The following is a 57,671-nucleotide window of genomic DNA, read 5'->3' as shown; positions in this document are numbered from 1 at the left end:
TGTCCCCTGGTTATCTTTGAGATGATCCGGCACTTTTACAAACAACAATACAGCTTTCAACCCCAGCGCCCATAATTCTTTTACTTCTTTTTCTAAAATATCTAAGCTATACCTGTAATAATTCGGCATAGACGGAATTTCTTCTCTAACATTTTTCCCTTCTACGACAAAAAGGGGAACTAAAAAATCATTCGGTGTAATATGTTGCTCTCTTACTAAAGATCGAATCGCCTCGTTCGTTCTCAATCTTCTGTTTCTTCGAATTTGTTGCATGAATTCCTACTATATTTTGATCTAGCAAAGATACCAATATATCTCCTATCGTCTCTATTTCTCCTCCTTAGTTTTCTCCTCTTTTAACAGTCTGAAAAACACCTGCTGTAACATAACATCAAAAATAGCGTCCAATTCATAAATTGATTCATAAAAAGAATTGTATGCTTACGATTAAAAACCTAAATAAGACATATGCCAACGGGACACAAGCATTAAATAATGTGAGTATCACCTTAGAGAAAGGAATGTTTGGTCTTCTCGGTCCTAATGGGGCAGGAAAATCTACTTTAATGAAAACGATTGCTACCTTGCAATTAGCTGATAGCGGAGCTATAACTTTTAACGACATTGACGTTTTTAAACAACCGGAGGAGCTCAGAAAAATTTTAGGATATCTCCCTCAGGATTTTGGGGTATACCCCAAAGTAACCGCAGAAATGATGTTAACTCATATTGCAAAAGTAAAAGGAATTACGAATACCAAAGAACGAAAAGAATATGTACTGGAACTTCTTAATAAAGTAAACTTATACAAATTCAGAAACAGAAACCTCGGGGATTTTTCCGGAGGGATGCGACAACGTTTTGGGATTGCACAGGCAATAATAGGAAACCCTCAGTTGATTATTGTAGATGAACCTACTGCAGGGCTTGATCCGATGGAACGAAACCGTTTTCATAATTTATTGAGCGAATTAGGAGAAAATGCTGTGGTAATTCTCAGTACGCACATTGTAGATGATGTTATTAACTTATGCCATGAGATGGCTGTCTTTAATGAAGGGAAAATTTTAGTAAAGGGAAAACCTCAGGAACTTTCTGACACACTAAATCAAAAAGTCTATTCTAAAAGCATTGAAAAATCAGCATTAGCTGATTATGAAGCCCATTATAATGTTTTGACCAATTACCTAAGGGCTGGAAAATTAAATATCAACATCTTTAGTGAGACTCCTCCAGGTGAAGGGTTTCTCCCGATAGCCAATGACCTCGAAGATTTCTATTTTTATAGTATCTCCCGCCCTAAAAAAGCACCTCTAACGCTGTAATCATTTCAGAAAAAACAGATGTATAAACATCTATTTTTCTATCAAACATGACATTTCGTGAAAAGCACCCAACTGCTTTATAAATAAAAAACTGATGAAAGAAATATTCTTATTCGAACTGCAATATAGACTGAGAAGACCTGTCACCTGGATCTATGTAACACTATGCCTTGGTATGGGAATACTGGCTGCTGTGCTTCAAAAATCCGTGACCGCAGAATTCACCAACAGCCCTAACAATATCATAGATATCATTACTATTATATCGATCCTTTCTATTTTCTTTTATGCCGCTATCATGGGGGTTCCTATTTTTCGGGATAAAGAACACCATACTGCACAGACCTATTTCACTTTCCCTATTTCTCAAAAATCCTATGTATTAGGTCGTTTTCTAGGAAGTTTTGCTATCGCATCCTTATTAAATATATGCACCACATTAGGAGTACTTATTGGTTTTGGGATTAGTATCTTTTTAGATAGACCTGATTACGGTACTTTTATGTCTTTTCATCCTTCTTCTTACCTATTGCCCTTCTTCTTTATTCTGCAAATAAATGCCTTACTCGTAGGGGCTCTTTTCTTTTGCCTGATGGCATTTTTCAAGAAGATGCCTATTATTTATCTCGGGGGGATCTTACTATTCATTCTCTACAGCATTTCTGGAAATATCCTGAATTCATTCGATAATCAATGGCTCAGCGTATACTTAGATCCTTTTGGCGGAAGAGCTTTTCGGTTTGTAAAAAAATACTGGTCCATCAATGAACTTAATTCAAATCAACTTCCGATATACGGAAAGTTTTTACTAAACAGACTTATCTGGCTTGGCATTGCATTCGGTTTGTTTTTTCTCACTCTTTTTCGCTTTAATTACAAAAGCTTTCTGTTATCCAAAAGCAAAAAGCAAAAAACCGATACGGATGCTTTTGTCTCTTCCGGGACACTCATTCCTACTCAAAAATTTGATAAGAAAACAAACATCAATAACTTAGTATCATTAACCAAAATAGAGTTTTTATCAATTGTTAAAGATCCTATTTTCAGCATTCTTTTAATTATCGGGGGGATTATTGCAATTTTTACTACCTATTTATCCAATAAAACCTACGAAACACCAAATCTACCCCTGACCAGATTTATGGTAGAAAAGCTTTCGGGAGGTGTCACTTTATTAGCTATTGTTATATTGATCATTTATGCAGGAGAAGCAGTTCACCGAACCCGAAAAAACAAAACATTTGTTTTTTATGATGCGTTGCCTATCAAAAACACCAGTCTTTATCTTTCCAAGATCCTTTCCCTATCAGGTATTGCTGTTTTACTAGTCTTTGCTAATATTTTATTAGGGTTGCTCTATCAGACTTTCTTAGGATACACCAAGTATGAACTGGGAATGTATTTTACCTTTTATTTCACATCCGTTCTCCCTGCCTATCTCATTACACTTTTTTTAGCATTTTTTATTCATGTTATTGTAAACAATAAATTTTTAGGTCACTTTATCATCATTGCCATCTATATTGGACTCCCAATGTTGGTTTCTCTTGGTTTTAAAAGCAACAACCCTTTATTACTATTTGGGAATACCACCCCCAGCTTTGTCAGCGACTTGAATGGTTTTGGTCATTACTTAAAAGGCACTATGTGGATGAATGCATATTGGCTATCCCTAACTTTATTGTTAGTCATCATAGGAAAGTTGTTTTGGACTCGTGGTTTCTTTTCTTCCGGAAAAGAACGTTTAACGCTAGCGAAAAACCGGTTTTCGATACAAACTGGTTTAGGTCTATGTCTGGCATTAATTTCTTTTATTGCCATTACAGGTTTTTGCTATTACAACCTAAAAGTTCTCAATAAAATTCACGGAGAAGAATACAATAATTTAGTTCAGGTAGAAGCTGAGAAAAAATACTCAAAATACCTGGATAAAGCACATCCTCAGGTCACGGATTTAAAAGTGGCTATTGATCTTTTCCCAAAAAAAAGAAGTGTTGCGGCAAAAGGGGTATATACAATCACCAATAATTATCCTACCCCCATTGATACACTGTTTATGGAAATCACCTATCCGGGGGCAAATACCAAACTGACCAAAGTAACGTATAACAATACGGTACTATCCCCTGCAATACAAGATAGTGTTTATAGAGTTTCCATATATAAATTACCCAAACCACTACTTCCTGGCACCAAGGCTTCTTTAGTGGTGGAAGTTTCCTCTGAAGCTAAAGGATTTGCTAATCAACTGGAAAAAGAAATTCTATACAATGGCTCCTTTATAAACAGTTCTATTTTCCCTAGATTCTACTATGAAAGAAGCCTGGTAGACAATGGAATCAGAAGAAAACACGGACTGGAAAAACTAGAGTATCTGTTTCCTCCCAGAACAGATTCTGCTGCTCTAAAAAAGAATTTGTTTAATGAAGATGCTAATTATCTAAATTTCGAAGCAACCATTAGTACGGTTAAGGATCAGATTGCTATTGCTCCCGGAATTTTAAAAAAACAATGGACAAAAGACGAACGAGCGTATTATCAATATCAGTTAGAGTCTCCTACCGATTTATTCTTTAATGTCGTATCTGCTTCTTATGATACCGAAAAGGCTAATTGGATATCCCCCAAAGGAAAAGAAGTGGCTATTGAGATCTATCACTCTCCAAAACACAAAAGAAATCTGAAGCATTTTATTAATGGAGTCAAGGCAGCTCTGGACTACTGTTCTAAAAACTTTTATGAATATCCTAATTCTGTGATTCGAATTGTAGAGTTTCCTGCCTATGCTACTTTTGCACAATCTTTTGCTACTACTATTCCTTACTCAGAAGATTTTGGGTTTGTAGCTGATTTTGACAAGGCAGAAGATTTTAATTATGCATTCCGGGTAACTACTCATGAAGTTGCACATCAATGGTGGGGGCATATTGTTACTCCTAGTAAAACCTCTGGAGCTAATATTATCTCAGAAACACTGGCAGAATATACTTCGCTCATGACAATGAAACATGAATATGGAGAACACGGAATCAAAAATTTTCTCAAATACTCTCTTGATAATTACCTAAGAAGCCGAAGTTTCAGTCTTAAACCCGAACGATCTCTTCTCAATGTAGAAATCGGTCAACATATCTGGTATAGAAAAGGATCTATGATTATGTACGAATTACAGGACTTGATTGGAGAAGAAAAAATGAATCAGGCACTGCAATCTTTTCTTATGGAATACAAGTATTTTGAAAAAGGGGTATACCCAACCTCTGAAAATCTTTATCACGCCATCAGAGACATCACACCTGACTCTCTAAAATATGCAGTAGATGACGGATTCAAAGAGATTGTTTTATACGAAAACAGGGTTACTAAAGCGACTACTAAAAAGCTGGAAGACGACACCTATGAAACCACCTTTACCGTCGATTCTAAAAAAACATACTACAGCGATAGTGGTAAGGAAATAAAAACAGACACAAACACCAACTATATAGAGATTGGTCTTTTTGGAGAGGATATCACCGATGCAGAAGATGTGCCTATTAAAAACCCGTATTATCTGAATAGAAAATGGCTGTCTCCCGGAGAAAACACCTTTACAATTATCACTGATAAAAAACCGGTAAAAGCAGGCATTGACCCTTATAATAAACTCATTGACAGAACATCAGGAGATAATCTAAAAAATGTTGATGAATTATAATTTTTTATACTAACTTACAGACAAACACTATCTCATAATAAGGGAATCCCTTATTGAATAGTTGTCTCTTGAGAATCACGATTAAAAAGCGCTGTTTTAGTCGTGATTTTCTATTTATGACATTTTTATACCAGGCTTCATGTAACAAATTCATTCCCAATCAGTCTTCTGTATATCATCATCAATCAAAATACCATCCATTATGAAAAAAATTACGGGTTCCTTACTAATATTATTCCTCTTCTTGTCTACTATCTCTTTTTCTCAGACAATTACCTCGAGAGTAATTGACCAAAAAACAGGAGCCCCAATTCCATATGCTACTATTGAGTTTTTTCCTAATGAAGGAGTGATTACTAATGAAGAAGGTATGTTTAGTTATACGATCTCTAAAAAGCACACTCCCCAAGATTCGATTTACATCTCTTCTATGGGATACGAAAAAACGGCTGTCGCTTTTCACATTCCAATCGACAGTATTATTGCCATAGCTCCAAAAACGATTGAACTCAGCCGTGTATTTATCTCTAACAAACATCTAAGCGCAGCGGAAATCATAGAAAAAACAACAGAACGACTACAAGAAAATTACAATACGTCGCTTACTCACAAAAGATTGTTTTTAAGAAACTCCGATTTTACAAACCTGAGTAAATTAGATGTCGACTTCAAAAAATCAACCATAGAAGAGTTTAATAAAGCATTTGTGGATAGTGTAATTACCACCATCCCACAAAAAACATCGTATTACACAGAAATTTTAGGGGATTTATACGGCAATAAGAATACACAAAAACTATCCATCATCAAAGCAGCAGAACTATATGATAAAAACAATACCGGGTCGTTGGAAGAAATGGGCAAAAAGATAGAAACCATCTTTAAAAACAATGTAAAAAAAGACTCTTATTTAAAATTTAAATCCGGGATCTTTAGTCAGAAAGTCCAGGTAGACTCAATTATAGAGCATGAGAAAGAAGCCGCTGCGGTTAAAGAAGCTATCGATTCCCCAAATAAAAATAATGGCTTTTTTATTTCCAGTAAAAGCAACATCAATCAACTCTTCTCTAAGCTGTTTATTCACGGAGCATCCAAACTAAATATTTTAGAAAAACCGGGAAGGTATCATTTCTCCTTAAAGGACTATACCTATATAGACGATAACAGTGTATATATTATCGAATTCACCCCTAAAAGGAGGGGAGATTTTAAAGGAACGTTATATATTAACACAGAAGATTTTGCGGTGGTTCGTATCGATTATGAAAACACCCGATTATTAAAAAGCTTTAAACTATTGGGACTTATGTTTCAGGAAACTACCTATAAAGGGAAGTTACTGTTTTCAAAGAACGCAAACCAAAAATACGATCTTCGTTTTATGGAAAAGATTACCGGAGAAAAGTTTGGTGTAAACCGTCCTTTAAAAATCATCGAAAAGAACAAGTTCGTCTCAGGAAAAAGAAAACAGAACGAATTATCATTAGGGATTGACATGGTTATGTCTACCATATATAAATCAGAGCTTGTCGTCTTTAATTCTGAGAACATCGATCAAGCTACTTATGATACTCATAAAGAAAACAAGAATAGCAAACCTACGTATTTATCAAAATATACGCCTGAGTTTTGGGAAGGATATAATATTATAGAACCAAATACTGCGATCAAAGCTTTTAAAGTTCTGGATTAAGTAAACCACCTCGAAGCAAGTCCTTTGGCAGTACCGATAAAAAGTGAGGAATAATATATCGCTATTCCTCATTCTTTTCTTCAGCTCACAGGGCTTATTTTTTTATCAGAGGGTACAAGTTTTTGCACCCATGGTTTTTTCTTCAACTTCTCTAGTTGAGATACCCAAAATTTATTACTGATAAACATCCCCTGCAATGCTATGAATAGGAGTTGAAAATCATATAGCATCATCAAAACAGCAATACTGAGGTGCAAACCTATGGCACTGACAATAAATAATACCTTTGTTTCTTTGAACCATACCAATACGGGATAAAATAATTCGACAAGAATTGTCCCATAAGTGGATAAGGTCACAAGAATCCCATTTTTAGCCAGCCATTTATTTATAGACGTATCCCCACCAAAGCGTTCTAGTGATAATGTTTGGTACGTTGCAATTCCATTAAACCATACATCTGCATGAATTTTATGCATTGCAGAAACGAAATATACCAAACACAGATGTACACAGATAGAATACCCTCCTAGGTTGGATAAAAAATGAGAAAACCTGGTTACAGATTGACTTTTAAACTGCTGTTTATTAATGGAAAAATATTCATACGAGTTAATAAAAACCATATACAATAACACGAACTTCAGCAAGTTGTCTCCTCCGTTAAGTGTAATCCAGGTAAAATTCTGAATCACTTCGTAGAACATACATAAAAACAAAGCGGTCAGGTTTTTTCCTACTCCAAAAAAATACAAAACGATCAGGATTATATATATTCCATTAAAGATTTCGAAATGATCTCGCACCAACGCTGTTGAGATCCCCAATAATTCCAGCAGCGTAGAATCCCCCGACTCCAGATACATAGTTCCTTTATAAAAAAGGTCTTTGAAATTCATTGTTATAACAACATCCTTTAGCAGATATAAACATATAAATATTCTTAGGCAAGCTGTATAAAAAGAAAAATTATGCTGAATGGTCAACCTATCAATTATGCGATCTAAAAAAAATTGTTTCGTCTTCATTGTTACTTTATTATTTATAGTTGAACGTGCTGACTATAGGGATCAAACACTCTTTTTTTAAATAGGGTAGGATCAGACAAGTCAAATAATCTGCTCTTAAACACGAGTTCTTCTTTTAGTTCCAGCTCTTTTTTATGTCGATCGACAAACTTAGGAATAGGCACTTTTGCATACTCCAGAGAAATCAAATATTTATTTAGATCTATACCTTTTTCCAGGGCTATTTCTCTTGAGTATTTCAGCAGTGTATTAAAATGGCCTGTCGCCTGAACTCCTTCAATCAGAATATTTTCTTTTTCTTTTTCTGTCAAGGTATCTTTAGTTTCCAGATACGATACAGTTTCATTTAGAGACACCATCTTATTATTAAGACTTACTGTAGAACTGGATATCACATAATCCATAATATCATCCTTAGAATTAAATGGAGCCTTTTGGACCTTTCTTTCAATAATAGGAGTGACTAACTCTAGTACTTTGGCAACCGTACTATCTTGCTTATCATAAATAACACAGTACAATCGTTCATTGGTATTCGGTGGGGGAGCAAAAAAACTCCAATTTTGATAAAAAAAAGTTTTGAAAACACTCTCCTCTTCCATGAGTTTAATTTTCATATAATTATCAGGCGCATTAAAAAAAATAGTCGCTCCCCAATACAATGAAAACACTAAAAACGTAGTATAATATATTGTCTTTTGTTTCATAACAGACTGAAATAAAATAATTACAAACAAAAAAGAGAAGCCTATAAACAGCTTCTCTTTTGCTATCTCCTATTTATCTAAAGAACTAAGCTTATGGTGCATCACCTCTGCTATAGTACCTCCAGTATTTTCTGGAGCAACCCAAACTGTACGAATGTACTGAGTCGCCTCCCGAACATAATGTGGAGTCACCTCTCTTGTTACCACATATTGTCTCTCTGCCCATCTATAGGCTCTACGTGTGGCACGCACTACTGCTGTTCTAAAAGCAACTGGTTGAACATTGGTATCTTGATCAACAAACTCATAAGCAACTTCTTTTGTTTCTCCCAGAGAAACCTGATCTGCTTTAAAACTAAATATGGTAAAAACAACTGCACTCACTAGAGCAACTGTCAACACTTTATTTGAAAAAAAATTCATAATAATTAAATTAATGTGTGAATGATTCCTTAATTAACGTATTCAGGATTTACGCCTTTTTTTTATGTGATTTATAAGGTATCACAAGAAATAACATTAAAAATATCAACCGGTTAAAAGCTATTCCTTACTTATAAAATTATTAGGATCCCTAACAAAAAAACGTTAACGATTTCATAAAAATAGTGATCGCCTTTTTTTAACAAAATCCAATTTTGTAGGAAAAATTTCGGAAAACCGCAGTATACTTTAATCCCTAATTTTGAAGAAAAAAAAATCAAAAAAATTGACTCCTAAAGTTTGTGGTATTGACACAAAAACACCTTCCTAACAACCATTAATAAACACTATATCAAATAACTACACATAAAAACTAACACGAGGTTACTTATAGTATACAAAGAGAATTTATCAGAAAATCACATGTTGTAAATATTACTTATCTATAAAAAACCTTCCGTATGTTCTCACAAAAAAACATTTTAAACTATATAGCATTCCTTTTTCTACAAAAGGAAAAACGTGCAACAAACAACAGTATGTATTGTCCTTTTTTTTGAAAAAACAATAGCACTTCACTCTATGAGAATATCTCTTCTGAGCATCGCAATCTTCATGTATACTATACAGGTGTCATCTCAGACAATACGATCTAAAATAATTGATGGAAAAACAAAATTACCTATACCATTTGCTACAATAACGACAAAAGATCAAAAAGAAGGAACCATTAGCAATGATGATGGCACTTTTACCCTTTCACTTCCTGCTAACTATGGTATGAATGCTTCTATTCATATTGCTTCTTTAGGGTATATCACTTCAAAAAGGAAAATTAAAGAGATCCCTGGTGTCATTTCATTGTTTCCTGAAACAATTGCCCTGGAGAGTGTCTTCATTTCTGATAAAAAATTAACCGCTGATGAAATTATCTCAAAAACAAAAAATAAACTTTCCAGCAATTATTCAAAAAATCAAACCACCACGAGTCTAATTCATATAAAGACAGCAGAAAAAACTACGATAAACAACCTTAGAATCCGGCTAAAACAATCTTCTATTTCCGAAATAGATCAAAACTATATTGACAGTCTTATTTCTTCATACCCTAAAACACTAAAATATTACAATACAGCCACCGGCACCTACCTTTCTTCTCTTTACAAAAGCAAATTAGTTCTGAATACAGGAACTGAAACATACAATAAAGAAGCTCATAAAAAAGCTGCGCGCATCTTTCGCGATTTCTCAGAAACATTAAAAAGAAGTATGCTTTCTAATTCTAAATTAAAAACCAAATCTGGTCTTATTAGTACAACTCAGCATATCGATTCCATTATCCGACAGAACGATTATAGTTTCCATGAAAAATGCAAATATGCTATACGAAGAAGCTTTTCTTACGATCTGGTCAGAGAAGGGTATTATCTCGACATATTAAGCAAATCCAGACGGTATGTATTCCAGCGACTGCAAGATACCACCATCCATACCATTCCTTTGTACCAAATTCAATTTTCTCCCGGAAGAAAGGGTAAATTTAAAGGAACTCTTTTTATTAACCCTTCTGATTACGCCATTGTGAAATTCAATTTTGAAAATACCAAACCTCTTTTCAAAACGAACTTCTTAGGGTATATGGATCAGGAAAATATCTATAAAGGATTTACTCAATTTCATAAAACAGCTGACGGAGTATATCACCTGCAACATGGCTCTTTAATTTTTGGAAAGATCACTGGTATAAATAAGAACCTGCACCTTATTGAAAAGAATAAAAAAGCAATTCAAAAAGGACAAAAAATAAAGCTCAATGTCCACTCACTGATTTCTTCTCTTTCCTCTTTCGAGATAACCATATCAGACAAAGAACCAATACAAGAAACTTTTTTTAATCTGACAGCAGAAAACCGTGATTTTACAGCTCGATTTATCGCTACGAAAGATTCAGTCCACTAATTTTAAAAATGAAAGCAGCTCCATGAACCTTTCTTCACCTAGCTGTTTTGGGTACATCCTTATTTTATAAGCTGTATTATATACCTTATAATAGGCACTTTTATCTGAGGTTATATCGTTTTGATGATCATCCAACAGTTCCTGAATAAAGCGGTTAATTAATACTACTTCCTGATAGGTAACCTCTCTTCTGTAGGTAGGAGCTTCACTCTTATAGACTAAATAATCATTGACAAAACTTAAGGATTTTTCGTTTCCTTCTGAATTAATAAAGGCAAAAGTAAAATCTTTTGATTCAAAAATTTTATTGATGTTATCTGTGGTAGGAGGCAACTCGATAGCGCATCCACATATAACTACTGCCAGAAAAACAAAAATAGAAGTTCTCATACCCGAATTCTTTAAGGATACCACCAGACAATCTCAACGCATGATCAACTCCGTAAACTACTCCAGACAAGCCTCGAGGCATTATACTCTTTCTAGCGGCACCAATAAAGTTACCAAAAATATATCAGGAGCTCTCTTTATTAACGATAATTATGATATTACACCCATGTTCTCGGTGCTTTTAGCACAGAAATCAGGTCATTCTCACTACTTCCTTCTTCGGGATGGTGATCATATCGCCATTGTACTCTGGGGGGAAGACTCATCAAGATACTTTCGATACGTCCGTTTGTTTTTAACCCGAATAAAGTACCCTTATCATGGACAAGGTTAAACTCCACATATCGTCCTCTTCTGATCTCCTGCCAATCGATTTGTTCCTGGGTAAACGGAAGTTCTTTTCTTCTCTCTACAATAGGACAATACGCCTGCAAAAAACTATTTCCTACTTCCGTAACAAAGGCATACCAGTCTTCCATTGTTTTTGTTTCTGTTTTCTTACAGTAGTCAAAAAACAATCCTCCTACTCCTCTTGCTTCTCCTCGATGCGCGTTATAAAAATAGGTATCACATTTTTCTTTATACGCAGGATAAAAAGTAGTATCATGTTTATCACAAGCATCTTTGCACACCTGATGAAAATGTTGCGCATCTTCCTCGAACAGATAATAAGGTGTTAAGTCCTGCCCTCCTCCAAACCAGCTATCGACAATAGCTCCTTGTTTGTCATACATTTCAAAATATCTCCAATTAGCATGTACTGTAGGTACCATTGGACTTTTGGGATGGATTACCAGAGATAACCCACAGGCAAAAAAATCTACATCTCCAACCTTGAAATACTGCTGCATTGTCTTTGGTAATGGTCCGTGTACTGCCGAAATATTCACTCCCCCTTTCTCAAAAACAGCTCCATTCTCTATCACTCTTGTTCTTCCTCCTCCACCTTCTGCCCGCTCCCAAATATCTTGTTTAAAGGTAGCTTTCCCATCTATCTTCTCTAAAGAAGCTGTTATAGTATCCTGTAACTCCTGAATATATTGATAAAATTTTTCTTTCATATTTCTTTAGTTTCCAAGGTGGTTCCTTCAAATTTTTTCTCATTTTTCAATACCCGTACCGTTTCTGTAGAAGCGGCTACCACCGAAATGGGTAATGTAAAAATAAATCCCAGTACTGGAATAAATAACATCAGCATAAACAGAAGACCATTTCCTATGGCTACTCCTCTATGTTTTCTGACAAATTCGATACTGTCTTTATATGAAAAATGTCGTTCCATTGTATAATCCATATTCCCAAAACCAACATAGTACGCCTGTACTACAAAAATCAAAATTGTAGCGACTATCCCAACCACAGGAATCAGACTTAAAACAACAAGGGGTAAAATAAAAATGAGCTCTCGTATCAGGTTTCTTATATTGATCCTAATTCCTCTTAATAATTGTGCTCTAAAGGTTGTCTGTCTGTGTATATGTGATATATCTCCGACCAAATGCCGTTCTACTTTCTCAGAAACCGGACTCATAAATGGTGCTGATAAAGCCATTACAATATGCTTATACACGACAATTCCCATTACAATAACAAGAAAGCCTCCCAGGTACACACTGATAGAAGTAAATGTTTCTTTTCCATATTCCCATACCCATATTTTGGATATGAGCATTCCTAACGGAGAAGCCAGAAAATATGCCAATGCAATAAAAACACCTCCCAACAGAAAACTGATCAAAATCGGAATTGCAAAATACTTCCACAATTTCAATTTTGAGATTAACGATACTGTCCCAAAATAAGATTTAATTCCAGATAAAATGTTTTTAAACATATATTACTTCGTAATTGATAAACAAAAAAGCCCCTTATAAAATGGATACAAAAACAGTCGATTTATACTATAATTCGCATCTGTTAGTATGTTCCATACTCTTTGACCGCATCTACAAAAGCTCTGGCATTATCCACAGGAATATTGGGTAAAATACCATGTCCTAAATTAGCAATATATCGATCTTTGCCAAATGCATCAATCATCTGCTTAACCATCTTTTTAATCTCTCCCGGAGGCGATAATAATCTCGAAGGATCAAAATTTCCTTGTAGTGTAATATTCCCTCCACTTAAATATCTCGCATTTCTGGCTGAGCATGTCCAGTCTACTCCAATAGCTGAAGCTCCTGATTCTGCCATTTCTTTTAATGCAAACCAACATCCTTTTCCGAAAACAATAACTTCAGTTTCATCTTTTAAGGCATCTACAATCTGCTGGATGTATTTCCACGAAAACTCTTGATAATCTACCGGGGATAACATTCCTCCCCAACTATCAAAAATTTGCACTGCATTTACTCCTGTCGCTACTTTGGCTTTTAGATATGCTATGGTAGTATCTGTAATTTTTTGTAATAATTTATGCGCTGCTTGAGGCTGAGAAAAACACAATCCTTTTGCCTGATCAAAGTTTTTAGATCCCTGTCCTTGTACTGCATAACATAAAATAGTCCATGGAGAACCTGCAAAACCAATTAAAGGAACTCTGTTGTCCAATTGTTCTTTTGTCAACTTAATTGCGTCAAAAACATACCCCAGTTCTTCGTGCACATCCGGTACAACTACCTTATCTACGTCTGCCATAGTACGAACCGGATTAGGCAACCATGGTCCGACACCATCTTTCATCTCTACTTCAATGTTCATTGCCTGTGGTATCACCAGGATATCACTAAACAGAATTGCTGCATCCGGACCAATAATATCTATAGGCTGTACCGTGATCTCTGCCGCTAATTCCGGAGTTCTACATCTTGTAAAAAAATCATACTTTTCTTTTAGTGCTCTGAACTCAGGTAAATACCTTCCTGCCTGACGCATCATCCATACTGGAGGTCTTGATACTGTTTCTCCCTTTAACGCTCTTAAAAATAAATCGTTCTTTATCATTTCTCTTCTGATACTGCATATGCAGCATATATTTTATTAATTATTTTTTTATTCCTTTCACTTATCTACACCATTACTGATGAAGTAAAGTACCTGATCAAGTACTCCTTCCACTGTTGGAGTATTGGCTACTACCACCATATCAGTGTGTTTTTTTGCCTCCGAAGCAGTGGTATTGCCAATACAAAATACCAGGGTATTCTGTAGATTATTTTTTCTTACAAAACTCTTAACTCCTGATGGGCTAAAAAACAAAACAACATCAAATTGTGTATCAAACTCCTTAATGATTTTACTGGTAGTATAGGTCACCACCTCATCAAACTTCACCTTATTTGCTAACAAAATCGCCGGCAATTCATCTCTTCTTTCTTTTCCACAAAAAAAGGTAAACTGTTCTCCTCTGTATTTTTCTACCAATCTCTCTGCCAGATTTCGTGCATTACGCTCGGTAACCGCTACCTGAATAGCCTGTGTTTCTAATCTTTTTTTTGTTTTTTCTCCTACACAAAAAGCAGTTTCAACCTGTATTCTTTTTTTTAAAACGGAATTGACCGAATTTACACTTGTGAAAATTCCATTTTTCACAAAACTGCTATATTCAAAATCAATAAACGTTATTTTTATGGCACTATATTCAGAATACCTAACCTTTTGCTGAAATAGCTGGTGTAATTGTTCTTTTTTCAGCTTTTTAGTAGATAATATGCTTAGGTATTCATTCAATCTTTCTTAAGAATTTCTTTTATTTCTTTCATTAATTCCTTCCCTCCTTCATCCAACAGTTTCTCTGCCAGTTTTTTTCCCAAGCCTTCGTGTTTTCCTAAAGAAAATGTTTCTTCTACCTGAATTTTTTGAGTTCCGTCAAGACTAAACAACGCTCCTTCAAACCGGTATTCCACATCATTTACTTTACTCGCTAATGCACCAATAGGAGCGGTACACCCTCCTTCTAAAGTGCGTAGAAAATCTCGTTCTATAGCTACACATTCTTGTGTTTCTTTATCGTTTAGAAGCGATAGTGCTTCCAGACAAAATGCATCTTCTTCTTTTGCTACAACTAACATTGCTCCCTGAGCAGGTGCTGGAATCATCCAGTCCAAATCTATAAAATTATCAGGAGTAAGATTAATTCTCTGTAGACCCGCTGCGGCAAAAATGGCACCATTCCAATCATTGTCTTCTAACTTCTTCATTCTGGTATTGACATTTCCTCGAAGATCCACTACTGTATGCTCAGGATATCGATGAAGCCATTGCGCTTTTCTTCGAAGGCTTCCTGTAGCAATTATTCCTTTATTATCTAAGAAATCCAGTCCTTTATGCACCAAAATATCTTGCGTTGCAGCTCTTTTTAACACTGCTGCTTCGACAATTCCTTTGGGTAAGGCCGTAGGCACATCTTTCATGGAGTGTACTGCAATATCAATATCCCCATTAAGCATAGCAACATCCAATGTTTTAGTAAAAATACCTGTAATTCCTAATTCATAAAGGGGTTTATCCAGTACAATATCTCCTGTAGACTTAACAGGAACTAATGTGGTTGTATACCCTGATTTCTCGAGCTGCTCTCTAACAGTATTCGCTTGCCATAAGGCAAGTTCACTATCTCTGGTTCCGATACGAATAGTTCTTGTCAAAATTATTGCTTTTGAAGTTGAAATACCTTTTTTATCAGCTCAATACTTTCATCTGCCGAAATATTTTCATCTTTAAGATGATTAGCAAAATGATTGGTGATTTTTTGGATAATTCGATCGCTAATAATCGTTGCCTGTTCTTCATTAAAATCAGAAATCTTCTTTCTTTGAAGTTCTATTTCAGAGTCCTTAAACGTGGATAGTTTATTTTTTAACGCTTTGATGGTTGGTGCAAATTTTCTGGTTTGCAGCCAACTATCGAATTCCTCTTTTATTTCTTCAATAATGGCCTCTGCTTGAGGAATATATTGTTTTCTTTTCTCCAGCGTATCATCTGTCATCTTAGACAAGTAATCCAAATGGATAAGAGAAACTGCTGCATGTTCTTCTACGTCTGCAGCTACATTTCTGGGAATCGATAAATCCAAAATCAATAGTGGTTTTTCTCTATTGATCATCTCTTTTGTAATGGTAGGTTTATGCGCTCCTGTAGCAACAATCAGTATATCTGCCGTATTTACTTCTTCTTCCAGATTCTCATAATCTTTTACGATCAGATTAAACTTACCAGCGATTTTTTCTGCCTTATCTTTTGTTCTGTTAACCAGAACAATATGATCATTCTTAGTATGTTTAATAAGGTTTTCACATGTATTCCGTCCGATTTTTCCCGTTCCGAATAACAAGATTTTCTTATGAGAAATATCCTGTACATTATTTAGCATATATTGTACTGAAGCAAACGAAACAGAAGTAGCGCCTGAAGAAATTTGCGTTTCATTTTTAACGCGTTTGCTTGCCTGAATAACTGCATTGATCAAACGCTCTAAAAATGGATTGGTCATACCTTCTTGCTTAGAGGTTTTAAACCCTTTCTTTAATTGACTGATAATTTCAAAATCTCCCAAAATCTGACTATCCAATCCTGTCCCTACTCTAAATAAATGATGAACTGCCTTACTATTTTTATGTACATAAGCCACTTTCTCGAATTCTTCTATCGTTCCTTGCGTATGTTCACATAGTAATTTTATCAGCTGAAAAGGGTGTTGAGCAAATCCGTGTAGTTCTGTACGATTACAAGTCGAAGTAACAAGTAATACCTCTATACCTTGTTTTTTAGCTTCATTAAGAATTGTGACTTTAGCATCTTCTGGGATACTAAAATGACCTCTTGTTTCTGCATCAGCCTTCTTGTAGCTCAATCCAATCGTATAAAAACTCGCTCCTTTTGCTCTTAACTGGGACTCCATTAATCGTATTCTATATTTTTCCTTTACAAAAGTATTCCTCTTCCTTTGTAAAAAATAACGCCAGAGGAATTTAAAATAACGCAAAGGTGGTTTTCTGAGGTTATTTCTACCTAATAATCATAAAAATCCCTTATTTTTGTAGGGATTCCAACGATTTTCGGTTTCACAGTTTAGACTCATTCTAAATAGATAATATTTTATAACGATGGAAATTGAATTAAAAAATAACGCTCCAGGGATTTTAGAAGAAACAAAAATAGAAGAAGGCTTTTTCATTTTGAAATTCCAAAATAAAACCGATAACAGTCAATGTGTTATACGTGAAATAGACAGTAGTTTTATTCAATTTCATTTTTGTTTAAAAGGAAGTACCAAATTCAATTTCAACAATGGAAGCTATGCTATCGGGCTAACTAAAGATCATTCTTTACTTCTTTATAATCCGCAACGGGATTTGCCAATGAACCTGGAAATGGAAAAAGGTTCGGCACTGATATCTATTTTGATCTCTATTCAAAAGTTTCATTCTCTTTTTTCTAAAGAAGCTGACTACATTCCTTTTTTAGGTGTAGGAAACCGTGACAAAAAATACTATTCTGATGGAGTTACTTCTCCTTCGATGTCTGTAGTACTTAATCAAATCATCAATTACAGCCTACACCAATCTATTAAACAATTATATTTTAAAGGAAAGATATATGAACTATTAAGTCTCTATTTCAACAGAACAGAAGATACCGATATAGAGCAATGCCCTTTTCTGGTAGACGAAGAAAATGTTTTGAAAATAAGAAAGGCTAAAGAAATTATTATTGCCCGAATGGCAGAACCTCCTACACTTCAGGAATTATCTAATGAAATAGGACTTTCTTTGAAAAAATTAAAAGATGGTTTTAAGCAAATTTACGGAGAGCCTGTTTACAGTTTCCTTTTTGATTATAAGATGGAAATGGCACGAAAACTTCTAGCTTCTGGAAGTTATAATGTCAATGAGGTCGGTCTAAAAGTAGGCTATAGTACAGCAAGTCATTTTATCGCAGCGTTTAAAAAGAAGTTCGGAACAACACCTAAAAAATACATTACCAGTTTAAGCTAATTATTTTTATCTGACAATCGAAATGTTACTACACAATGGTTTCTTAGAAAAGAAAAATTCATTTCTAATGTAATCCTTCATGTATTCCTACTAAGATTGTTTTATTTAGGAATCCCTTCTCCTTTTTGCAGAGAAACAATCGAATCATACATTCCTTTATCACCTTCTGTCTCATCATTAATTACGGAAACAAATTCGAACTGATCTAATAGCTCTAAAAGAAAAGGCAGTTTTTCTTTCTCTACATCTAAAATTATTCTTTTCATTGCTTTCTGTTTTTATGTTCTAAAAATACTAATTTCTACACATCCAGCTATTACTTCCTCTGGTTTTAACGAAAAATATGTTTTCATTAGCACATAATACTTTGCCCAAGATGCTATTTATCAATTATTTCTTAATACCATCATTAATAAGTCTTATTACTTTTTCACTACAATACAACCAATAGTTTGTATTTTTGCCTCATTAAAATTGTTTTTGAAGATGAGCAAAGGAGTTCTCCTTGTCAATCTGGGATCACCAGATAGTACAAACCCCAAAGATGTAAAAAAATACCTAGGCGAATTTTTAATGGACCCAAGAGTAATTGATGTCCCTTTATGGGCTCGTATTTTACTTGTCAAGGGGATTATTCTTAATACCCGTCCCAAAAAATCTGCAGCGGCTTATGAAAAAATATGGTGGGAAGAAGGTTCTCCCCTTATTGTGATTTCTGAAAGGCTGCAGCAGAAGGTCTCGGAAAAGACATCCATCCCTATCGGTTTAGCGATGCGATATGGATCAATGAATATCAAAAAAGGATTACAGGAACTACATGATCAGGGAGTCACTGATGTGCTTATCATTCCTCTATATCCTCAATTCGCAATGGCTACAACTGAGACTATTCTTGTCCTTGCAGAAGAAATCAGAGCTGCACATTTTCCCGATATGACACTTAGTGATCTTCCTGCTTTTTACAACAAGCCTGAGTATATTGAGGTTTTATCCAAGAGTATTGCAGAAAGCTTAAAAGACAAGAACTATGAGCATTTATTGTTTTCATATCACGGTGTTCCGGAAAGACATATCAGAAAAAGTGACATTACGAAATCTCATTGCAAAATAGACGGATCATGCTGTAATACTCCTTCTAAGGCACATCAATTTTGCTACCGTCATCAATGCCTGAAAACAACAGAAGAAGTTGCTAAAAAACTCAACTTAAAAGAAGGTTCTTATTCAACTTCTTTTCAATCTCGATTAGGGTTTGACCCCTGGTTACAGCCCTATACTGACAGAACCATCGAAAGAATGGGGAAAAGCGGTATTAAAAATATGGCGATTGTCACTCCTGCCTTCGTTTCTGACTGCTTAGAAACCTTAGAAGAAATTGCAATGGAGGGAGAAGAAATTTTTCACGAAGTAGGGGGAGACACCTTTACTACCGTACCTTGTCTTAATGACAATGAAGATTGGGCACAAATCGTATCCAACTGGGTAAATGAATGGTCTGATCAAAAATAACAAAAACGATATATGGCGAAAGCAACATCCGAAGAACTCGGAATTAAACCTATTGGTAAACTATTAATACAACAGGCTGTACCAGCTTCTATAGGAATTCTGGTTATGTCTCTTAATGTCTTAATAGACTCTATATTCGTCGGAAATTGGATTGGTCCTGTAGCAATTGCTGCTATAAATGTTGTTCTTCCAGTTTCTTTTTTTATTGCTGCTTTGGGAATGGCAATAGGTATTGGAGGGTCCAGTATCATCTCGCGTTCGCTTGGTGCAGGAGACAAAGAAACCGCACTAACTTCTTTTGGAAATCAAATAACACTTACTTTTTTATGCACGATCTCTCTGGTTCTTGTAGGCTTATACTACGCTGATAGTATCATTCCCCGATTCGGAGGAAAAGGAGACATCTTTGAGTATGCAAAAATATACTACATCATCGTGCTATATGGAGTTCCTATTCTAGGTTTTGCCATGATGGGCAATACGGTAGTAAGAGCAGAAGGGAAAGCTACTTTTGCCATGATTGCTATGATTATCCCTACCATAGGAAATCTTCTTATGGATTATATTTTCATATACCTTCTGGACATGGGGATGCATGGTGCTGCTTGGGCTACCACCCTCTCTTACACCTCTTGCTTTCTCACTATCTTATGGTTTTTCTTATCTAAAAACTCCGAATTAAAAATTCGACTCCGCCACTTAAAACTCAAAAGAAAAATCGTCCATGAAATTTCTTCTTTAGGAGGAGTTACCCTAGCAAGACAGGCCGTGGTAAGCATTACCTATCTTATCATGAATAATATCTTATTCAATCTAGGACAAGAAGCATTAATCGCTGTATATGCAATCATAGGGAGAATGTTAATGTTTGCCCTTTTTCCCGTTTTTGGAGTTACGCAAGGGTTTCTACCTATTGCAGGATATAATTATGGGGCCCAAAAATACGATCGTGTGCGTCAATCCATAAATACTGCTATAAAATATGCAGCTTTGGTAGCTACACTGGTTTTTATTGGTCTTATGATCTTTCCCGCAGAAATTGCTTCTTTATTCATTGGTAATGATCCGAATATGACAGCTAAGGAACTAGCTCTGAATCAATATGTTCTGGCACACGCTCCCAATTCCATGCGACTTGTTTTTCTGGCAACTCCGATTATTGCACTTCAGTTGATTGGCGCTGCCTATTTTCAGGCGATTGGCAAAGCAACCCCTGCCCTACTGCTCACCTTATCAAGACAAGGATTCTTTTTAATTCCTTTAATCCTCATATTACCTAATTATTATGGAGAACTTGGTGTATGGATGTCGTTCCCTATTGCCGATCTTTTATCTACTCTTCTTACCGGATATTACTTAAATAAAGAAATACGCAAAGAACTCATTCCTAAAACCACAAATTAAAAAAATCATTTAAAGATATAATTACCATATAAATCAATACCTTGCAAAAAACCTGTGACTTACACATTATCTTTTATGTTAGCATACTACCCTTATATTAAATCTCTTCATCTTATTTTTGTTATTACCTGGTTTGCCGGATTATTTTATATCCCTAGATTATTTGTGTATCAGATTGAAGCCTCCCAAAAACCCTCTCCTGAAAAAGAAATTTTGGGGGACCAACTCAAATTAATGGCGAAAAGGCTTTGGTTTATCATCACCTGGCCCTCAGCTATTTTAGCTACTTTGTTTGCAATTTGGCTACTAATTTTAATTCCGAATTATCTAGAACAACCCTGGATGCATGTCAAACTTACTTTTGTAATACTGCTATTCGCATATCATTTAAAATCTCATCAAATATTCAAGCAATTACAAAACGATATTGTCAAATGGACTTCGAACCAAATGCGATTATGGAATGAAGGTTCTACCATTATTTTATTTTCAGTTGTTTTTCTGGTGATTGTTAGAGATGCTATCAATTGGATCTATGGGGTTATCGGAATCATCCTGCTTTCCATACTGCTGATGCTGGGATTTAAGCTTTACAAAAAAATCAGAGAAAAAAACCCAAATACCTAAGAAAACCAAGTTGTTTGTTTAGCAATAAACAATGATACACTTTGATCCCTGTAACAACGTATAATCACTCTCCGTTACTTACACCTCAGTACTTTTCCGTATCTTCGTGTACTTTTTTAACGAGAATCGACAGAATGCTATGATTAAATCAATGACAGGCTTTGGGAAATCCGTCTTACAGCTTCCCACAAAGAAAATAACAATAGAAGTAAAATCTCTAAACAGTAAAAATCTAGATCTCAACGCGAGGATCCCTTCTCAGTACAGAGAGAAAGAATTAGAGATGAGAAATACTATTGCAAAAAAATTAGTCCGAGGCAAAATTGATTTTGGCTTATATGTAGAAGTCACCGGAGAACAAACATCTACCAAAGTGAATGAAGCAATCGTTAAAGAATACATCAAACAGCTTTCTAATATTCATGACGGGGAAGCCTTAGAGCTTATGAAAATGGCTGTTAGAATGCCTGATGCATTAAAAACCGAACGAGAAGAAATCAACGAAGAAGAGTTTAATGCAATCAAAGAATCCCTAAACACTGCCTTAATCGCAATAGAAAGCTATAGAGTTGATGAAGGGAGTGCTTTAGAAAAAGACTTTAACATCCGGATTAAAAATATCAATTCGTTATTGAAGCAAGTTATAGCAATCGATCCAGAACGGATTGAAGCAGTAAAAGAACGATTGCATAAAGCTGTCTCAGACCTGAAAGAAGATGTAGACGAAAACAGATTTGAACAAGAACTCATTTACTACCTGGAGAAATTCGATATTACAGAAGAAAAAGTCCGACTAGCTAATCACTTAGAGTACTTTGTCACCACACTGAACTCTAAAGATTCCAACGGAAAAAAACTCGGTTTTATCACTCAGGAAATCGGGAGAGAAATTAACACCATAGGAAGCAAGTCCAACTACGCTCCTATGCAACAATTAGTCGTTCAAATGAAAGACGAATTAGAAAAAATAAAAGAACAACTTCTCAATGTTTTATAAACCCTATAGAGAAGTTTTAACCAAATAAGAGATTAATAAAAAAAGACATGAAAGAAGGGAAACTAATTGTTCTATCTGCTCCTTCGGGAAGCGGAAAAACAACCTTAGTAAAATATCTACTTCATAAAGAAGAATTAAATTTAGGATTTTCTATCTCTGCTGCCTCCAGAGAACCTAGAGGAGGAGAAATTCACGGAAAAGACTATTATTTTTTATCCCTAAAAGAGTTTAAAGAAAAAATCAAAGCCGATGAATTTCTGGAGTGGGAAGAGGTATATCGCGATAATTTCTATGGGACTTTAAAAAAAGAAGTGCAACGTATCTGGGATAATGGAAAACATGTCATTTTTGATATTGATGTAGTAGGAGGACTGGATATCAAAAAGACTTATCCAGAAAGAACACTTGCCGTATTCATAAAGCCTCCTAGTATTGATGAGCTAAAAATCCGATTAAAGAAAAGAAAAACAGAATCTGAAGATAAAATTAATATGAGGGTTGCCAAAGCCTCTACCGAGCTGGCTACCGCTCCTCAATTTGATGCCATTGTAACCAATGACAATCTGGAAAATGCAAAACAAGAAGTATATCAGTTAACCAAAACATTTTTATCCGAAAAGTAGCGCTCTTTTAACCATGAACACCTCAAAAAAAATCGGTTTATACTTTGGAACATTCAATCCCATTCATATAGGGCACCTTATCTTAGCCAATCATATGGCTGAGCATTCAGATCTTACCGAAATATGGATGGTTGTCACTCCGCATAATCCTTTTAAGAAAAAGAAATCACTCCTTGATAATCATCACAGATATGAAATGGTTTACAGAGTAACAGAATCGTATCCTAAAATCAGACCAAGTGATATAGAATTCAAACTTCCACAACCTAATTACACATCTCATACTCTGGCATATCTAGAAGAAAAACACCCTTCATATCAATTTAACCTGATTATGGGAGAAGACAATCTAAAAAGTTTTCACAAATGGAAAAACTATGAAGCCATCCTCGAAAACTATCAAATATATGTCTACCCCAGAATCTCTGAAGGAAGTATTCCTGAAAACTTTATTGACCACCCACATATACATCGTATTGAAGCCCCTATTATGGAGATTTCCTCTACTGCTATTCGAAAAGGAATTAAAGAAGGAAAAAATGTAACCCCTCTCCTTCCAAAGGAAGTCTGGAAATACATTGACGAGATGAATTTTTATAAATAAACGACCTTCGAAACAAACCCGCGAGACATTCGCTGGAAACAAATTTTCAATTTCAAGGCGAGCCTTGGGGGATTACACCCTTTGGCAGTACCAATAAAAAAACCCTGATAAACAGGGTTTTTCCTTACTATTATTTACCAGGAAAATCTGGTTTTCTTTTTTCTAAAAAAGCAGTTGTTCCTTCTTTAAAATCTGCTGTTCCGAAACACACTCCAAATTCATGAATTTCAGTCTTAAATCCATTCACCCCATCTTCATAAGCCGCATTAATTGCCCTTATAGCACTACTAATGGCTACAGAAGAGTTTTTAGCTATTTTTCCTGCCAGTTTATACGTCATTGGCAATAATTCTTCCTGAGATGTAACATGGTTCACCAACCCATACGACAACGCCTGATTGGCATCAATCATCCCTGCTGTCATAATCAGTTCCATTGTTCTTCCTTTCCCAATCAATTGAGATAAGCGTTGTGTTCCTCCATATCCAGGAATAACCCCCAAAGAAACCTCTGGCAATCCCATTCTTGCATTATTACTCGCGACTCTGAAATGCGCTGCCATAGCTAATTCCAAACCTCCTCCTAAAGCAAAGCCATTAACCGCTGCAATTACAGGTGTTGAAAGGTTTGCTACAAAATCAAATAGTAACGCATGTCCTTTTTCTGCTAATTCTTCTCCTTGTGCGACAGAAAAATTCGCAAACTCACTAATATCAGCTCCCGCTACAAATGCTTTCTCTCCACTTCCTGTAACCACGATCACATGTACCGTTTTATCCTCATCTGCTTCTTTGAATGCCTGATGTAATTCCTGAATAGTTTCTTTATTAAGTGCATTTAGCTTAGAAGGTCTGTTAATTGTTATCGTAACAATCTCTTTTTCCTGAGATGTAATAATATTAGTATACATATATTTTGCTTTTTAATTCTTAGTAAACCACCCAGGTACAAACACCCAAGATATTATATTAGGGATCCGTTTAAATTTTGGAAACATCCGGAATAAACCACATTAAAATCAATACTACCAATAATCCTTTGCGAAAATATTATATTATTTTCATTAATAAAGCCTATCACACATTAATACCTGCTTTATTCTCATTAAAAGGTCTTATTTTTTAGGAAATCTTACAGTAAATATGGTTCCTTCACCTTCTTTGGTAACAAAAGTAATACTCCCTTTGTAGGTTTCGACAATATTCTTAACCATACCTAGTCCCAGCCCCATTCCACTACTTTTAGTGGTAAACTTCGGTTCGAATATTTTTCGTTCATATTCTTTCGAAATTCCAATTCCGTTATCAGATACACGTATCACAACTTCATTTGCTTCTATCAGTACCTGAACCGAAATTTTTGGTGTACTATCATCCGGTATTGCCTGAATTGCATTCTTAACCAAATTTGTAACCACTCGTATTAATTGAGTTCTATCAAAAATTGCAATAATTTCCTTTTCCTCGGGAATAAAAGCGATATAATCTTCATTAAAAATATCCAATGCCAGTCCGACAATCTCAACCACATCCAGGGTTTCATTTTTCTGAGCAGGCATTTGGGCAAAATTAGAAAAGGCCGAGGCTATCGAGCTCATGGTATCAATTTGCTGAATCAATGTATTACTATATTCATTAACCCTTTGATTTATATCCGGAGCTGAAGGATCAAATTTTCGTTGAAAACTCTGCACAGTAAGTCGCATAGGAGTGAGTGGGTTTTTTATTTCATGTGCTACCTGTTTTGCCATTTCTCTCCAGGCTGCTTCCCGTTCACTTTTAGCTAATTTTACGGCGCTTTCTTCCAGTTCATCGATCATACTATTATACGCGTTTATTAACGAGTAAATCTCATCATAGGTGTCCCATATTTCGATCCGTTTATTTTGCTTATCGAGTCGTGTCTGGTCGATCGTATCTGAAATAGTTTTAAGGGATCTCGTTATATATTTTGACAAAAAATAAGCCAAGGCAATTGCAATGACCAGCATCAACAGATAGACCCCTCCTAATCGCCTTAAAAACTCCAAAAGCTCTCTGGTAATAAGATCATCATCTTCTATATAGGGCAGATTTAAAATTGCCAGAGGTTTTGACCGCCAATCCGTGATATATGTATAAGACGATCTGGATTTTTCCCCATTTCTCTTTGATTTTATAAGATATCGTTTATCTGGCAGAAGCATCAGTGTATCCATAACAACTTTACTCAATTGGCTAATGGCATTATCATCACTAAATGCTCCTTCTGATTTGAGTAATAACTTCCCTGACAAGTCATAAATATTGATTGGCAGCGTATGCTCCTGAGAGATTTGATATATCCTATTATTTTCTCTAAATATCAACGGAATATTCTCTTCGCTAATCGGATAAGTTGTACTTCGCAACGCATTATCTATCGCTACTTTTATACGCTCTTCTTTTCGTTCCAATCGCTTTTTATGATAATCTTCTGCTTCTTCCTTATACTGATATATAGAAACCGTTACAATCAATATGGAAGCAATTAACACTAATAGTGTCATCGACACAAAAATTCGTGTTCGTAGTGAAAGTTTAAATAGCCTCATGGTATACTTTAAGGCATAAAGATAGCAAATATCAATCCAAAATAGTTTTCGCCAAACACTCCTAAATACAGAACTAATTCCCTAAATTTACCTTTGTTATTAACTTTATGGACAACACTACTTTACTTTCCGTACAAAACCTTTCCGTGTCTTTTTTTTCAGAGAAAAAATACAGAACCATTTTACATGATATCTCCTTTACCATTGGGACTAATGAAGTGTTAGGAGTTGTTGGAGAATCCGGAAGTGGAAAATCCGTAACCTCCCTCTCATTATTAGGTTTACTTCCCAAGAAAAAATCCCGGATTGATCATGGGAATATATACTTCAAAGGGAATTCAATTCTTCAACTTTCCGAATCAGAATTTCAAAGCATCAGAGGGAATCAGATTGCTATGATCTTTCAGGAACCTATGAGCTCTCTTAACCCTTCTATGAAATGTGGAGAGCAAGTACTGGAAGTTCTCAAGCAGCACAAAACCATTTCTTCTAAACAAGCAAAAGAAGAGATAATCACACTTTTTGACAAAGTAAAATTACCTGATACTGCGCATGCTTATAATGCCTATCCTCACCAATTAAGCGGAGGTCAAAAACAGCGAATTATGATTGCCATGGCAATTGCTTGCAAACCTGATCTCTTAATTGCTGATGAACCTACCACCGCATTAGATGTAACTGTGCAAAAAGAAATTATCCAACTCCTAAAAGACTTACAGAAAGAATATAAAATGAGTATTCTTTTTATTTCTCATGATCTTTCCTTAGTCTCTGAGATTGCAGACAATGTATTGGTTATGTACCAGGGAAAAACAGTTGAATATGGCCCTGCTTATTCCATTTTTAAGCATCCGCAGCAAGAGTATACAAAAGCACTTATAAGCGCTCGCCCATCCTTAGATGTTCGACTAAAAAAACTCCCTACAATAGAAAACTTTCTTTCAGGAAACACTTTTGAACAAAAAATTATTTCTTCTGAAGAAAGACATGCTTTTCATAAAAAGCTATACAGCAATTCTCCTCTTTTGGAGGTCATTAACCTGGAAAAGACTTATTTCTCTAAAACCGGCTGGTTTCAAAACACTTCTTTTAAAGCTGTTAATGATGTGAGTTTTAAACTCTACGAAGGAGAAACCTTAGGTCTTGTAGGAGAGTCAGGCTGTGGAAAATCAACACTGGGAAATACAATCTTACAGTTAGACAAAGCCACCAAGGGACAAGTTCTCTATAAAGGCAAGGATATAACACAGCTATCTCCCCGAGCAATTAGAACATTGCGAAAAGAAATCCAACTTATTTTTCAAGATCCATATGCATCACTAAACCCAAGGCTAACGATTGGGAATGCTATTATGGAGCCTATGAAGGCTCATAAATTATACAACAGCAAAAAAGAAAGAAAAGAAAAAGCACTGGAACTTTTACAACGTGTAGGTCTCTCCAGCGAACACTTTAATCGATATCCTCATGAGTTTAGCGGAGGACAACGTCAACGAATAGGAATTGCCAGAACTATCGCACTTCAACCTAAACTTATTATCTGCGACGAGTCTGTCAGTGCCTTGGACATCTCTGTACAGGCACAAGTACTTAATCTACTAAATGAATTAAAAGAAAAATTTAATTTTACCTATATTTTTATCTCACATGATCTCGCAGTAGTCAAGTACATGTCCGATCAACTACTGGTTATGAATGAGGGTAAAATAGAAGAAAAAGGAGATGCTGATGACATTTATACTTCCCCTAAAAAAGAATATACCAGACGGTTAATTAATGCCATCCCTAAAGGTCTCTAAATTTAGCCCTAAAAAAAACCTGTTAAATAGAAATTTAACAGGTTAGTTCATTGCTGATTTGGGATAATTGTAGCAACAATCTTTAATTTTTTTTTACATCAACAAAAATACTTTTTTAGCCAAGTACATACAATTAGAAATAAAGTCCATTGTAGGTTTTACTGATTTTTGAAGACGATTAAATTGCTTTTTCATAATTAAGTGCAATAATAAGGGGGGTTAAACTTAGTATTTAATATGTATGGGTGTTTTTATCTTGATTTTCAAATTTTTCGCATCCTAAGTTGCAAAAAAAATATTCAAAACACGTTAAAAAACACAAAAAATCGACAAAATACACATAATTTTAACATTTAAAATCAACACTTATGGTTTTACCGTTAAAGTATCACTTTAAGTATTCGTCAATTTAATTTTAATTGTAGTCTTTTATTTACATATTTACTAAATAAGCACTTTTACAGAAAACGTAATTTCCTTTTCTTTATTTTAATCAAGCTGCATTTCCGGAATTTCTCCTTCAATCACTAAATTTCCTTCTGTTGCGTTTTTGATTTCTTCCACACTAACTCCAGGAGCTCTTTCTAACAGCTTAAAACTCCCATTTTCTATTTCCAAAACAGCCAAATTAGTCACTACTTTTTTTACACAGCTCACTCCTGTCAATGGTAGAGAACACGCTTTTAGCAGTTTGGATTTCCCTGCTTTATTTGTGTGCATCATCGCTACAATGATATTTTCGGCACTTGCCACTAAGTCCATCGCTCCTCCCATTCCTTTCACCATTTTTCCGGGAATCTTCCAATTGGCGATATCTCCATTTTCAGCCACTTCCATTGCTCCTAAAATTGTAAGATCGACATGTTGCCCCCGAATCATTCCAAAACTTGTAGAGGAGTCAAAAAAAGACGCTCCTGGCAAGGTTGTAATTGTTTGCTTACCTGCATTAATAATATCAGCATCTTCTTCCCCCTCATACGGAAAGGGTCCCATCCCCAAAACTCCGTTTTCACTTTGAAATTCTACATTTATTCCTTCAGGAACATAATTAGCTACTAAAGTAGGAATTCCTATTCCCAGGTTAACGTAATACCCATCTTGCACTTCTTTTGCGATGCGTTTTGCTATTCCTATTTTGTCTAACATATCATTTGTTTTTAGGAGAATAAACGCCTCTTGTCTATCTAAAACAAGAGGCATATAAATTTTCTTTAGTTTAAATCAGGCTGAGGCGTATATCTCAAATAAGGTTTCACCTCTCTATGCCCTTTAGGAAATAATGCTGGTATTTCCTCATTAGAAACGGCCGGAGAGATAACACAATCTTCTCCGTGTTTCCAATTTGCAGGCGTAGCCAGCTTATGGTAGGCTGTCAATTGTAATGAATCTATAACACGTAATAGTTCATCAAAATTCCTACCAGTAGAAGCGGGATACACAATAATTAATTTGATTTTTTTATCTGCACCAATAACAAAAACAGAACGAACTGTCATTTTACTATCTGCATTGGGATGAATCATATCGTATAATTCTGATACTTTTCGTTCTTCATCTGCAATAATAGGAAAATCAACCGTTGTCTGTTGCGTCTCGTTAATATCCTTAATCCATCCGTGATGATCTTCCAGTCCATCTACACTCAGCGCAGCTACTTTTACATTTCTATCGCTAAATTCTTTTGCATATTTAGCCACTGTTCCTAATTCTGTTGTACAAACCGGGGTATAATCGGCAGGATGCGAAAACAAAACTCCCCAACTATCTCCTAGCCAGTTATGAAAATCGATTTCGCCTTGTGTTGTTTGAGCTACAAAATTGGGTGCTTCATCACCCAGTCTTAATGTTGCCATGATTTGTGAATTTTAAAATTTATAAAAAATGATAAAACACTGTCTGAAAATCAATATGGGATTATTTTTTTCGCACTGTACGCTGTTCTATTCTTTTCTCATACTTTTCTCCTTGAAAAATACGCTGTACAAAAATACCTGGGATATGAATATGATCAGGGTCTAATGTTCCAGCTGGCACCAGTTCTTCCACCTCTACCACTGTAATTTTAGCCGCTCCACACATACAAGGGTTAAAGTTTCTTGCTGTTCCTTTGAATATGAGATTTCCTGCTTCATCCCCCTTCCATGCTTTAATAAAGGCAAAATCTGCTTTGAAAGCATGTTCCAAAACATACATTTTCCCATCAAACTCTCTCGTTTCTTTTCCTTCGGCTACTTCTGTACCGTAACCTGCCGGAGTATAAATCGCAGGAAACCCTCCCTGAGCTGCGCGACAACGTTCTGCCAGTGTTCCCTGAGGGATTAACTCTACCTCCAGTTCTCCACTCAGCATCTGTCTTTCGAATTCATCATTCTCCCCCACATAAGAAGAAATCATCTTCTTTATTTGCCTCTCCTGAAGTAATAAACCTAATCCAAAATCATCAACCCCTGCATTATTAGAAATACAGGTTAATCCTTTTACATTTCGTTTTACTAATTCTGCTATTGCATTTTCCGGAATACCACATAAACCAAAACCTCCCAGCATTAAAGTCATATTATCTTCAATCCCAGCAACGGCTTCAGTAACCCCACTTACTGTTTTTCGAATCATAGTGTTCTAATTTTAGCACTCTAAAAGTACTAAAAATTACATCACTTTAGCCTTTACAGACCATATATCTCATCACAAAAAACACATCGATTAAAATCCAAACTCATCTCCGGAGTCATCATCCTTTTGGATACTCTTTCTAAACTCCTTACAATCAACCTCTATACTCAGATCCTTTGGTTTTGGAAATGCTTTTGTGGATACTTTTAATGATTCATCGGCATAACATTTTTTCATATACAATCCCCAAATAGGAAGCGCCATCGCTGCTCCCTGTCCAAATAAAGTACTTCTGAAGTGGGTTGCCCGATCATCTCCTCCAACCCAAACTCCTGTACATAGATTAGGTACCATTCCCATAAACCATCCATCACTTTGGTTTTGCGTAGTTCCTGTTTTTCCTGCTATCGGGTTTCTGAATTGATACGGATATCCTGTGATCACATTTTTGTAGTCATATCTGTTTGACGGTCCTGAACGAAGTCTCGCCCCTGATCCTGACTGAGTTACCCCCTCCATCAGGTTCACAGTTACATAAGCTGCATCTTTACTGATTACATCTTGCGTCTCGGGCACAAATTGATATAGAATAGTTCCGTTCTTGTCCTCAATACTAGTAATCATTACCGGTTTTGTATAAATCCCTTGATTAGCAAATGTACTATAAGCACCAACCATCTCTGATAATTTCAGATCTACAGATCCTAAACAAATAGAAGCTACTTCCTGAATTTCTGATTCCACTCCCATCTTCTGAGCTAATCGCACAATGGGTTCCGGACCAATTCGATCTAGTAAACGAGCTGATATTGTATTCACCGAGTTAGCAAGTGCAGCTTTTAAAGTCATATACCCTTCATACTTACCATCACTGTTTTTAGGAATCCAATCTTTACCCACAACCCCATGTGATCCGTCAGGAATCGTAATCTGCGATCTCGGCATGGTATCACAAGGAGAAAGCTTTAACTGATCTATTGCTGTAGCATACACAAAAGGCTTAAAAGTAGATCCTACCTGACGTGCTCCCTGATACACCTGATCATATTGAAAATGCTTGTAATCTACTCCTCCAACCCAGGCTTTTACCTGCCCTGTTTGCGGCTCCATAGACATCATTCCGGCTCTTAAGAAACCTTTATAATATCGAATCGAGTCTCTCGGTGTCATAATAGTATCAACCTCTCCCTTCCAGGAAAACACCTTCATTTTAGTCTTTTTATCAAAAGAAGCTTTTATTTCTTCCTCACTTTTTCCTTCGGCCAACATCGCTCTTCTTCTGGCAGAGTTTTTAATCGCACGGTTAATGATCCCGTCTATTTGTTCTGTTGTAAGATCTCTAAAAGGACTTGTTTTATTGCTTTTCTCCTGTTTATCAAACTCTTTTTGCAAATTAGACATATGCTCTTTTACAGCCTCTTCTGCATATTTCTGCATTCTGGAATCAATCGTTACATTAATTTTCAACCCATCCCTGTATATATCATATAGTATCGGACCATTTTCATCTTCTCCTTTTGGGTTATCTCGCACCCATTTCTTCATCCAGCTTCTTACAAATTCTCTAAAATAGGTTGCTAATCCATCGGAATGCCCTTCCGGGGCGTAATCTATCCCCAATGGTAATTGCTGTAAACTATCTTTTTCTGCTACATTTATGTATCCATATTTTTCCATTTGAGATAGCACTACATTTCTTCTTTTTGTTACCATTTCAGGTCTTCTCAAAGGGTTGTATAATGCGGAGTTTTTCAACATCCCCACAAGCATTGCAGCTTCTTCCTTTTTTAATTCCTTTGGACTCTTATTAAAATAAATTCTCGAGGCAGAACTAATACCAATTGCCTGATTCAGGAAATCATATTTATTCAGATACATCGTCATAATTTCATCCTTGGTATACTGACGCTCCAGTCTGGTAGCAATTACCCATTCTTTAATTTTCTGAGTATATCGTCTCCATCCTTTTGTTCTTGTTCCGTGAAAAAGCTGTTTCGCTAATTGTTGTGTAATTGTACTTGCTCCTCCATTCTTTCCTAAATACACAATTGCCCTTAGCGTACCTCTGGCATCAATCCCCGAATGCTCATAATATCGTGCATCTTCTGTAGCAACTAAAGCTTCTGTAAGATGTGTTGGCAAATCTTTAAACTCTATAGGAGTTCTGTTTTCTTCAAAAAAAGTTCCTATCTGAACGCCATCAGAAGAAATGATCTGCGTTGCCAAATCATTTTTAGGATTTTCTAATTCCTCAAATCTCGGCATATCTCCAAAAGCTCCCCAACTTGCTAAAAGAAATAATAAAATCACCGAACTAATCCCCAGAATAAAAACAATCCAGAACCACTTAATATATTTAATAGTACCGGTACTGGAAGGTTTTGCCACTTTTTTTGTTGATTTGGGTGGTGTTTTTGACATATAATTAATGGTTTATTGCGAATTCTATTCTAAATCCTACTTCTGTTATTCCCAGTAGTTCATCAACCCCATACACCTCTCCGTTTTTTCTCATAGCATGTTGTATTGAGATTTCATAGTCTCCATCCTCCAGAAATTTAACCTGCTCTTTATACCAGAGCTTACTTTCTTTAAGATCTGAGAAGCCTGTTCCCAACCAATTACCATTTGGAGCCGCCATCTGATATTCTAGTGTATCCTTAATAATTTTTCCATTTGGAAATTTCATTTCACTAATCAAAAACAGATTGCTGTATTCGTAGTCATCATTATTACGGATATTTATAAATAAATTATAGGGTTGTAATGAATCTAGTTTTGGGATAACAAATGTAAGTGTTTTATCTTTTTTCCAAACGCTAGCAGGCAGTGTTTGATATTCATCAAACACTCTGTTATTGTCACATGAAACTACACTTATAAAAACAATGGCTAAGATAAACAGCTTACACTTTATCATTATTTCTTTTCTGCGGTTTTCGTTTCTTATTGCGTTGTTGGTTATTCGTTTTTTTAGCAGCTTTATTGTCTACTTTCTTTTTGGAAGCAACATTTCCTTTCGTATTCTTTTTCTTTTCCTGCGTTTTCTTTTCCTGAGCTTTTTTTTGCACAGGCTTTCTTTTATTTTTTGACCGGTTTTTTCTTCTTGTCCGTTTTGGCTGATCAAATCTGGTCAAACTATCTTGTCCTACAACGTTTTCAAAGTCAACTTTAGTATCCTCTAACAAATCAGAAGCATACTCTTCCAGACTTGCTACTTTTTCCTTATTATTATTTGCCTGAACAATTTCATTTGCATCTTCTGCGGAGATTTTATGCCAATTCATCCACTCCCCTTCGTACGCATACCACAAATATCCTTTAAAAACATCAATTTTCTGGCATACTGCCACTCCTTTTTCTGTTTGTAATTTTGTTTCTGTTCTAGGAAAATCTTTCAGGGCATCAATATACGCATCTAATTCGTAATTAAGGCAGCATTTTAGTTTCCCGCATTGCCCTGCCAACTTTTGAGGATTGAGTGATAATTGCTGATATCGCGCTGCACTGGTATTAACAGACCTAAAATCTGTAAGCCAAGTAGAACAACATAGTTCTCTACCACAAGAACCAACACCTCCGAGTCTCGCAGCTTCCTGTCTAAACCCAATTTGACGCATTTCAATTCGGATATTAAACTCGTGTGCAAACTCTTTAATCAATTGCCTAAAATCAACTCTTTCTTCTGCCGTATAATAAAAGGTAGCTTTGGATCCATCTCCCTGAAATTCAATGTCAGAGATTTTCATTTGCAATTGAAGGCGGATAGCGATCTCTCTGGATTTGACTTTCATAGCCTCTTCCCTGGCTCGCACTTTCTGCCATATATCTATATCTTTTTGAGAAGCTTTTCTATATATTTTTTTTACCTCTTCGCTTCCTACCTGAACTTTCTTTTTTTTCATCTGGATTTTCACCAGTTCACCAACAAGGGATACAACACCGACATCATGTCCCGGAGAAGCCTCCGTAGCAACAATATCGCCAATGCTTAAAGAAAGGTTATCTATATTTTTATAAAATCCCTTTCTTCCATTTTTAAAACGTATTTCGACACAGTTAAACAGCTCCATACCATTCGGTAACGCCATATTTGACAGCCAGTCAAAAACTGTTAGTTTATTACATCCATCGGTACCACAGGTACCATTATTATTACACCCTCTTGGTTGTCCGTCATTTTTAGAGGAACAACTACTACAGCCCATAATCTCTTTCTATATTGCTATTTGCCAATGATTTCTCATTGCAAAAACGGTTCTTAATTTGATCTGAAATTTTATTTTTCTCTTACAATCTTTACTGATAAAGATACAAGAATTATTTTACGAACCACAGTCTTCAAAATATTTTAGCATCACTGCTTATACTTCAACACTTCTGAACGTCCTTTTTTAAATATTTTATTACTATTCATCTTTCCTTTCCTAAGAGCTTTTTGCTCTTCGTAAGGAAGACTATTGATTTCTTTGCACTCATTAGAGCAACAACTGTCCATTGCTTTTGCACAATCTTCACACTGAATAAACAATAAGTGACAGGCTTCATTAGCACAATTCACATGCGTGTCGCAAGGTTTTCCACATTGGTGACAATTAGAAATAACATCATCAGAAATGGGTTCTGCTCTTCTATGATCAAAGACAAAGTTCTTTCCCAAAAACTTGTTTTCCAACCCTTCTTCTTCTACTTGTCTCGCATATTCTATAATCCCTCCTTCTAACTGAAAAACTTTTTTAAATCCTTTGTGCTTGTAATACGCACTGGCTTTCTCGCATCGAATTCCTCCGGTACAATACATAACCAGGTTTTTGTCTTCTTTATGTTCTTTAAGATCTTCTTCTATAATATCCAGAGAATCTCTAAAAGTATCTACATCCGGGGTAATCGCTCCTTTGAAATGCCCAATCTCACTTTCGTAATGATTTCTCATATCTACCAGAACGGTATCCTCTCTGCTTATTAGCTCATTAAACTCTTTTGCTCCGACATGTACTCCTTTGTTTGTTACATCAAAAGTATGATCATTCAATCCATCAGCCAGAATTTTTTTCCGGACTTTCACTTTTAATTTTAGAAAGGATTTCATATCCTGTTCTCTAGCAATATTAAGACGGACATCTTTCAGAAAAGAAACACTATCCAAATGTGCTTTGAACTTTAAAAAATTAGGAGCAGGCACAGATAACTGTGCATTAATTCCTTCATAAGCGACATATATTCTACCTAATACATCCAGGTCATCCCAAGCAATATAAAGATGGTTTCTAAAAATTTCAGGATTTCCAATCTGCGCGTATTGATAAAAAGACAACGTCAAGCGTTCTGTTCCAGCTTCGTCTATAATGGCTGCTCTCTCTTTAGCGCTTAATTTATTGTACAGTTGCATGCTATACTATTATTTTAAGTTTTTAAAGAAAATATTTTTGCAAAAATACAAATACTAACTGTATAAATGCCAGAAATACTACTTTCTTACAAACCTCTACCTGTAATATAGATTTATTTAAAATAAGAGAGAGGGTGTTTTCTATAAAAAAAGCGTTCTATGTGATCACATAGAACGCTTTTTTTGGCTAATTCGTTAATTTAATTTTTCTTACGATAAAATATTAAACTAACGAAGCTAGCCTCCTTCAACTATACAATAACTGACAGCCGTGATGACAGATTCTCCTACATGTTGCTTTGCAACTGTTTTAACAAACTTCATAATGCGCTATCAAGGAATTGTAATTTGTTCAAAATTGCTTTTATACCCATAAGATGCGACTCTACTTAATTGGTTGCGTACAAAGAATAAAAATATTTTTTCTTTGAATTGTTGATAAATTCAGACATATCCTTTGAATGAAAAAATTGGGATACAAAAAACTTGTAGTATTTTAGCCAACATCAATTCAAAAGAAGCAAACGCATGAGCACTGAAAAAGAAAAAGAATCGAAATTAAAGGCATTAAAACTAACACTGGATAAGTTAGACAAAGCCTATGGAAAGGGAACTGTAATGAAGATGGGAGACAGTGCCATCCAGGAAGTTGAAACAATATCTACTGGTTCTCTGGGCTTAGACTTAGCCTTAGGTGTCGGAGGATATCCAAGAGGAAGAGTGATTGAGATTTTCGGACCTGAATCTTCAGGTAAAACAACCTTAACTCTTCATGCAATTGCACAGGCTCAACAAGCCGGGGGAATTGCTGCTTTTATTGATGCGGAGCATGCTTTTGACCGTTTTTATGCAGAGAAGCTCGGAGTTGATATCGATAATTTAATCATTTCTCAACCCGATCACGGAGAGCAGGCACTCGAAATCGCAGATAACCTGATACGTTCTGGAGCAATTGATATTATTGTAGTGGATTCTGTAGCTGCGCTTACTCCCAAAAGCGAAATTGAAGGAGAAATGGGAGATTCTAAAATGGGGCTTCATGCCCGATTAATGTCTCAGGCATTAAGGAAATTAACCAGTTCTATCAGTAAGACGAATTGTACTGTAATTTTCATTAACCAGCTTCGTGAAAAAATTGGAGTTATGTTTGGAAATCCGGAAACAACCACCGGAGGAAACGCACTAAAGTTTTATGCTTCTGTTCGTCTGGATATTAGGAGGTCTACTCAGATAAAAGATAGTAATAGCGAAGTCATCGGTAATAAAACAAGAGTTAAAATTGTAAAGAATAAAGTAGCCCCTCCTTTCAGAACTGCAGAATTCGATATTATGTATGGAGAAGGAATCTCTAAAAACGGAGAAATTATCGATATAGGAGTGGATTATGAAATCGTAAAAAAGAGTGGATCCTGGTTTAGCTACCAAGACACTAAACTTGGTCAGGGTCGGGATGCCGTAAAATCATTACTAAATGACAACCCCGAATTAATGGAAGAGCTCGAAGAAAAAATCAAAGAAGCAATCACAATCGCAAAAGGCTAATTTCTTTTTTCTTAAAATACTAAAAACCCGAAGATTCGGGTTTTTTTTGTACTTTATACGCAACCCATTTTGCTTACTTCCATCTAATGAAAAAAACATGCAATGAAGAAAAAAAGTTTTATGAGAAAGGTAAGCATATTGTTAATAATACTCACTGTGAGTATATTTTTAGGTTGTGTAGAAGACGATGATAACATTAGTTTTTTCTACGAATTAGTTCCTGTTGAATCTGTAGATATCCCGGAAGCGTTTGTAACAGGAAAAACATACAAAATAAAAACATCCTTCTTTCGTCCTACCACATGTCATACATTTAGTGGATATGATTATAGAAGATCTGAGAACAAAAGAACGGTATCTATTGTCAATATTGTTTTTAACGAAAGAGCATGTGACACACTTCCTAAGAAAGACACCACAACGGTTTCTTTTGACTTCATTGCCGGAAGAGAAAAATCATACATATTCGAATTCTGGCAAGGAGAAGATGCTGCAGGAAAAAATCAGTTTTTGACAGTCGAGGTTCCTGTCGTACAAGAAGAACCTAATTAAAAAATAAGAATATTGAGTATAGACCAACTCATACAAAAATGCAAAAAGAAAGACCCAAGAGCACAGGAGCTGCTATACAAACTGTATAGCAGCAAACTGTTTTCTATTTGTCTTAAATACAGCAGTAGCTACACTGCTGCAGAGGACATATTACAAGATGCTTTCATTACTATTTTTGATAAAATTGGTCAGTTTAAAAACAAAGGTTCTTTTGAAGGTTGGCTGAAAAGAATTACGATCAACATAGCTTTACAACAGTACAGAAAACAAAAAGTACTTGAGATCGTTAATGAAGAACAAATAGAAGATATCGAAATAGAAATTGATGAAGAAGAAATCTCTCTAGACTATTTATTAGAGATTATTCAAGAGTTACCTGATAGATATAGACTCGTTTTTAATCTATATGTATTAGACGGATATTCTCATAAAGAGATTGCCGAGATGTTACACATTTCTACCGGAACTTCAAAATCTAACCTGGCGCGAGCCAGATATATATTAAAAGACAAAATAGAAACTATTGAAAAACTAAAGCTTCAACAAGTTGAAGAAAGGAGATGAAAGATAAAAAAAACATAGATAGATTATTTCAGGAAAAATTCAAAGATTTTGAAGTTACTCCTGACCCTGCTGTCTGGGAAAGAATCAAAGTTCAACAACATCAGCGCAAAAAAAGACGTGTTGTTCCTCTTTGGTTCAAAATCGCTGGAGTTGCTGCGATTATTGCTATAATCGTATCAATAAGTATCTCAAAAGAAAATCCGGCAGCCCCTACACAACATATTGTCGTTAATGAACCTCCTGTTCAGAAAACTGACAACACCTCATCTGAAGAAAAACTTTCAAACGACAATCCCGTAGAAAAAATAAAAAACACCTCTTCTAACACTGCTATCGCAAGTGAAAAAGGCACATCCATAGAGTCTAAAAGTACACCCCCTACCCAGAGGGAGTTTCAAACAGCAGAACTACAATCTGCCCCTTCTAACACTCATACCATTTCTTCGAAAACTCGTAGCGCACAACCACTTCTTGCTCATCAAAAAAATATTTCGAAAAAACCAGAGACTCATATACCAGATACTCCCGAGCATATCCCTACCCCTGAAAGTAAAAAAAATACTTTTACCTTTAAAAACAACGATGCTCATCTGAAGGAAAATATTGCTCAAAACAGCACAAAAAAAGACATTGAAGATTCCTCCACTCCAAAAGAAAAAATCTCAGCTTTCATTACAGAAGAGCCTGCTAAAAAGTCAATTTTTGATGCCATTACCGAAAAGGAAACTAACCTTAAAAAAACATCAGAAAAACCTTATAAGAAATGGAGTGTAACCCCTAATGCTGCGCCAGTATATTATGGTTCTGTTGGCAATGGCTCTTCAATAGATCCAGAATTTGCAGACAATAACAAAAGTAGTGATATCAACATCAGCTATGGAGTACAAGTGGCTTATAAAATAAATAAAAAATTAAGCATCCGTTCCGGTGTCAATAAGGTAACGTTGGGATATGGCACAGAAAACGTAGGATACTCTCCTGCGATAATAGGAAACAACCTGGAAAGTATTGATTATGCACCAAACGCAAATGCAATTGTTGTTTCTGATATAAAAACGCCGGTTCCTTCTCCTATATCTCTGGATGGTGAAGCCTTTATATTTTCTAAACAAAATCCTGGGTTACTGAATCAGAACATACGATATATAGAAATCCCTATAGAGTTAAAATACACCCTTACGGATCAAAAAATAGGAATTCATCTGATTGGTGGATTTAGCTCTCTTTTCTTAGATGATAATAGCATCTCTATCAGCTCAGGAGATTTTGAAACGAATATCGGAAAAGCTAATAACATCAACGACATTAGCTATAGTAGCAATCTGGGACTAGGGCTGGACTATAAACTATCTAAGCACTTTTTACTTAATCTGGAACCCATTTTCAAATATCAAATTAATGGCTTTAATAGCAATGCAGAAGATTTCAAACCCTATTATTTTGGAGTATATACCGGAGTAAGCTTCTCTTTTTAAACAGTACCCCCCAACAGGCTTTTCTGGTCACTCTCCAAAGCATGTAGGATTACTGATCTGGAAGCTTCTTTTAATACTTTCTTATCTTCTAAAGAAAGAGTGTTCGTAGGAATTTCTTTATGAACAACAGCTCGCATCACCCCTGGTGACCCGCTAAAAAACGTATAAGAAAATCGTTTCTTATTATCAAAAAATGTCAATGGTAATATCGGAATCTTGTGATCAATTGCCAATCGAAAAGCCCCATCTTTAAACACGTCCAATATTACACGCTCATCATCAGGCACTCCTCCTTCAGGAAAAATACAAATACTAATTCCAGACTGCAATCGTGCCTGCGCCTGAACAAAAACTTCTTTCCTGCTTTTCTGACTACCTCTATCCACCAAAATGCAAGTCCTCTTATAAAAAAAACCAAATACAGGAATTTTCACCAATTCTTTTTTTCCTACAAAAACAAAAGGATTCTTCACACAATACAACATCAACATAATATCAGCCATAGAAGTATGATTGGCTATAAACATATAGCTTTTCTTTCTATCGATGGTAGCTTCTCTGGTTACCTTAGGAAAAAAACCTGTTCCATAAAGTACAATTTTTGCCCAAAATCTAGCCAAAACAAAAAAATAAGGATACCACTGATCCCGGGAAGTAAACAATAATAATAAAGGAAACATTATAATAATAGGAACCCCCATCATTATATAAAACCAGATCCTCCAAAACAGGATGATTATCTTTTTTAAAATTACCATAACTTCAAAAATACATAATTGATTTGAGCTATCTGAACAAAAGATATACCTTTGCGCGAAACCAAAATATATTATGTCACGAATTCTAACAGGCGTACAAAGTACAGGAACTCCACACTTAGGAAACATTCTGGGAGCTATTATGCCGGCTATTGAAATATCTAACCAACCAGAAAATGACTCTTTCCTGTTTATTGCAGACATGCACTCTTTAACCCAAATAAAAGATGCTAAAACACTGCGAGAAAACACCTATTCCACTGCTGCTACCTGGCTTGCCTTTGGACTAGACATTCAAAAAAGTGTATTTTATCGTCAAAGTGATATTCCACAAGTAACAGAACTATCTTGGTATTTAAATTGCTTCTTCCCATATCAAAGGCTTACGCTTGCCCATTCATTCAAGGATAAAGCAGACAGGCTCGAAGATGTAAATGCAGGATTATTTACCTACCCTATGCTCATGGCTGCCGATATTCTACTTTATGATGCAGAAATCGTTCCTGTGGGGAAAGATCAATTACAGCACCTGGAAATTACGCGAGATGTGGCTTCTAGAATACATAACAAAGTAGGAGAAATCTTTGTTCTTCCAGAGGCACAGGTTCAAAAAGAAACAATGTATGTCCCCGGAACTGACGGCTCTAAAATGAGTAAGTCCAAAGGAAATATCATCAATTTGTTTTTACCAGACAAAAAACTGCGAAAACAAATTATGGCTATAGAAACCGACAGCCTTCCTCTTGAAGCACCTAAAGATCCTGATACTTGTAATGTGTTTTCACTATATAAACTCTTAGGCTCTCCTGCAGAGATCGCTGAAATGAGAAATAACTATACCGGAGGAAACTATGGGTATGGTCATGCAAAACAAGCTTTATACGAATTACTGATCACCAAATTCGAACAGCCTAGAGAACGCTATGACTACTATATGAATAATCTAAATGAAATTGACGAAGCATTGGAGATCGGTGCTAAAAAAGCTACTAAAATAGCAAATGAGGTATTAAATCGAGTTAGAGAGAAAATGGGATATTAAAAAGCCCATCAAAAGAATACACTACATTCCTTAAATTCTAAAAAATTAAAATACATCCCCTGCCATGTTGATATCATTATATCAGCGTGGCAGTATTTTTAGCATTATACTGTACTGCATAATTTCGACATGTTCTAACTCCTCTTCCTTCTGTCTTTTTATTGGCTAAAAATTACCTTATTGTATTCTTTGGTTGTCCTTCAGATTTTGCAAAACACCAAAAAAGACATAAAAACTTCTTCTGAGTACACAAAAACCTTAACACCTATAAAATAACAAGTTACTAATTATAAAAAACAGATAGTTTTACCTGTTTTTAGGACTCCTATTTTTCCTTAAATTAAAATACCAAACTCCACATTCTGAACTCAATACACTAATTTAAATTTTTTCCATGGAAAAAGAAATCCTTGAAACAAAGGAAAATACAACCCAGAAACCTACATCTATTATTGGCATAGGAGCTTCTGCCGGAGGATTAAATGCGTTACAAAAATTCTTAAACAACTGCCCTAAGAACACAGGATTTTCCTTTGTCATCATCCAACACTTATCTCCTGATTATAAAAGTGTAATGCCAGAACTACTATCCAAGCACACCAATATGATTATTAGTGAGATAGAAGAAGGAGATGTTTTGAGACCTAACCATATTTATTTTATCCCTGGAAACAAAAATATTATTATCAAAAACAAAAAGCTTTGGTTAACCGCCAGATCTTCTTCCAATCTGGCGAACTTTTCTATTGACATTTTTTTTAAGTCATTAGCAGAAGATCAAAAAGAAAAGGCAATTGGAGTTATCCTTTCTGGCACAGGTTCTGATGGCACAAAAGGAGCCAAAGCCATTAAAGAAGTTGGAGGTACATTATTTGTCCAAACACCTGAAGATTCGAAGTTCGATGGAATGCCCATGAGTGTAATATCGAATGGACTAAGTGATTTTATACTGCCTGTCAAAGAAATTCCCGAACAATTAGTGTCTTATGTCCAAAACCTTAAAACACATCATGATATTTCCTCTATAAATGAAGGAGAGGAAGATTTTCTAGTAACTATTCTCAAAATATTAAAAAACCATATTGGATACGATTTCTTTTTTTATAAAAAACCAACCCTATCTAGACGTATAACCAAACGTATCAATATTACAAAAAGCCCTTCTACTCTAAAGTACATTGAACTATTAAAAAATGATGCCGAAGAAAAATTTATTTTAGCACATGAATTTTTAATAGGCGTTACTTCTTTTTTTAGGGACAAAGAAGCTTTTAATATCCTTCAAAAGAAAGTAATTCCGGCAATTGTTAGCAAGAAATTAAAAGATAAAAACAGCGACCAAATTAAAATATGGGTCATTGCTTGTTCTACAGGAGAAGAGGCTTATTCTTTAGCCATTTTATTTGAAGAGTATTTCCGAGCAAAAAAGATCAATTCAATTGGATATAAAATTTTTGCCACTGATATTAATCAACGTTCTATCAATACCGCCTCTAAAGGGATTTATCACAATATCGAGCACGAAGTTTCTAAAGAAAGAATAGACAATTATTTCGTAAAAAAAGATAACGGGTATCAGATATCTCCGATTATCCGTCAGAATATTATATTTTCCAAACACGATATATTAAACAACCCTCCTTTTAACAAAGTTGATTTTGTTTCCTGTAGAAACATGCTTATCTATATGGAGAACAACATTCAAAACCAAGTATTAACTAATATTCATTACGCTCTTAATCAACATGGATACCTTTTCTTAGGTAATTCTGAAAGCCTTGGTTTACTCGATAAAAATTTTGACAAAACAGACACTAAATGGAAAATATTCTACAAAACAATAAGTCCTGAAATCACCTCAGCGAATACCAAAGAAAACTGGAGAATCTATAAAGATGATCTGAAAAAATCTCCAAGCAATAGAATTCAGCGTCCGTTTACTGATAAAATAGAAAAGTTGATTAATCAAACCTTAATCAACGAAACAAAAACAGTAAGTATATGTGTCGATAAAAATTATGAAATTATCCAGGCATTTGGAGAAGTAAAAAAATACCTTCATTTTCCTGAAGAAGGGTTTTCTAGCAATCTGCTCAAAATGCTCTCTAACGATTATAGTGTTCCCATTCTTACCAGTATTAGAAAACTACTGTCCAGCAAAAAAACTACCTGCAAAAAAAAGGTAACTCTTATTCAGCGAAACAAAATAAAAGTAGTCTCAATAGTCATTCAATCTATAAAAACAATGACTGATAACAACCCTGTTTTTATTGTAACATTTATCGAAGAACTTCACAGAAAAGTCACTGCAAAAGAAAAGCAACAATCCATAGATCTCAGGTTTTCTCAGAAAAAAGAAGTGGATGAATTAGAACAGGCACTTACAGAAACCAGAGAAAGCCTACAAGCTTCTATAGAAGAACTGGAAACTTCCAACGAAGAAATGCAAGTGACTAATGAAGAATTATTGGCGTCTAATGAAGAACTTCAAAGCACCAATGAAGAACTTCAATCTGTCAACGAAGAATTACATACAGTCAATGGTGAACTACAAGAAAAGAACACCTTGCTTATGGAACTCAACTCCGATATTGAGAATTTGGTAAAAAACACAAATATTGGAACTATATTCCTGGACAAAGAATTAAAAATAAGAAAGTTTACCCCATTAATCAATGAGCATTTTCAACTGAGGGTTGAAGATATCGGTCGTCCAATTCACCATTTTTCGGGAACATTAGGAGGCGATAACCTTGCTGAATTTTCCAAGATTGTTATAGAAACTCATGAACCTTATAAAAAAGAGGTTCAAAATGCTAAAGGAATCTGGTTTATGATGGAGATTGTGCCTTATAAATACCATGGGGACACCATTAGAGGAGCTGTAGTAAACTTTATCAATATTCACAATATAAAGTCTATCATGTATGACAAGGAGCGTCTCAACGATTTCCTAACACATATTATGAATGCCAATCCTGCCATCATATATATTTACGACCCTCATAATGATCAGTATATTTACAGTAGTGGCAGTATATGGACAGAAGCAGGATACACTCCTGATGATATCAGCTCCCTGGGGAATCATTTCCTAGAAAAAATCATTCACCCAGATGATTATCCAAAGGTTATTGATCATTATGCAAAATTAAAGCATATAACAGAAAAAGAAACTTTCCAAATCGAATACCGGGTTTTAAAAAAAGAAAAACCTGAGTATATATGGATTTTATGTACTGATAAATTAAATGAAAAAGAAGAAGACGGACGTGTAAACAGCATTTTAGGAATTGCGAATGTAATCACTAAGGCAAAAGACATGGAACAGCAACTAAAAGAAAGTGAAGAACGCTTTAGGTTAGCAATTATGGGATCAGGAGCAGGTCTCTGGGAATGGAGTAACCCTGAAACTGATGCTGCCTGGTGGTCAGAAGAATTCCAGAAACTATTAGGATATTCCATTAATGAAACGCCATCAAATTTTACATTTCTCAGAAAATTAATCCACCCTAATCAGTTAACAAGTTTTGAAAAAGGATTAGAAAATCATATCAAAAACGGGGATTTATTCAAACAAGAAGTTCAAATAAAAACCAAAAAAGACGGATATCGATGGTTTCTGATCAATGCACAGGCTTTACTAAATCATAAAAAGCAAGTTCAGAAAATCGTAGGAACACTCATGGATGTCGACTACAGAAAAAAGGCTGAACACAAACTCAATGAATTAAACGAAGAACTGGAACGTTTTGCTTACTTAGCCAGCCACGATCTAAAAGAACCTTTACGAACCATTACTAATTTTACAGGGCTCTTTAAATCTGAATATGAAGATCTTTTTGATGAAGAAGCTAATAAATATCTGGAGTTTATAGAAAATGCATCTAATAGAATGATTACGTTGACAAATGACCTTCTCGTTTACTCTCAATTGGATGACAAATCATTAACCTTTGAAGCTGTGGATCTCAATATACTTATGAAAGAAGTCTTAGATGATTTACAACAACCAATATCAGAAAACAACACTATCATTAATATAAAGAAACTACCAACTATAATATGTGACAAAATACAAATAAGACAATTATTCCAAAACCTATTATCTAACAGCATTAAATACCGAAACCCAAACACCTCCATTATTGACATTGGATACAAAAAGGAAAAGTCATTCTGGAAATTTCATGTCAAGGATAACGGGATAGGAATCGACCCTAAGAATCATAAAAAAGTTTTTGAAGTATTCAAACGCCTACATGGAAGAAATGAATATGAAGGAACAGGCATTGGTCTTGCAAATTGCAAGCGAATTATTGATAATCATAAAGGAAATATTTGGGTAGAATCTCTTAAAGAAAAGGGAGCTACCTTTTATTTTACTATTTTAAAAACTAATAAAACATGAAAAAGGTAAACTGTATTTTATTAGTAGACGATAGTCCTTCTACTAATTTTTTTAACAAGAAGCTAATTCAGGTAGCAGATATTGCTAATGAAGTATACGAGGCACTTAATGGAATTGAAGCACTTGATTTTTTATTAAAACAAGGGAAATTTTCTGAAGAACACTCTTCTAAAAAGTTCCCCCGTCCTAACATTATTTTTCTGGATATTAATATGCCGTTAATGGATGGTTTCGAATTTCTGGAACACTATTCCAAAATCAAGAAAAAAGTAAGAGCAGATATGATTGTTGTGTTCCTTACTACCTCTAACTGGTGCAAAGACAGAATAAAAGCCTTAGACAATACATTAATATTCGATTACATAGAAAAACCTTTGGAACTCTCTAAATTAAAAACGATTGCCAAACATTACATTAACAACTTCGAAGTACTGCATTAAAATCTAAGACCTTTATACACCTATCAGACAAACTATTTATATCCGTATTGCCTGATAGATATTCTATGCCGTATCACATCAATCTAAGTACGATACATTTATATAGAAACAAAGGTAGTTGGGTAAACCCTCATACAGCTTGAGTCTCGATTATCGAGTAGGTTTACTGAATTAGCTTAATAATACATTAGTTTATTTCTGAATTGAGATAGTTTATTTACCATTTCCCAAATGTGGTCTTCATTTATTCTGGAGCTATTATACCCTTGTATTTTATTTTTCTCATGATATTGCAAATAGTCCATTAGAATATTCTCCATTTTTATCTGGATTAGGGAATTTTTTGTCAATCGATGCATATGCCAGGATGGAAATTTCCTTTCTTCTATCCCATCTATAGATTGGAAACTTAGTAGCTTATGCCTTTTGTCGTTTGAAATATTTTCAAACAACTGATCCATTTCTTTTTCTTCTCCTTCTATGTATTGCAAGAAATACCCTTTCTCATAATACAGATATCCACTTATTCCGTGTTGTTCGTTCATACCAGATGCCATATCTGATAATTCTTTCTGTTGTTCCGGAGTAAACTGATCAACAGCTTGACTCACATATACAATTCCTTTCATTGTGTTTTAAGAGGTTTATTAGTCTAAGTAATTTACTGTTTTTTTTCATCAAACACTATAAAAAACACAGCTGTTTTGCCGTCAGTTATGAAACATTTAACAAAAAAGATTACTCAGTATTAAACAGCTAAGGTATTTTACACCTATGCTCAAATTAAATATTTACCTATTAAGAGTAAACTACCTCGAGGCAAGCCCACGAAATATTTGTTGAAAACAAGGCAAGCCTTGGGATAGTATACACTTTGGCAGTGTCAATAAAACAATACCTTACAGAATGAATCGAATACTATATGTAATAACACTAATACTGATCTCTCAAATAATATATGCTCAGAATAACAAAACCTTGAGTAAGAAGCTTTGGACACAAGCACAAAGCTGCTACTCAATGCTTGAAGATATGGACGGTGATGGCAATGTGGACTATGATGAAATTATAGATGACTCCAAAAACGGATATTTAAAAATTTCAGGGAGTTTTCCTACTTGTGGCTGTAACTGTGAAAATACTATTGGTGCCTATAAGACCAGCAAAAATAAGTACATTTTTATAAAAGAATACTCCTGGAGTTGTTCCTGGAAAAAAGGCATTAGTCTAAGTGACAGTGTAAACAAAATATTCCCATTTGATTTTGAAGCAGAAGGTTTTTTTCAAAAGAAAATAGATAATCCAAATCACATTGCTGCTTTCTATCTTGATTTTGAAATTCCCAGAAAAGGAACAGATACAAAAGTTATGATACAGCTTATTCCATTAGGGTTACGAGTTGAAAGTGAAAGAAATATTGAATTTAGCTACACTGAAGAAAACAGGTTTTCATACAGTGACAACCTAGCTGAGATACAAAGAATTGCTTCCCAAATTAAAAACAATAAAACAATAACACATTTATTGAACAGGGACTTTGACAATATTACAGAAGAAGACCGTAAAATTATTAGAGAAGCAATTGGCAAAAATGACAATAGGTTTGAAAGCAGAGAGACATTAATTAAATGCCTACAAGAATTAAAGCAAATTTATGATTTATACACTCAAATAAAATATGAATGGCTTATTCTAGGGTGGGATAGAAACAATGGAAAGTTCTACATTAAAGAAAAAGGAAAAAGAACAGAAAGTCATTCATTTATAGCATTCCTAAAAAATAGCCCGATATGGAATGCCGTATGTTGATCAATCATATTTCCTTATCGAATAGATCATACCCCTCGAGACTAAGGACGTATGCTTTTCAAGTCACCAGACACACAAAAACCCTTTTTCATTTAGAAGATGGAGATGGTTTGGACAGCCGTACCCCCTTACAATTCTCCTCTTGACATAAAGACTTTTACACTTAGACTTCTTCCCTAAGAAGCAATAACTATCACTTTTAATAAACCACAACCAATATGAAATATATGACTCTTTTTCCGGTACTTGTACTATTAACCATAGCCATAGTCTTTATAACAGTTAGTATAAGGTATTTGAAAAGGTTGAATCGCATGATCAAAAAAGGAACAATAATAGATGCTACAATCATAGACTATGTAGAACATTATATGGACGATCACTTTAAATATTTTCCAAAAGTCACTTTCAAGAATAAAAAAGGAAAAAACATTACTACAAGATTAGAAACGGGATATGGCGCTCCTAAAAATAACATTGGCACAACAGTAAAAGTATTATACACTATAGATGAATCAGGACATTATGATGTATTATCTTCACTTCGGGGGTGGAAATGGTTTGGCTATAGCTTTATGATCCTTGGGATTATTAGTTTAATTTGGGGACTCTGGACACTATATGTGAACTATCAAAGCATTCCGTAGATTTATCTACTTCAAAAGTAGCCATTATCGCAATTAATATAATACATAATGAAATATCCCCAGATGATTTCCTCGTAATCGACCTATAATAAAAAAAAGAAACTGTCTCTTCAGGCAGTTTCTTTTTTTTATTATAATTTAGACATATAGTCAGCTATCCAACACAATGCTGCTCAACAGCAAGGGTTAAAACATCCCTATACGTATATTCTTTTTAGATAGTTTACTTAACAAGAACTCCTTTTTGATCCATTACCGGAAGATCCTGAAAGGCATTTTCATTAATTGTATTTTTTTTGAAAACATATTTTTTATCAAATAGTTTCCCTTCGGCAAAAAAAGTAACCGAAAACTCGTTATTCATGGCTAGTAGTTCTTCCTGAAGCATTTCAATCTTCGCAGAGGATTTGGCTGCTATGGTTCCAATCCCATGTCGTAATAAGGATGTTTTCCGATCCTTATCATATCCTTTTGTAACCACCAAAACCATCTCTATAGGAGTATCCCTATCATTAATGATATACGAATTCCAATCCCGAGCTAAAAATTCCTCATTCCATTCTCTTACAACGGCAATATATACGTTCTCTACTCTTGGGATTTCAATATCTTTCCTCATACATTTCTTTTCTTTAACAAAATACAATATGTGATATTACAATACCGATTTGAACTGTTCTAAGAAGCGAAGATCATTTTCACTCAACATTCTGATATCCGAGATTCCGTATAGTAATAATGCGATCCGGTCTATCCCCATCCCAAAAGCAAAACCACTATATTCCTCAGGATCGATATTACAGTTCCTTAAAACATTCGGGTCAACCATTCCACATCCCATTATCTCTAACCAACCAGTACCTTTGGTCATTTTATAATCTGTTTCTGTTTCCAATCCCCAATACACATCTACCTCAGCACTTGGCTCGGTAAACGGGAAATAAGAAGGTCGTAATCGTATTTTAGACTTCCCGAACATCTCTGTAGTAAAATACTGTAATGTCTGTTTTAAATCTGCAAAAGAAACATCTTTATCAATATAGAGTCCTTCTACCTGATGAAAAAAACAGTGCGATCTTGCAGAAATTGCTTCATTTCGATATACTCTACCCGGAGAAATCGTACGAATAGGTGGTTGATTGTTCTCCATATAACGCACCTGTACGGAAGAGGTATGTGTCCGTAATAAAATATCAGGATCTGTCTGAATAAAAAAGGTATCCTGCATATCTCTTGCCGGATGGTATTCGGGTAAATTTAACGCCGTGAAATTATGCCAGTCATCTTCAATCTCTGGTCCTTCGCTCACATTAAATCCTATACGAGAAAAAATATCAATAATCTGATTCTTAACCAATGAAATCGGATGTCTGGTTCCCAGAGAAACCGGATCCGAAGGACGTGTCAAATCTCCGTAACTTCCTTTTTCTTCTTCCTTGGATTCCAACGTGTTTTTTAAGCTGTCTACGCGTTCTAAAGCAACATTTTTCAGCGTGTTCACCACCTGACCAAATTCTTTTTTCTGCTCATTTGCAACATTTTTAAATTCCGAAAAAAAATCATTAACCAATCCTTTTTTTCCTAAGAATTTTATTCTGAATGCTTCTAATTCTTCCTTGGTCTTTGCCTGAAATTTTTCTACTTCTTCAATGTGCTCTTTGATCTTATCAATCATGGTGTTTTTCTTATATAGGACAGCAAATTTAAGGAATTTCAAGAATCAAATTCAGGATTCTTTCCCGATATTTTGATATTCTGGTATATCGAAACAAAAACGATCCTTATTTCTCATCAAAAAACACTGATAAAAAATAAGGATCATTTTTATATAGCTGAATTAAAACTCTTAATTCCTGCCTTATTCAACGAATATATTCGTTTTCTAAAAAATAGGTGACGATGGCCTCTTTCATCAGGATCGATTGTTCTCCTGATTTTAGATTCGGTAATCTTTCTTTTATTTTATAATGTGGCCACCCTTCCTGGTCAAAATAGTCGAATTCATAGTACCCATATGGTTCTAACAATCTACAAATAGCAATATGCATGAGGTCTAGCTTCTCATCTTTTTTAAAACTTCGATGGACCTGACCAAGCTCCTGAACTCCAATAAGGTAAATGATCGAATCTAAATCCAAGGTATCTCCATCTGCAAATTGATCGGACAATTTTTTGACCACTGTCTTCCACCTCTCCTTCAATTGTTCATCTCTGGACATAAGTCAATTATTTTGTTAAAGCACAAAAATAATGCTTCATCCATAAATCCATATTGTATTTGCTAATAAATCTTAAAATTTTGACAATATTCCTATGCCTACATATTGATTTCTATAGTTTCTAAATGATCGAGCGGCAATATCTGTATAATTTGTTTTTCTGATTCTAGAAAAAACAGTAGCTGTAAAAAACAAATTCCTTCCTATTTTATGCGCTCCGTTTAGTCCGAAATTGGCATATCCATAAGTTATCTTCTCCCCGGTTTTCCCTTCATTATCTCTTGCCTCTAAATCTGAATACTCTCTGGTGATATACGAAAAAGATGTTCTTATAGTTGTTGTTTTATCATCGTATTTCAATCCTATTTTTGGTCCGTATTGTTTAAATCCAGAACGCCCTGAGGAATTATCTATTCTCACATAATATGTATATCCTGGTTTGAACTCCAGTACTTTACTTACCGGAAGCCCGTAATTCAATACTCCTTTGACATAATCCCAATCCCTGATTCCTTCCGGGGTAGAAGAGTCCCCATTATAGGTATCATACATCCGCTTTTTTAATGTAATAGAAAGCCCCAGCGTATGTGTTAATTTTCTAGTTCTGAATTTCTGTACAGAAGAGATTGTCCCTCCATATTCCTGATATTGTAAATCCCGTACTCCAAATGCATCAAAATCTTTGAAGTTATAAAACGCCTCCAATTTTAACTCATTTCTTCTAATCAACCCAAAAAAGACCCCAGAAGAAACTCCATAATTAGAAAACCCCAATGGGTTTATCAATACATCTTGACTTCCTCCCAATCCTTCTCTGTTCATTCTTTCGAATCGTCCTTCGACAAATGCTCCTGACTTTCTACTAAACTTATGTTCATAATTTGCCTTTGTTTTTAAATTCCAATAGCTATCATCTATGTTTTCATAGAAAATACGTGAAGACGGATTAATTGCGAACCGAAGCTTATTCTTTCTGGATTTATAGCGATAGTTATATTTCATTTCCAGGTCCTGATACAAACTACTGGAGATAAGGTCTTCTTTATGCAATATTTCTTCTCCAACACTAATTTCTGTAGGGCTTCTAAAATAATTATACTCATACCCGCCTGATGTCCCCGCTTCAAATTTGTGCTTCCCTTGCGAGAAAACAATGGCATTACTACTTATCAGAATAAAAAGGCTTATTAATCTATTCATCATGTTTCTTTTACTATTGTATTTTTATTAATTGTTATATGAGGTACCGGCTTTTTTCAAGCCTTTTTTATTAACTAACTGAATAGCTAATCCTGGTCGAACATTAATTTCCATTATTTGGGGACCTTTGTCCTTATCGATAACAATATCAACTCCTAAATATTTATGAGGAAAAGCTTTGGCCGTTGCAATAGATATTTCAAGGATTTTATCCCAATATGGAATAGCTACTCCTGAAACAATTGCTTTGCTATCCGGATGGCAATTATAATACCGGTGCCCATCATATACCTCTGATAAAGTTCCTTTCTCCATATCAACTCCAATCCCAATCCCCTCCTGATGTAAGTTTGCTTTTCCGTCAGATCTGTCAGTCGGCATCCTGAGCATGGACATAATTGGAACATGATTCAGTAAAATGACTCTAAAATCAGGAACACCCTCTGGATATATTTCATGAAAAAAAGGATGAGGCTCAATACATTCTTCTATTAATACCTTATCATCTGATCCCAGAGAGAAAAAACCCATTATAATGGCTGCCATATGCTGAAAAATTTCTCGTTCTTCGACAACTCTTCCTCCACTGATCCACTTGTCGTTCTCATTCTTTTTTAAAATCATAATCCCACCACCACCGGATCCTTTTGCTGGCTTAATAGCAATCTTATCATACATGGAACAATTTTTCCACTTCCTTCTGATTTCACTATTGCTTCGGATTACTTCGTATGTTTGGGCACAAGGAATATTGCTCATTTGCAACACTTCTTTAGTCAGCACTTTATCATCTGCCAACACATAATATTCCCTCGGGTTATTAGGGTAAATCAGTTTTAAATTTCGTTCATTCAACCCCACAATTCCGGAGGTCTTATGTGCTCTGATATTTAATAATTTACTCAACATAGCATTTTTATTTAATGGGTTGTTTTAGGTTAATGGGACAATACGTTGATCAGTTTTAAAGAGCCTTATTATCAGTATGTGTGTTTTACATTTTATTCGTTGTTTTGATTGTTTTCTATTAAAAAAACCAGGATGATTCACAGGGATTCCGCAATCAATAAAAAGGTTATATTGAATACATGTTTAAACTAATTTATCGCTACAACAAATCTGTTTACTACTAATACCCTATATTATGACCCCTACTCACAGCGCCTGGTTTTTAATTAATGATGTATACTCCCTATGAGCTTCCTGCAAGCGATCTTTGCAGTGCCCATAAAAGCATGTTTTTTTATTCGTGTGAATTATAGTTTTTCGCGAAGCATTTTTTTTACATTTCCCCTACTTCTATAACTATAGCATCTTCTTCTTAATTAGTTTTAGTTTAGTATCGACCTGAAGCGATAAAACTCTACCCATCGAATTCCGATATATCGTCCCAGACAGGTGGAAGCCACAATAACCAGAAGGATTAATTCCGGAAATACAATTAAAACAGACGGCAACCATGGTCGGGAGACAACTACATAACAAATCACAGTTGCTAACAAGGTTTGTAAAAGTCGATCAATCGCTGTCCTATACCCTTCTTCTATAATGGTTCTGGAAAATCGTTCTGATGTGATGGTCAGAATAATAATCGGAAAGGTGGCAAAAGTGGTCAGCCAGGGAATTTCATTTTTCATACCTATATAAATTGCTCCAATCATAATGGAGACAATAATAACAAGAGAAATGACCAATTTCGGAGTATACAACAACCCCATTCTATCAAAAGGATAAGAGACTAACCCTACACAAAGAATCAGTGCTATTAAAGAAAGTACCCCTACAAAAACCCCTATTTTCATCAAGGAAAAAGCTATTAAAACCGGTAGAAATACTCCAAACGTCTTAATTCCTACTATGTTTTTTAGAAAAGCGACCAACAAACCTCCTATTGGTAATAACAATAACAGATGAATTGGAAATTGTTTTGCATTTCCTTCTATCAGACTCCATAAAGTAAATCCGGTAAGACTCTTTAATTCGTCTGATGTCATATTGAAAAAAGGAATCTGGTATACTTTTTTTATTTGATACTCATAATCAAACTGAATACGAGGTGTGTGCGTTATCAAAAATTCATCTCCGTTATAAATCTCTAAATAATTTGATGGCAGATATGCGTAGTGATTATTCAGTGCATCAAAAGGCACCCACTCTTTATTGATCCATAACTCTGCCCATACATGAGAAACTCTTTTATTTACATTTTGCAAAATGATCCCTCCTTTAATCCTCGCGGCATATCCAGCACTCCTACACAATGCTACAAAAAGTCGACTCTTTCCATTACACGAAGCTCTGTTCTGCTCTATAGCAGTTAAGGCATCTGTCAGCGTAATAATAGGGGCCGAAGGTATTGAGAGTACATACTCATAATATGCACTGATTCGTTCTTTATCGTTTTTTGCTGAGCTTCCCAGCTGTATGGCTAATTGTTTAATTCGGTCGTCATCTGATTGGATATACTTACCCGGTCGAAGATACTCTGCATCTGTAGACATATCCCGAGAGAAATTAGCAGGAATAGAGAATTCTTTTGCTTTTCCTTCGAATGTAAATTCATAGTTCAATGAATAATATGAATCTGATAGTTCTGTTTCCCAATGCCCTCTATTGTTCCCTTTATAGTCTGTTATTTCAGAAAAGACGAGTGTACTATCCTTACTTACATTTTCTACAGAAATTCGCTGTCTGTCATTTGTTTGTGGTAAATATGTTTTTACATAAGTATTCGCATCAGAAGATTTTAGAAAATAATCATATGTAACCGTGTACACTTCTTCTGCATTGAATGCGTCATAGCTTTTTAGAATAGGGTCTAATTTGAAGCTAATAGATACGACAACCACTATCAGAATTGACATCAAAAGAACAATATTTGTTTTAAAACTCATAAACTGCTATTTTTGGCTTTATAACAGGTGAAAGGGGATACACCCTACCTTAAAACCTTCTTTTTTTTATTGTAATGACCCCGTCGCCTAAATCAATCTGTGAGAAAAAAGTCTTTACCGAAGTGTTCGAAACGAATGCCGAATCCCTGCGTAATTATATGTATTACAAATGTGGAGATGTCGATCAGGCAGAGGATTTAATACAGGAAGCATTCATCAAACTTTGGGATAATTGTAAAAAAATTATTTATGAAAAATCAAAAGCTTTTTTGTACAAGGTCGCTAACAATCTTTTTTTAAATCAGGTTGCTCATAAAAAGATAAAATTACACTATGCGAGTTTACCGCATACAGATAAAAACCTCGAATCTCCAGATTTTATTATTGAAGAAAAAGAGTTCATGGATAAGTTACAACGATCCATCTCTCAACTTCCTGATGGACAACGTGAGGTTTTTTTATTAAACAGAATTGACAAGAAAACATATAGGGAAATCGCAGAAATGCTGGAAATATCCGTTAAGGCCGTTGAAAAAAGAATGCACAATGCCTTAAAATCATTGCGAAAAACCATAAAAAACATATAGGCAAACCATATTTTATCAAAATAAAGGTAGGGTATTTAGCTTATGAATTGTTTAGATAGTAAACCTCCTCTGTGTATACATGCGAGGAATTACATAAGAAATGCTTTTTTGATTTCTAGGGGATCCTTAAAGCAAGTATTACTCGATGTATCGAGTATATCAAATCACTGATTAATAACACGACACTAGGATGTTATGTCAAAACAAGACAATGAAACATTTTTAGCCCGATGGTTAAACAATGAACTTACGGATAGTGAATTGGAAGATTTCAAAAATACTTCAGAATTCAAGGAATATGAAAAGATACGTCGTGGACTTACTTATTTCAGAGCACCTTCATTTGAAAAAGAACAACAACTACAACATACCTTTGATAAGCTTACTAAAAAACACTCAAAGAAAACAATACGTTTAAAACCTCTTTTATACACAATTAGCGCAGCTGCTTCTATTCTGCTTATAATAGGATTGTTTTTTAATACCATCACCCATTCTACTGCTCATGGAGAAAAACGTACTGTTGCACTTCCTGATGGAAGTTCTGTAGAGTTAAATGCAGCTTCTTCTATTAGATACAAACGTTTTTTCTGGCAGAACAACAGAGAAATTCAACTTACAGGAGAAGCTTATTTCGTTGTTACCAAAGGAGAAAAGTTTAGTGTCCACACTACCTCGGGAGAAGTAAAAGTACTGGGAACCAGATTTAACCTAAAAGACAGAGCCAATCAATACAAGGTCAGTTGTTATGAAGGAAAAGTACAGGTTACTACTGCCGAAGATTATTCTGTAAAATTAGAAAAAGGAGAAACGATCTCTGTCATCAATAAAAAGATATCCGAAGAAAAAACACTTCATACAGAACCTTTATGGAAAAAAGGGGAAAGCCTGTTTGATAGTGTTCCTCTGGGGGAAGTACTGGACGAAATAGAAAGGCAATACAATATCTCATTTGTACGAGGTGCTATCCCACAGGAAAAAATATTTACCGGAGGGTTTATTCATACTGATCTGGAAATTGCATTAGAAACGGTACTTACTCCAATGGGAATAACGTATTCAAAAGAAAATACTACAGTCACATTGTTTGTAAAATAAAACCTCTCCTGCACAAGCAAAATCAGGTATTACACAAGAAACAGGTGTTAGTCTGGAGCAAGCTTCAAGGTATTTAAGCTGTAACTATCGAATCGACCCTTTTCGATGCAATGTAAATATTACTATACACCGGAAT

At 35.1% G+C, this 57,671-nt stretch carries 52 protein-coding genes (1 of these 52 cut by a window edge); 23 read left to right on the top strand and 29 right to left on the bottom strand.

All coding sequences use genetic code 11. The features are described 5' to 3' along the window. Nucleotides 1–273: the 5' end (the start) of a porphobilinogen synthase gene (gene hemB / locus HN014_RS07885; RefSeq protein ID WP_176028339.1), read on the bottom strand. The gene continues 702 nt to the left of window position 1, outside the view; only the first 273 of its 975 coding nucleotides appear in the window; the start codon lies at nt 271–273; its stop codon lies off the left edge, out of view. A 164-nt stretch (nt 274–437) separates the two neighbouring features. Between hemB and HN014_RS07880 the strand changes: the two genes are divergently transcribed. From HN014_RS07880 to HN014_RS07870, 3 genes are all read left to right on the top strand, one after another. Beyond that, the gene (locus HN014_RS07880; RefSeq protein WP_176028338.1) at nt 438–1,325 is read left to right on the top strand and encodes an ABC transporter ATP-binding protein; all 888 of its coding nucleotides are present in this window, start codon (nt 438–440) and stop codon (nt 1,323–1,325) included. 94 nt (nt 1,326–1,419) lie between these two features. Beyond that, entirely contained in the window at nt 1,420–5,022 is a 3,603-nt protein-coding gene (locus HN014_RS07875; protein ID WP_176028337.1) for a M1 family aminopeptidase, read from the top strand. Between the two features lie 202 nt (nt 5,023–5,224). Continuing rightward, on the top strand, nt 5,225–6,715 hold the full coding sequence (locus HN014_RS07870; protein WP_176028336.1) for a carboxypeptidase-like regulatory domain-containing protein: 1,491 nt from the start codon (nt 5,225–5,227) through the stop codon (nt 6,713–6,715). An 80-nt stretch (nt 6,716–6,795) separates the two neighbouring features. On the opposite strand, the gene HN014_RS07865 is transcribed toward HN014_RS07870, so the two are convergent. From HN014_RS07865 to HN014_RS07855, 3 genes are all read right to left on the bottom strand, one after another. Beyond that, nucleotides 6,796–7,614 (bottom strand): hypothetical protein, encoded by an 819-nt coding sequence (locus HN014_RS07865; RefSeq protein ID WP_176028335.1) that lies wholly within the window; start codon nt 7,612–7,614, stop codon nt 6,796–6,798. 143 nt (nt 7,615–7,757) lie between these two features. Next, entirely contained in the window at nt 7,758–8,450 is a 693-nt protein-coding gene (locus HN014_RS07860) for a hypothetical protein (RefSeq protein ID WP_176028334.1), read from the bottom strand. A 69-nt stretch (nt 8,451–8,519) separates the two neighbouring features. After that, nucleotides 8,520–8,873 (bottom strand): hypothetical protein, encoded by a 354-nt coding sequence (locus HN014_RS07855; protein ID WP_176028333.1) that lies wholly within the window; start codon nt 8,871–8,873, stop codon nt 8,520–8,522. Between the two features lie 582 nt (nt 8,874–9,455). Between HN014_RS07855 and HN014_RS07850 the strand changes: the two genes are divergently transcribed. Continuing rightward, the gene (locus HN014_RS07850) at nt 9,456–10,832 is read left to right on the top strand and encodes a carboxypeptidase-like regulatory domain-containing protein (RefSeq protein WP_176028332.1); all 1,377 of its coding nucleotides are present in this window, start codon (nt 9,456–9,458) and stop codon (nt 10,830–10,832) included. On the opposite strand, the gene HN014_RS07845 is transcribed toward HN014_RS07850, so the two are convergent. From HN014_RS07845 to hemA, 7 genes are all read right to left on the bottom strand, one after another. Further along, nucleotides 10,821–11,222, bottom strand: a complete 402-nt coding sequence (locus HN014_RS07845; RefSeq protein WP_176028331.1) for a hypothetical protein — start codon at nt 11,220–11,222, stop codon at nt 10,821–10,823. The two genes, HN014_RS07850 and HN014_RS07845, sit on opposite strands and share 12 nt — an antisense overlap. A gap of 158 nt (nt 11,223–11,380) precedes the next feature. After that, nucleotides 11,381–12,283 (bottom strand): oxygen-dependent coproporphyrinogen oxidase, encoded by a 903-nt coding sequence (gene hemF / locus HN014_RS07840; protein ID WP_176028330.1) that lies wholly within the window; start codon nt 12,281–12,283, stop codon nt 11,381–11,383. Beyond that, the gene (locus tag HN014_RS07835; RefSeq protein ID WP_176028329.1) at nt 12,280–13,056 is read right to left on the bottom strand and encodes an EI24 domain-containing protein; all 777 of its coding nucleotides are present in this window, start codon (nt 13,054–13,056) and stop codon (nt 12,280–12,282) included. Before HN014_RS07835 ends, hemF begins: the two co-directional genes overlap by 4 nt. An 83-nt stretch (nt 13,057–13,139) precedes the next feature. Then, on the bottom strand, nt 13,140–14,168 hold the full coding sequence (gene hemE, locus HN014_RS07830; RefSeq protein WP_176028328.1) for a uroporphyrinogen decarboxylase: 1,029 nt from the start codon (nt 14,166–14,168) through the stop codon (nt 13,140–13,142). A 57-nt stretch (nt 14,169–14,225) separates the two neighbouring features. Then, nucleotides 14,226–14,894, bottom strand: a complete 669-nt coding sequence (locus tag HN014_RS07825; RefSeq protein ID WP_176028327.1) for a uroporphyrinogen-III synthase — start codon at nt 14,892–14,894, stop codon at nt 14,226–14,228. Continuing rightward, complete coding sequence (gene hemC, locus HN014_RS07820; protein WP_176028326.1) at nt 14,891–15,811, bottom strand: hydroxymethylbilane synthase; 921 nt, start codon at nt 15,809–15,811, stop codon at nt 14,891–14,893. The genes HN014_RS07825 and hemC overlap by 4 nt, the downstream gene beginning before the upstream one ends. Nucleotides 15,812–15,813: 2 nt before the next feature. Then, a complete protein-coding gene (hemA, locus tag HN014_RS07815) occupies nt 15,814–17,064 on the bottom strand; it encodes a glutamyl-tRNA reductase (protein ID WP_176028325.1) in 1,251 nt (416 codons plus the stop codon). A gap of 205 nt (nt 17,065–17,269) precedes the next feature. Between hemA and HN014_RS07810 the strand changes: the two genes are divergently transcribed. Then, the gene (locus tag HN014_RS07810; protein WP_176028324.1) at nt 17,270–18,160 is read left to right on the top strand and encodes a helix-turn-helix transcriptional regulator; all 891 of its coding nucleotides are present in this window, start codon (nt 17,270–17,272) and stop codon (nt 18,158–18,160) included. A 101-nt stretch (nt 18,161–18,261) separates the two neighbouring features. On the opposite strand, the gene HN014_RS07805 is transcribed toward HN014_RS07810, so the two are convergent. Then, complete coding sequence (locus tag HN014_RS07805; RefSeq protein WP_176028323.1) at nt 18,262–18,426, bottom strand: hypothetical protein; 165 nt, start codon at nt 18,424–18,426, stop codon at nt 18,262–18,264. Between the two features lie 220 nt (nt 18,427–18,646). Here HN014_RS07805 and hemH point away from each other — a divergent pair, with 220 nt between their 5' ends. From hemH to nadD, 6 genes are all read left to right on the top strand, one after another. Next, nucleotides 18,647–19,669 (top strand): ferrochelatase, encoded by a 1,023-nt coding sequence (gene hemH, locus HN014_RS07800; protein WP_176028322.1) that lies wholly within the window; start codon nt 18,647–18,649, stop codon nt 19,667–19,669. Between the two features lie 12 nt (nt 19,670–19,681). Next, nucleotides 19,682–21,073: an MATE family efflux transporter gene (locus HN014_RS07795; protein WP_176028321.1), complete on the top strand. Its 1,392-nt coding sequence runs from the start codon at nt 19,682–19,684 to the stop codon at nt 21,071–21,073. Between the two features lie 75 nt (nt 21,074–21,148). Next, the gene (locus HN014_RS07790) at nt 21,149–21,700 is read left to right on the top strand and encodes a CopD family protein (RefSeq protein ID WP_176031060.1); all 552 of its coding nucleotides are present in this window, start codon (nt 21,149–21,151) and stop codon (nt 21,698–21,700) included. A 139-nt stretch (nt 21,701–21,839) separates the two neighbouring features. Next, complete coding sequence (locus HN014_RS07785) at nt 21,840–22,697, top strand: YicC/YloC family endoribonuclease (RefSeq protein ID WP_176028320.1); 858 nt, start codon at nt 21,840–21,842, stop codon at nt 22,695–22,697. Nucleotides 22,698–22,744: 47 nt separating this feature from the next. Next, nucleotides 22,745–23,320 carry a guanylate kinase gene (gene gmk, locus HN014_RS07780; protein ID WP_176028319.1) on the top strand — a complete coding sequence of 192 codons (576 nt, stop codon included), beginning with the start codon at nt 22,745–22,747 and terminating at the stop codon, nt 23,318–23,320. A 13-nt stretch (nt 23,321–23,333) separates the two neighbouring features. Then, a complete protein-coding gene (nadD, locus tag HN014_RS07775) occupies nt 23,334–23,924 on the top strand; it encodes a nicotinate (nicotinamide) nucleotide adenylyltransferase (RefSeq protein ID WP_176028318.1) in 591 nt (196 codons plus the stop codon). A gap of 130 nt (nt 23,925–24,054) precedes the next feature. On the opposite strand, the gene HN014_RS07770 is transcribed toward nadD, so the two are convergent. Next, nucleotides 24,055–24,834: an enoyl-CoA hydratase/isomerase family protein gene (locus HN014_RS07770; RefSeq protein ID WP_176028317.1), complete on the bottom strand. Its 780-nt coding sequence runs from the start codon at nt 24,832–24,834 to the stop codon at nt 24,055–24,057. A 204-nt stretch (nt 24,835–25,038) separates the two neighbouring features. Continuing rightward, nucleotides 25,039–26,451 carry a HAMP domain-containing sensor histidine kinase gene (locus HN014_RS07765; RefSeq protein ID WP_254884114.1) on the bottom strand — a complete coding sequence of 471 codons (1,413 nt, stop codon included), beginning with the start codon at nt 26,449–26,451 and terminating at the stop codon, nt 25,039–25,041. A gap of 152 nt (nt 26,452–26,603) precedes the next feature. Here HN014_RS07765 and HN014_RS07760 point away from each other — a divergent pair, with 152 nt between their 5' ends. Then, nucleotides 26,604–28,295, top strand: a complete 1,692-nt coding sequence (locus HN014_RS07760; RefSeq protein WP_176028315.1) for an ABC transporter ATP-binding protein — start codon at nt 26,604–26,606, stop codon at nt 28,293–28,295. Between the two features lie 489 nt (nt 28,296–28,784). Here HN014_RS07760 and HN014_RS07755 read toward each other — a convergent pair whose 3' ends face one another. From HN014_RS07755 to HN014_RS07725, 7 genes are all read right to left on the bottom strand, one after another. Then, entirely contained in the window at nt 28,785–29,441 is a 657-nt protein-coding gene (locus tag HN014_RS07755) for a CoA transferase subunit B (protein ID WP_176028314.1), read from the bottom strand. A gap of 65 nt (nt 29,442–29,506) precedes the next feature. Next, complete coding sequence (locus HN014_RS07750; RefSeq protein WP_176028313.1) at nt 29,507–30,148, bottom strand: peroxiredoxin; 642 nt, start codon at nt 30,146–30,148, stop codon at nt 29,507–29,509. A gap of 61 nt (nt 30,149–30,209) precedes the next feature. After that, on the bottom strand, nt 30,210–30,908 hold the full coding sequence (locus HN014_RS07745) for a CoA transferase subunit A (RefSeq protein WP_176028312.1): 699 nt from the start codon (nt 30,906–30,908) through the stop codon (nt 30,210–30,212). 90 nt (nt 30,909–30,998) lie between these two features. Then, nucleotides 30,999–33,329 (bottom strand): penicillin-binding protein 1A, encoded by a 2,331-nt coding sequence (locus tag HN014_RS07740; RefSeq protein ID WP_176028311.1) that lies wholly within the window; start codon nt 33,327–33,329, stop codon nt 30,999–31,001. A 4-nt stretch (nt 33,330–33,333) separates the two neighbouring features. Continuing rightward, nucleotides 33,334–33,828 carry a gliding motility lipoprotein GldH gene (locus tag HN014_RS07735; protein WP_176028310.1) on the bottom strand — a complete coding sequence of 165 codons (495 nt, stop codon included), beginning with the start codon at nt 33,826–33,828 and terminating at the stop codon, nt 33,334–33,336. After that, on the bottom strand, nt 33,815–35,116 hold the full coding sequence (locus HN014_RS07730) for a regulatory iron-sulfur-containing complex subunit RicT (protein WP_176028309.1): 1,302 nt from the start codon (nt 35,114–35,116) through the stop codon (nt 33,815–33,817). Before HN014_RS07730 ends, HN014_RS07735 begins: the two co-directional genes overlap by 14 nt. Before the next feature lie 149 nt (nt 35,117–35,265). After that, nucleotides 35,266–36,297 carry a rhodanese-related sulfurtransferase gene (locus HN014_RS07725; protein ID WP_176028308.1) on the bottom strand — a complete coding sequence of 344 codons (1,032 nt, stop codon included), beginning with the start codon at nt 36,295–36,297 and terminating at the stop codon, nt 35,266–35,268. Between the two features lie 528 nt (nt 36,298–36,825). Between HN014_RS07725 and recA the strand changes: the two genes are divergently transcribed. The 4 genes from recA (at nt 36,826) to HN014_RS07705 (ending at nt 40,430) form a co-directional block, all read left to right on the top strand. Then, a complete protein-coding gene (gene recA / locus HN014_RS07720) occupies nt 36,826–37,839 on the top strand; it encodes a recombinase RecA (protein WP_176028307.1) in 1,014 nt (337 codons plus the stop codon). A gap of 102 nt (nt 37,840–37,941) precedes the next feature. Further along, complete coding sequence (locus HN014_RS07715) at nt 37,942–38,391, top strand: hypothetical protein (protein WP_176028306.1); 450 nt, start codon at nt 37,942–37,944, stop codon at nt 38,389–38,391. A 12-nt stretch (nt 38,392–38,403) separates the two neighbouring features. Then, nucleotides 38,404–38,955 carry an RNA polymerase sigma factor gene (locus HN014_RS07710; RefSeq protein ID WP_176028305.1) on the top strand — a complete coding sequence of 184 codons (552 nt, stop codon included), beginning with the start codon at nt 38,404–38,406 and terminating at the stop codon, nt 38,953–38,955. Further along, nucleotides 38,952–40,430 (top strand): outer membrane beta-barrel protein, encoded by a 1,479-nt coding sequence (locus HN014_RS07705; RefSeq protein ID WP_176028304.1) that lies wholly within the window; start codon nt 38,952–38,954, stop codon nt 40,428–40,430. The genes HN014_RS07710 and HN014_RS07705 overlap by 4 nt, the downstream gene beginning before the upstream one ends. Here HN014_RS07705 and HN014_RS07700 read toward each other — a convergent pair. After that, nucleotides 40,427–41,110: a lysophospholipid acyltransferase family protein gene (locus tag HN014_RS07700; protein WP_368660072.1), complete on the bottom strand. Its 684-nt coding sequence runs from the start codon at nt 41,108–41,110 to the stop codon at nt 40,427–40,429. The two genes, HN014_RS07705 and HN014_RS07700, sit on opposite strands and share 4 nt — an antisense overlap. Nucleotides 41,111–41,261: 151 nt before the next feature. On the opposite strand from HN014_RS07700, the gene trpS reads away from it, so the two are divergent. The 3 genes from trpS (at nt 41,262) to HN014_RS07685 (ending at nt 47,081) form a co-directional block, all read left to right on the top strand. Then, a complete protein-coding gene (trpS, locus tag HN014_RS07695; RefSeq protein ID WP_176028302.1) occupies nt 41,262–42,230 on the top strand; it encodes a tryptophan--tRNA ligase in 969 nt (322 codons plus the stop codon). A gap of 394 nt (nt 42,231–42,624) precedes the next feature. Next, nucleotides 42,625–46,641, top strand: a complete 4,017-nt coding sequence (locus tag HN014_RS07690) for a chemotaxis protein CheB (RefSeq protein ID WP_176028301.1) — start codon at nt 42,625–42,627, stop codon at nt 46,639–46,641. Further along, a complete protein-coding gene (locus HN014_RS07685; protein WP_176028300.1) occupies nt 46,638–47,081 on the top strand; it encodes a response regulator in 444 nt (147 codons plus the stop codon). Before HN014_RS07690 ends, HN014_RS07685 begins: the two co-directional genes overlap by 4 nt. Nucleotides 47,082–47,257: 176 nt before the next feature. Here the strand turns inward: HN014_RS07685 and HN014_RS07680 are convergent, their stop codons facing one another. Further along, a complete protein-coding gene (locus HN014_RS07680; RefSeq protein ID WP_176028299.1) occupies nt 47,258–47,710 on the bottom strand; it encodes a BLUF domain-containing protein in 453 nt (150 codons plus the stop codon). A gap of 277 nt (nt 47,711–47,987) precedes the next feature. Between HN014_RS07680 and HN014_RS07675 the strand changes: the two genes are divergently transcribed. Next, on the top strand, nt 47,988–48,890 hold the full coding sequence (locus tag HN014_RS07675) for a hypothetical protein (RefSeq protein ID WP_176028298.1): 903 nt from the start codon (nt 47,988–47,990) through the stop codon (nt 48,888–48,890). A gap of 218 nt (nt 48,891–49,108) precedes the next feature. Further along, nucleotides 49,109–49,537, top strand: a complete 429-nt coding sequence (locus HN014_RS07670; protein WP_176028297.1) for a DUF3592 domain-containing protein — start codon at nt 49,109–49,111, stop codon at nt 49,535–49,537. A 223-nt stretch (nt 49,538–49,760) separates the two neighbouring features. On the opposite strand, the gene HN014_RS07665 is transcribed toward HN014_RS07670, so the two are convergent. The 6 genes from HN014_RS07665 to HN014_RS07640 all read right to left on the bottom strand — a co-directional run bounded on the left by HN014_RS07665 (nt 49,761) and on the right by HN014_RS07640 (nt 55,850). Beyond that, entirely contained in the window at nt 49,761–50,156 is a 396-nt protein-coding gene (locus tag HN014_RS07665) for a hypothetical protein (protein WP_176028296.1), read from the bottom strand. A gap of 36 nt (nt 50,157–50,192) precedes the next feature. Then, nucleotides 50,193–51,212: a phenylalanine--tRNA ligase subunit alpha gene (pheS, locus tag HN014_RS07660; RefSeq protein ID WP_176028295.1), complete on the bottom strand. Its 1,020-nt coding sequence runs from the start codon at nt 51,210–51,212 to the stop codon at nt 50,193–50,195. Nucleotides 51,213–51,399: 187 nt separating this feature from the next. Continuing rightward, nucleotides 51,400–51,756 carry a hypothetical protein gene (locus HN014_RS07655; protein ID WP_176028294.1) on the bottom strand — a complete coding sequence of 119 codons (357 nt, stop codon included), beginning with the start codon at nt 51,754–51,756 and terminating at the stop codon, nt 51,400–51,402. Nucleotides 51,757–51,828: 72 nt separating this feature from the next. Then, the gene (locus tag HN014_RS07650; RefSeq protein WP_176028293.1) at nt 51,829–52,959 is read right to left on the bottom strand and encodes a hypothetical protein; all 1,131 of its coding nucleotides are present in this window, start codon (nt 52,957–52,959) and stop codon (nt 51,829–51,831) included. Nucleotides 52,960–52,983: 24 nt separating this feature from the next. Then, the gene (locus HN014_RS07645) at nt 52,984–53,865 is read right to left on the bottom strand and encodes a sugar-transfer associated ATP-grasp domain-containing protein (protein ID WP_176028292.1); all 882 of its coding nucleotides are present in this window, start codon (nt 53,863–53,865) and stop codon (nt 52,984–52,986) included. A 422-nt stretch (nt 53,866–54,287) separates the two neighbouring features. Continuing rightward, nucleotides 54,288–55,850 (bottom strand): 7TM domain-containing protein, encoded by a 1,563-nt coding sequence (locus HN014_RS07640; RefSeq protein ID WP_176028291.1) that lies wholly within the window; start codon nt 55,848–55,850, stop codon nt 54,288–54,290. Between the two features lie 74 nt (nt 55,851–55,924). Between HN014_RS07640 and HN014_RS07635 the strand changes: the two genes are divergently transcribed. Further along, complete coding sequence (locus HN014_RS07635; protein ID WP_176028290.1) at nt 55,925–56,437, top strand: RNA polymerase sigma factor; 513 nt, start codon at nt 55,925–55,927, stop codon at nt 56,435–56,437. A 195-nt stretch (nt 56,438–56,632) separates the two neighbouring features. Beyond that, nucleotides 56,633–57,535, top strand: a complete 903-nt coding sequence (locus tag HN014_RS07630; protein WP_176028289.1) for a FecR family protein — start codon at nt 56,633–56,635, stop codon at nt 57,533–57,535. The last annotated feature ends 136 nt before the right edge of the window (nt 57,536–57,671 follow it).

It is taken from the genome of Aquimarina sp. TRL1, from assembly GCF_013365535.1.
Lineage (GTDB): Bacteria > Bacteroidota > Bacteroidia > Flavobacteriales > Flavobacteriaceae > Aquimarina > Aquimarina hainanensis.
Note: the sequence above shows the minus strand (reverse complement) of the source record. Positions and strands in the feature narration are given on the sequence as shown.

What these genes read in the sequence shown, in the direction of transcription:
- HN014_RS07735 (WP_176028310.1), bottom strand. Translation starts at nt 33,828, where the DNA reads ATGATAAAGTGTAAGCTGTTTATCTTAGCCATTGTTTTTATAAGTGTA.
- HN014_RS07730 (WP_176028309.1), bottom strand. Translation starts at nt 35,116, where the DNA reads ATGGGCTGTAGTAGTTGTTCCTCTAAAAATGACGGACAACCAAGAGGG.
- hemF (WP_176028330.1), bottom strand. Translation starts at nt 12,283, where the DNA reads ATGAAAGAAAAATTTTATCAATATATTCAGGAGTTACAGGATACTATA.
- HN014_RS07745 (WP_176028312.1), bottom strand. Translation starts at nt 30,908, where the DNA reads ATGATTCGAAAAACAGTAAGTGGGGTTACTGAAGCCGTTGCTGGGATT.
- trpS (WP_176028302.1), top strand. Translation starts at nt 41,262, where the DNA reads ATGTCACGAATTCTAACAGGCGTACAAAGTACAGGAACTCCACACTTA.
- HN014_RS07750 (WP_176028313.1), bottom strand. Translation starts at nt 30,148, where the DNA reads ATGGCAACATTAAGACTGGGTGATGAAGCACCCAATTTTGTAGCTCAA.
- HN014_RS07845 (WP_176028331.1), bottom strand. Translation starts at nt 11,222, where the DNA reads ATGAGAACTTCTATTTTTGTTTTTCTGGCAGTAGTTATATGTGGATGC.
- HN014_RS07685 (WP_176028300.1), top strand. Translation starts at nt 46,638, where the DNA reads ATGAAAAAGGTAAACTGTATTTTATTAGTAGACGATAGTCCTTCTACT.
- HN014_RS07700 (WP_368660072.1), bottom strand. Translation starts at nt 41,110, where the DNA reads ATGTTTCCTTTATTATTATTGTTTACTTCCCGGGATCAGTGGTATCCT.
- HN014_RS07875 (WP_176028337.1), top strand. Translation starts at nt 1,420, where the DNA reads ATGAAAGAAATATTCTTATTCGAACTGCAATATAGACTGAGAAGACCT.
- HN014_RS07785 (WP_176028320.1), top strand. Translation starts at nt 21,840, where the DNA reads ATGATTAAATCAATGACAGGCTTTGGGAAATCCGTCTTACAGCTTCCC.
- HN014_RS07870 (WP_176028336.1), top strand. Translation starts at nt 5,225, where the DNA reads ATGAAAAAAATTACGGGTTCCTTACTAATATTATTCCTCTTCTTGTCT.
- HN014_RS07795 (WP_176028321.1), top strand. Translation starts at nt 19,682, where the DNA reads ATGGCGAAAGCAACATCCGAAGAACTCGGAATTAAACCTATTGGTAAA.
- HN014_RS07650 (WP_176028293.1), bottom strand. Translation starts at nt 52,959, where the DNA reads ATGATGAATAGATTAATAAGCCTTTTTATTCTGATAAGTAGTAATGCC.
- HN014_RS07635 (WP_176028290.1), top strand. Translation starts at nt 55,925, where the DNA reads ATGACCCCGTCGCCTAAATCAATCTGTGAGAAAAAAGTCTTTACCGAA.
- HN014_RS07865 (WP_176028335.1), bottom strand. Translation starts at nt 7,614, where the DNA reads ATGAATTTCAAAGACCTTTTTTATAAAGGAACTATGTATCTGGAGTCG.
- HN014_RS07860 (WP_176028334.1), bottom strand. Translation starts at nt 8,450, where the DNA reads ATGAAACAAAAGACAATATATTATACTACGTTTTTAGTGTTTTCATTG.
- HN014_RS07855 (WP_176028333.1), bottom strand. Translation starts at nt 8,873, where the DNA reads ATGAATTTTTTTTCAAATAAAGTGTTGACAGTTGCTCTAGTGAGTGCA.
- HN014_RS07645 (WP_176028292.1), bottom strand. Translation starts at nt 53,865, where the DNA reads ATGTTGAGTAAATTATTAAATATCAGAGCACATAAGACCTCCGGAATT.
- hemE (WP_176028328.1), bottom strand. Translation starts at nt 14,168, where the DNA reads ATGATAAAGAACGATTTATTTTTAAGAGCGTTAAAGGGAGAAACAGTA.
- HN014_RS07740 (WP_176028311.1), bottom strand. Translation starts at nt 33,329, where the DNA reads ATGTCAAAAACACCACCCAAATCAACAAAAAAAGTGGCAAAACCTTCC.
- HN014_RS07670 (WP_176028297.1), top strand. Translation starts at nt 49,109, where the DNA reads ATGAAATATATGACTCTTTTTCCGGTACTTGTACTATTAACCATAGCC.
- nadD (WP_176028318.1), top strand. Translation starts at nt 23,334, where the DNA reads ATGAACACCTCAAAAAAAATCGGTTTATACTTTGGAACATTCAATCCC.
- HN014_RS07630 (WP_176028289.1), top strand. Translation starts at nt 56,633, where the DNA reads ATGTCAAAACAAGACAATGAAACATTTTTAGCCCGATGGTTAAACAAT.
- pheS (WP_176028295.1), bottom strand. Translation starts at nt 51,212, where the DNA reads ATGATTGATAAGATCAAAGAGCACATTGAAGAAGTAGAAAAATTTCAG.
- HN014_RS07765 (WP_254884114.1), bottom strand. Translation starts at nt 26,451, where the DNA reads ATGACACTATTAGTGTTAATTGCTTCCATATTGATTGTAACGGTTTCT.
- HN014_RS07675 (WP_176028298.1), top strand. Translation starts at nt 47,988, where the DNA reads ATGAATCGAATACTATATGTAATAACACTAATACTGATCTCTCAAATA.
- gmk (WP_176028319.1), top strand. Translation starts at nt 22,745, where the DNA reads ATGAAAGAAGGGAAACTAATTGTTCTATCTGCTCCTTCGGGAAGCGGA.
- hemA (WP_176028325.1), bottom strand. Translation starts at nt 17,064, where the DNA reads ATGGAGTCCCAGTTAAGAGCAAAAGGAGCGAGTTTTTATACGATTGGA.
- HN014_RS07655 (WP_176028294.1), bottom strand. Translation starts at nt 51,756, where the DNA reads ATGTCCAGAGATGAACAATTGAAGGAGAGGTGGAAGACAGTGGTCAAA.
- HN014_RS07715 (WP_176028306.1), top strand. Translation starts at nt 37,942, where the DNA reads ATGAAGAAAAAAAGTTTTATGAGAAAGGTAAGCATATTGTTAATAATA.
- HN014_RS07790 (WP_176031060.1), top strand. Translation starts at nt 21,149, where the DNA reads ATGTTAGCATACTACCCTTATATTAAATCTCTTCATCTTATTTTTGTT.
- HN014_RS07835 (WP_176028329.1), bottom strand. Translation starts at nt 13,056, where the DNA reads ATGTTTAAAAACATTTTATCTGGAATTAAATCTTATTTTGGGACAGTA.
- HN014_RS07705 (WP_176028304.1), top strand. Translation starts at nt 38,952, where the DNA reads ATGAAAGATAAAAAAAACATAGATAGATTATTTCAGGAAAAATTCAAA.
- HN014_RS07690 (WP_176028301.1), top strand. Translation starts at nt 42,625, where the DNA reads ATGGAAAAAGAAATCCTTGAAACAAAGGAAAATACAACCCAGAAACCT.
- HN014_RS07665 (WP_176028296.1), bottom strand. Translation starts at nt 50,156, where the DNA reads ATGAGGAAAGATATTGAAATCCCAAGAGTAGAGAACGTATATATTGCC.
- HN014_RS07880 (WP_176028338.1), top strand. Translation starts at nt 438, where the DNA reads ATGCTTACGATTAAAAACCTAAATAAGACATATGCCAACGGGACACAA.
- HN014_RS07760 (WP_176028315.1), top strand. Translation starts at nt 26,604, where the DNA reads ATGGACAACACTACTTTACTTTCCGTACAAAACCTTTCCGTGTCTTTT.
- HN014_RS07755 (WP_176028314.1), bottom strand. Translation starts at nt 29,441, where the DNA reads ATGTTAGACAAAATAGGAATAGCAAAACGCATCGCAAAAGAAGTGCAA.
- HN014_RS07810 (WP_176028324.1), top strand. Translation starts at nt 17,270, where the DNA reads ATGGAAATTGAATTAAAAAATAACGCTCCAGGGATTTTAGAAGAAACA.
- HN014_RS07680 (WP_176028299.1), bottom strand. Translation starts at nt 47,710, where the DNA reads ATGAAAGGAATTGTATATGTGAGTCAAGCTGTTGATCAGTTTACTCCG.
- HN014_RS07805 (WP_176028323.1), bottom strand. Translation starts at nt 18,426, where the DNA reads ATGAAAAGAATAATTTTAGATGTAGAGAAAGAAAAACTGCCTTTTCTT.
- HN014_RS07640 (WP_176028291.1), bottom strand. Translation starts at nt 55,850, where the DNA reads ATGAGTTTTAAAACAAATATTGTTCTTTTGATGTCAATTCTGATAGTG.
- hemH (WP_176028322.1), top strand. Translation starts at nt 18,647, where the DNA reads ATGAGCAAAGGAGTTCTCCTTGTCAATCTGGGATCACCAGATAGTACA.
- recA (WP_176028307.1), top strand. Translation starts at nt 36,826, where the DNA reads ATGAGCACTGAAAAAGAAAAAGAATCGAAATTAAAGGCATTAAAACTA.
- HN014_RS07725 (WP_176028308.1), bottom strand. Translation starts at nt 36,297, where the DNA reads ATGCAACTGTACAATAAATTAAGCGCTAAAGAGAGAGCAGCCATTATA.
- HN014_RS07770 (WP_176028317.1), bottom strand. Translation starts at nt 24,834, where the DNA reads ATGTATACTAATATTATTACATCTCAGGAAAAAGAGATTGTTACGATA.
- HN014_RS07850 (WP_176028332.1), top strand. Translation starts at nt 9,456, where the DNA reads ATGAGAATATCTCTTCTGAGCATCGCAATCTTCATGTATACTATACAG.